The sequence below is a fragment of the Comamonas sp. wu1-DMT genome, assembly GCF_040187805.1.
GTDB classification, from domain to species: domain Bacteria; phylum Pseudomonadota; class Gammaproteobacteria; order Burkholderiales; family Burkholderiaceae_C; genus Comamonas; species Comamonas thiooxydans.
In genome coordinates, this window is record NZ_JBANEM010000008.1 from 169,504 (window position 1) to 225,683 (window position 56,180).

General features: G+C 62.2%; 52 protein-coding genes (2 of these 52 only partly in view). 16 read left to right on the plus strand and 36 right to left on the minus strand.

Going from position 1 to position 56,180, the window contains the following annotated elements:
* The 3 genes in view from V8Z78_RS13570 to V8Z78_RS13580 are tightly spaced (at most 13 nt apart) and all read right to left on the minus strand, a layout consistent with a single transcriptional unit that may run on beyond the window.
* Positions 1-41: the beginning of a hypothetical protein gene (locus V8Z78_RS13570; RefSeq protein WP_003067100.1), read on the minus strand. 154 nt of this gene lie to the left of the window's left edge; the window shows 41 of its 195 coding nt (coding positions 1-41); the start codon lies at positions 39-41; its stop codon lies off the left edge, out of view.
* A 13-nt stretch (positions 42-54) separates the two neighbouring features.
* Complete coding sequence (gene feoB / locus V8Z78_RS13575; protein WP_003067098.1) at positions 55-1,989, minus strand: ferrous iron transport protein B; 1,935 nt, start codon at positions 1,987-1,989, stop codon at positions 55-57.
* Positions 1,986-2,312 carry a FeoA family protein gene (locus V8Z78_RS13580; RefSeq protein ID WP_003067096.1) on the minus strand — a complete coding sequence of 109 codons (327 nt, stop codon included), beginning with the start codon at positions 2,310-2,312 and terminating at the stop codon, positions 1,986-1,988. Before V8Z78_RS13580 ends, feoB begins: the two co-directional genes overlap by 4 nt.
* Before the next feature lie 257 nt (positions 2,313-2,569).
* On the opposite strand from V8Z78_RS13580, the gene V8Z78_RS13585 reads away from it, so the two are divergent.
* Complete coding sequence (locus V8Z78_RS13585) at positions 2,570-2,890, plus strand: YkgJ family cysteine cluster protein (protein ID WP_034353576.1); 321 nt, start codon at positions 2,570-2,572, stop codon at positions 2,888-2,890.
* 22 nt (positions 2,891-2,912) lie between these two features.
* Here the strand turns inward: V8Z78_RS13585 and V8Z78_RS13590 are convergent, their stop codons facing one another.
* Positions 2,913-3,644, minus strand: a complete 732-nt coding sequence (locus V8Z78_RS13590; protein WP_012839463.1) for a Stp1/IreP family PP2C-type Ser/Thr phosphatase — start codon at positions 3,642-3,644, stop codon at positions 2,913-2,915.
* 228 nt (positions 3,645-3,872) lie between these two features.
* Here V8Z78_RS13590 and V8Z78_RS13595 point away from each other — a divergent pair, with 228 nt between their 5' ends.
* From V8Z78_RS13595 to kynU, 5 genes are all read left to right on the plus strand, one after another.
* Entirely contained in the window at positions 3,873-4,499 is a 627-nt protein-coding gene (locus V8Z78_RS13595) for a LysE family translocator (RefSeq protein ID WP_003067092.1), read from the plus strand.
* Positions 4,500-4,509: 10 nt separating this feature from the next.
* Complete coding sequence (locus tag V8Z78_RS13600; RefSeq protein ID WP_349731543.1) at positions 4,510-5,310, plus strand: AraC family transcriptional regulator; 801 nt, start codon at positions 4,510-4,512, stop codon at positions 5,308-5,310.
* Between the two features lie 100 nt (positions 5,311-5,410).
* Positions 5,411-6,787, plus strand: a complete 1,377-nt coding sequence (locus tag V8Z78_RS13605; RefSeq protein WP_349731559.1) for an amino acid permease — start codon at positions 5,411-5,413, stop codon at positions 6,785-6,787.
* A gap of 121 nt (positions 6,788-6,908) precedes the next feature.
* Entirely contained in the window at positions 6,909-7,541 is a 633-nt protein-coding gene (gene kynB / locus V8Z78_RS13610) for an arylformamidase (RefSeq protein ID WP_349731544.1), read from the plus strand.
* Positions 7,542-7,681: 140 nt separating this feature from the next.
* Entirely contained in the window at positions 7,682-8,989 is a 1,308-nt protein-coding gene (gene kynU / locus V8Z78_RS13615; RefSeq protein ID WP_003067183.1) for a kynureninase, read from the plus strand.
* A gap of 34 nt (positions 8,990-9,023) precedes the next feature.
* On the opposite strand, the gene V8Z78_RS13620 is transcribed toward kynU, so the two are convergent.
* Positions 9,024-10,433, minus strand: a complete 1,410-nt coding sequence (locus V8Z78_RS13620) for an L-lactate permease (RefSeq protein WP_179626676.1) — start codon at positions 10,431-10,433, stop codon at positions 9,024-9,026.
* A 97-nt stretch (positions 10,434-10,530) separates the two neighbouring features.
* Between V8Z78_RS13620 and V8Z78_RS13625 the strand changes: the two genes are divergently transcribed.
* Positions 10,531-11,103 (plus strand): helix-turn-helix domain-containing protein, encoded by a 573-nt coding sequence (locus V8Z78_RS13625; RefSeq protein WP_057093125.1) that lies wholly within the window; start codon positions 10,531-10,533, stop codon positions 11,101-11,103.
* 21 nt (positions 11,104-11,124) lie between these two features.
* Here V8Z78_RS13625 and V8Z78_RS13630 read toward each other — a convergent pair whose 3' ends face one another.
* Complete coding sequence (locus V8Z78_RS13630) at positions 11,125-12,066, minus strand: DNA-3-methyladenine glycosylase 2 (protein WP_502878847.1); 942 nt, start codon at positions 12,064-12,066, stop codon at positions 11,125-11,127.
* A gap of 141 nt (positions 12,067-12,207) precedes the next feature.
* Positions 12,208-13,086 carry a bifunctional DNA-binding transcriptional regulator/O6-methylguanine-DNA methyltransferase Ada gene (gene ada / locus V8Z78_RS13635; RefSeq protein WP_349731545.1) on the minus strand — a complete coding sequence of 293 codons (879 nt, stop codon included), beginning with the start codon at positions 13,084-13,086 and terminating at the stop codon, positions 12,208-12,210.
* Positions 13,087-13,241: 155 nt separating this feature from the next.
* On the opposite strand from ada, the gene kynA reads away from it, so the two are divergent.
* Together kynA and V8Z78_RS13645 are read left to right on the plus strand one after the other, a co-directional pair.
* Entirely contained in the window at positions 13,242-14,117 is an 876-nt protein-coding gene (kynA, locus tag V8Z78_RS13640; protein ID WP_003067178.1) for a tryptophan 2,3-dioxygenase, read from the plus strand.
* 115 nt (positions 14,118-14,232) lie between these two features.
* A complete protein-coding gene (locus V8Z78_RS13645; RefSeq protein ID WP_003067177.1) occupies positions 14,233-15,498 on the plus strand; it encodes an MFS transporter in 1,266 nt (421 codons plus the stop codon).
* Between the two features lie 61 nt (positions 15,499-15,559).
* Here V8Z78_RS13645 and V8Z78_RS13650 read toward each other — a convergent pair whose 3' ends face one another.
* From V8Z78_RS13650 to V8Z78_RS13665, 4 genes are all read right to left on the minus strand, one after another.
* Entirely contained in the window at positions 15,560-16,750 is a 1,191-nt protein-coding gene (locus tag V8Z78_RS13650) for an FAD-dependent monooxygenase (RefSeq protein WP_349731546.1), read from the minus strand.
* Positions 16,751-16,872: 122 nt separating this feature from the next.
* Positions 16,873-17,163, minus strand: coding sequence for an H-NS histone family protein (locus V8Z78_RS13655; RefSeq protein ID WP_003052529.1), 291 nt, complete (start codon positions 17,161-17,163; stop codon positions 16,873-16,875).
* A gap of 430 nt (positions 17,164-17,593) precedes the next feature.
* Positions 17,594-18,007, minus strand: a complete 414-nt coding sequence (locus tag V8Z78_RS13660; protein ID WP_349731547.1) for a TlyC — start codon at positions 18,005-18,007, stop codon at positions 17,594-17,596.
* Entirely contained in the window at positions 17,988-18,338 is a 351-nt protein-coding gene (locus V8Z78_RS13665) for a hypothetical protein (RefSeq protein ID WP_279086123.1), read from the minus strand. Before V8Z78_RS13665 ends, V8Z78_RS13660 begins: the two co-directional genes overlap by 20 nt.
* Positions 18,339-18,611: 273 nt before the next feature.
* Here V8Z78_RS13665 and V8Z78_RS13670 point away from each other — a divergent pair, with 273 nt between their 5' ends.
* Positions 18,612-19,466, plus strand: coding sequence for a symmetrical bis(5'-nucleosyl)-tetraphosphatase (locus V8Z78_RS13670; RefSeq protein WP_179626678.1), 855 nt, complete (start codon positions 18,612-18,614; stop codon positions 19,464-19,466).
* Between the two features lie 60 nt (positions 19,467-19,526).
* Here the strand turns inward: V8Z78_RS13670 and V8Z78_RS13675 are convergent, their stop codons facing one another.
* The 3 genes from V8Z78_RS13675 to V8Z78_RS13685 form a co-directional block, all read right to left on the minus strand.
* Positions 19,527-20,948, minus strand: a complete 1,422-nt coding sequence (locus V8Z78_RS13675; RefSeq protein WP_034362449.1) for a DEAD/DEAH box helicase — start codon at positions 20,946-20,948, stop codon at positions 19,527-19,529.
* Positions 20,949-21,159: 211 nt separating this feature from the next.
* On the minus strand, positions 21,160-22,038 hold the full coding sequence (gene ypfJ / locus V8Z78_RS13680) for a KPN_02809 family neutral zinc metallopeptidase (RefSeq protein WP_349731548.1): 879 nt from the start codon (positions 22,036-22,038) through the stop codon (positions 21,160-21,162).
* A gap of 143 nt (positions 22,039-22,181) precedes the next feature.
* Positions 22,182-22,511, minus strand: a complete 330-nt coding sequence (locus V8Z78_RS13685) for a hypothetical protein (protein ID WP_012839478.1) — start codon at positions 22,509-22,511, stop codon at positions 22,182-22,184.
* Between the two features lie 157 nt (positions 22,512-22,668).
* On the opposite strand from V8Z78_RS13685, the gene V8Z78_RS13690 reads away from it, so the two are divergent.
* From V8Z78_RS13690 to nadB, 3 genes are all read left to right on the plus strand, one after another.
* Positions 22,669-23,628 (plus strand): delta(1)-pyrroline-2-carboxylate reductase family protein, encoded by a 960-nt coding sequence (locus V8Z78_RS13690; RefSeq protein ID WP_046461541.1) that lies wholly within the window; start codon positions 22,669-22,671, stop codon positions 23,626-23,628.
* Between the two features lie 204 nt (positions 23,629-23,832).
* A complete protein-coding gene (gene nadA / locus V8Z78_RS13695; RefSeq protein WP_502878848.1) occupies positions 23,833-24,975 on the plus strand; it encodes a quinolinate synthase NadA in 1,143 nt (380 codons plus the stop codon).
* A gap of 15 nt (positions 24,976-24,990) precedes the next feature.
* Positions 24,991-26,517 carry an L-aspartate oxidase gene (gene nadB, locus V8Z78_RS13700; RefSeq protein WP_349731550.1) on the plus strand — a complete coding sequence of 509 codons (1,527 nt, stop codon included), beginning with the start codon at positions 24,991-24,993 and terminating at the stop codon, positions 26,515-26,517.
* A 75-nt stretch (positions 26,518-26,592) separates the two neighbouring features.
* Here the strand turns inward: nadB and dcd are convergent, their stop codons facing one another.
* The 3 genes from dcd to V8Z78_RS13715 form a co-directional block, all read right to left on the minus strand.
* Positions 26,593-27,159 carry a dCTP deaminase gene (gene dcd / locus V8Z78_RS13705; RefSeq protein ID WP_003052512.1) on the minus strand — a complete coding sequence of 189 codons (567 nt, stop codon included), beginning with the start codon at positions 27,157-27,159 and terminating at the stop codon, positions 26,593-26,595.
* Positions 27,160-27,222: 63 nt separating this feature from the next.
* Positions 27,223-28,515, minus strand: a complete 1,293-nt coding sequence (guaD, locus tag V8Z78_RS13710; protein WP_280008115.1) for a guanine deaminase — start codon at positions 28,513-28,515, stop codon at positions 27,223-27,225.
* 242 nt (positions 28,516-28,757) lie between these two features.
* Positions 28,758-29,654, minus strand: a complete 897-nt coding sequence (locus tag V8Z78_RS13715) for a LysR family transcriptional regulator (protein ID WP_182283997.1) — start codon at positions 29,652-29,654, stop codon at positions 28,758-28,760.
* 102 nt (positions 29,655-29,756) lie between these two features.
* Between V8Z78_RS13715 and glaH the strand changes: the two genes are divergently transcribed.
* The 3 genes from glaH to V8Z78_RS13730 all read left to right on the plus strand — a co-directional run bounded on the left by glaH (position 29,757) and on the right by V8Z78_RS13730 (position 32,515).
* The gene (gene glaH / locus V8Z78_RS13720) at positions 29,757-30,680 is read left to right on the plus strand and encodes a glutarate dioxygenase GlaH (protein WP_054074603.1); all 924 of its coding nucleotides are present in this window, start codon (positions 29,757-29,759) and stop codon (positions 30,678-30,680) included.
* 100 nt (positions 30,681-30,780) lie between these two features.
* Positions 30,781-32,022 (plus strand): alpha-hydroxy acid oxidase, encoded by a 1,242-nt coding sequence (locus V8Z78_RS13725; protein ID WP_057093142.1) that lies wholly within the window; start codon positions 30,781-30,783, stop codon positions 32,020-32,022.
* A gap of 52 nt (positions 32,023-32,074) precedes the next feature.
* Positions 32,075-32,515, plus strand: coding sequence for an HIT family protein (locus V8Z78_RS13730; RefSeq protein WP_057093144.1), 441 nt, complete (start codon positions 32,075-32,077; stop codon positions 32,513-32,515).
* Between the two features lie 104 nt (positions 32,516-32,619).
* Here the strand turns inward: V8Z78_RS13730 and V8Z78_RS13735 are convergent, their stop codons facing one another.
* The 19 genes from V8Z78_RS13735 to V8Z78_RS13825 form a co-directional block, all read right to left on the minus strand.
* Positions 32,620-33,663 (minus strand): adenosine deaminase, encoded by a 1,044-nt coding sequence (locus tag V8Z78_RS13735; RefSeq protein WP_349731551.1) that lies wholly within the window; start codon positions 33,661-33,663, stop codon positions 32,620-32,622.
* A gap of 168 nt (positions 33,664-33,831) precedes the next feature.
* Positions 33,832-34,806 (minus strand): aromatic ring-hydroxylating dioxygenase subunit alpha, encoded by a 975-nt coding sequence (locus V8Z78_RS13740; protein ID WP_057093146.1) that lies wholly within the window; start codon positions 34,804-34,806, stop codon positions 33,832-33,834.
* Between the two features lie 180 nt (positions 34,807-34,986).
* Positions 34,987-36,144: a BMP family ABC transporter substrate-binding protein gene (locus V8Z78_RS13745; protein ID WP_003067156.1), complete on the minus strand. Its 1,158-nt coding sequence runs from the start codon at positions 36,142-36,144 to the stop codon at positions 34,987-34,989.
* Between the two features lie 195 nt (positions 36,145-36,339).
* Positions 36,340-37,485 carry a BMP family ABC transporter substrate-binding protein gene (locus V8Z78_RS13750; protein WP_003067155.1) on the minus strand — a complete coding sequence of 382 codons (1,146 nt, stop codon included), beginning with the start codon at positions 37,483-37,485 and terminating at the stop codon, positions 36,340-36,342.
* Positions 37,486-37,537: 52 nt separating this feature from the next.
* Positions 37,538-38,458 (minus strand): ABC transporter permease, encoded by a 921-nt coding sequence (locus tag V8Z78_RS13755; protein WP_003052482.1) that lies wholly within the window; start codon positions 38,456-38,458, stop codon positions 37,538-37,540.
* Positions 38,459-38,461: 3 nt separating this feature from the next.
* Positions 38,462-39,556 (minus strand): ABC transporter permease, encoded by a 1,095-nt coding sequence (locus V8Z78_RS13760; RefSeq protein ID WP_057093149.1) that lies wholly within the window; start codon positions 39,554-39,556, stop codon positions 38,462-38,464.
* Positions 39,549-41,024, minus strand: a complete 1,476-nt coding sequence (locus V8Z78_RS13765; protein ID WP_349731552.1) for an ABC transporter ATP-binding protein — start codon at positions 41,022-41,024, stop codon at positions 39,549-39,551. The genes V8Z78_RS13760 and V8Z78_RS13765 overlap by 8 nt, the downstream gene beginning before the upstream one ends.
* 161 nt (positions 41,025-41,185) lie before the next feature.
* Positions 41,186-42,118: a LysR family transcriptional regulator gene (locus V8Z78_RS13770; RefSeq protein ID WP_003067150.1), complete on the minus strand. Its 933-nt coding sequence runs from the start codon at positions 42,116-42,118 to the stop codon at positions 41,186-41,188.
* A gap of 155 nt (positions 42,119-42,273) precedes the next feature.
* Entirely contained in the window at positions 42,274-44,349 is a 2,076-nt protein-coding gene (locus V8Z78_RS13775) for a sensor domain-containing diguanylate cyclase (protein WP_057093151.1), read from the minus strand.
* Between the two features lie 248 nt (positions 44,350-44,597).
* Positions 44,598-45,236: a Crp/Fnr family transcriptional regulator gene (locus V8Z78_RS13780; RefSeq protein WP_003067148.1), complete on the minus strand. Its 639-nt coding sequence runs from the start codon at positions 45,234-45,236 to the stop codon at positions 44,598-44,600.
* Between the two features lie 400 nt (positions 45,237-45,636).
* Positions 45,637-48,054, minus strand: a complete 2,418-nt coding sequence (locus tag V8Z78_RS13785) for a TonB-dependent receptor (protein ID WP_370512846.1) — start codon at positions 48,052-48,054, stop codon at positions 45,637-45,639.
* Between the two features lie 266 nt (positions 48,055-48,320).
* Positions 48,321-49,274, minus strand: a complete 954-nt coding sequence (locus V8Z78_RS13790) for a FecR domain-containing protein (RefSeq protein WP_349731553.1) — start codon at positions 49,272-49,274, stop codon at positions 48,321-48,323.
* A 1-nt stretch (position 49,275) separates the two neighbouring features.
* Positions 49,276-49,755 (minus strand): sigma-70 family RNA polymerase sigma factor, encoded by a 480-nt coding sequence (locus V8Z78_RS13795; protein ID WP_034353742.1) that lies wholly within the window; start codon positions 49,753-49,755, stop codon positions 49,276-49,278.
* A gap of 317 nt (positions 49,756-50,072) precedes the next feature.
* The gene (locus V8Z78_RS13800) at positions 50,073-52,277 is read right to left on the minus strand and encodes a TonB-dependent receptor (RefSeq protein WP_179626688.1); all 2,205 of its coding nucleotides are present in this window, start codon (positions 52,275-52,277) and stop codon (positions 50,073-50,075) included.
* 98 nt (positions 52,278-52,375) lie between these two features.
* Positions 52,376-53,317 (minus strand): siderophore ABC transporter substrate-binding protein, encoded by a 942-nt coding sequence (locus V8Z78_RS13805; protein WP_003067141.1) that lies wholly within the window; start codon positions 53,315-53,317, stop codon positions 52,376-52,378.
* A complete protein-coding gene (locus V8Z78_RS13810; protein ID WP_034362439.1) occupies positions 53,314-54,090 on the minus strand; it encodes an iron ABC transporter ATP-binding protein in 777 nt (258 codons plus the stop codon). The genes V8Z78_RS13805 and V8Z78_RS13810 overlap by 4 nt, the downstream gene beginning before the upstream one ends.
* Positions 54,087-55,043: an iron chelate uptake ABC transporter family permease subunit gene (locus V8Z78_RS13815; RefSeq protein WP_003067139.1), complete on the minus strand. Its 957-nt coding sequence runs from the start codon at positions 55,041-55,043 to the stop codon at positions 54,087-54,089. Before V8Z78_RS13815 ends, V8Z78_RS13810 begins: the two co-directional genes overlap by 4 nt.
* Entirely contained in the window at positions 55,043-55,984 is a 942-nt protein-coding gene (locus V8Z78_RS13820; protein ID WP_003067138.1) for an ABC transporter permease, read from the minus strand. Before V8Z78_RS13820 ends, V8Z78_RS13815 begins: the two co-directional genes overlap by 1 nt.
* On the minus strand, positions 55,984-56,180 hold the 3' end of the coding sequence (locus V8Z78_RS13825; RefSeq protein WP_349731554.1) for an ABC transporter ATP-binding protein. It continues 1,573 nt past the right edge of the window; 197 of the gene's 1,770 nt are visible here — the last part of the coding sequence; its start codon lies off the right edge, out of view — the gene reads right to left on this strand; it ends in the stop codon at positions 55,984-55,986. Before V8Z78_RS13825 ends, V8Z78_RS13820 begins: the two co-directional genes overlap by 1 nt.

Consider the following 56,180-nt stretch of genomic DNA (forward strand, 5'->3'; position numbering starts at 1 on the left):
GCCACCAGCACGATGGCGCCCACTATCAGTTCCTGCCACATAGACAATCCTTTCTCAGCCCCAGCCCAGGGCCACGGCGACGCGATAGGTCACAAAGCTGGCCAGATAGGCCAGAGCAAACAGATAGCCGGCCATCAGCAGCGGATAGCGCCAGCCATTGGTTTCGCGCTTGACCATGGCCAGCGTGGAGATGCACTGGGGCGCAAACACAAACCAGACCAGCAGCGACAGCGCGGTCGCCATCGACCAGCTGCTGGCGATCAGCGGGCTCAGCTGCTGGGCCATGGCGTCATCGCCCACGGCCGACAGCGCATACACCGTACCGAGCGCACCCACGGCCACCTCGCGTGCGGCCATGCCGGGCACCAGCGCAATGGCGATCTGCCAGTTGAAGCCGATGGGTGCCAGCACCACTTCGAGCGCACGGCCGATCTGGCCCGCGAAGCTGTAGCGAATCGCGCCTTCGGTCACGCCCTCGGGAGCACCTGGGTAGCTGGAGAGGAACCACAGCACGATGCTGACGGTCAGGATGATGCCGCCGACGCGACGCAGGAAGATCATGGCCCGCTCGTACAGGCCCAGCACCAGGCTGCGCAGGCTGGGGATGCGGTAGGAAGGCAGTTCCATCAGCAGCGGCGTGCGGGTCTTGACCTTGGTGGCCAGCTTGCCCACCCAGGCCACGGCCATGGCACTGACGATGCCGCCCACATAGAGGGCAAACAGCACCAGGCCCTGCAGATTGAAGAAGCCGGCCACGGTCTGCTCTGGGATGAAGGCTCCGATCAGCAACGTGTAGACGGGCAGGCGTGCCGAGCAGGTCATCAGCGGCGCGATCATGATGGTCAGCAGACGGTCACGCCAGCTGGAGATCGAACGCGTGGCCATGATGCCGGGCACGGCACAGGCAAAGCTGGACAGCAGCGGGATGAAGGAGCGTCCGGACAGGCCCACGCTGCCCATGATGCGGTCCAGCAAGAAGGCGGCGCGCGGCAGATAGCCCGAGTCTTCCAGCACCAGGATGAAGAAGAACAGAATCAGGATCTGTGGCAGAAAGACCACCACCGAGCCGGTGCCGGCAATCACGCCGTCCACCAGCAGGCTGCGCAGCACGCCATCGGGCATCACGCCATGCACCCACTGGCCGAAGTCGCTGACCAGGCCTTCGATGCCGTCCATCAGGGGCTCGGCCCAGCTGAACACGGCCTGGAACATCAGGAACAGCGTCACCACCAGCAGCAGCGTGCCCCACAGCGGGTGCAGCACCACGGAGTCGATGCGATCGTCACGCTGCGTGGGAGCCGCGGGCTCCTGCACGGTCTGGCGCATGATCTCGGCTACCTGCTGGTGCAGGGCCAGCAGCTGGGCGCGCGAATTGCTGCCCGTCACGGGCTTGAACTGGCCTTCGAGCGTCGGCGCCTTGAGCTGCCTGGCCTGATCGCTGTCCAGCCAGGCCAGCAAATCCTTGGCGCCGGACAGATGCACGCCCACGCTCTCCACCACGGGCACGCCCAGCAGCTCGCTGAGCCTGGCCTTGTCGATGACCAGGCCCTGGCGACGCGCCATATCGCTCATATTGAGCACCACCACCATGGGCAGGCCCAGAGCGCGCGCTTCCAGCACCAGACGCAGGTTCAGGCGCAGATGGGTGGCATCGGTCACGCAGACCAGCAGCTCGGGCGGCGCTTCGCGCGGATGCTGGCCCTTGACGATGTCGCGCGTGATGCGCTCGTCCTCGCTGTGCGCATCGAGGCTGTAGGTGCCGGGCAGGTCCAGCACGCGCACGCGGCGCTTGCCGGGCGTGCTCAGCCAGCCTTCCTTGCGCTCCACGGTCACGCCCGCGTAGTTGGCCACCTTCTGGCGCGCGCCGGTCAGCAGATTGAACAGCGCCGTCTTGCCGCAATTCGGGTTGCCCAGCAGCGCAGCACGCAGGGGCGCCTGCTCCGCGGCTTGAGGGCTCATCATGGTGATCTGGGATTCGCGCGCGTTCATGCTGCGGCCTCCAGCTGCACCAGCACCTGGGACGCCTCGTGGCGGCGCAGAGCAAACGTCGCCTGGCCTATGCGCACGGCCAGCGGGTCGGGGCCGGGAAAGCCGGTGGCAACGACGCGCACGGACTCACCGGGCAGAAAGCCGATTTCCATGAGTCTGAGCAACAGACTTTCATCCTCGCCTTCGGAGGAAGCCAGATCCACCACCCGGGCCGGCTGATTCACCACCAGCTGATCCAGGCCCATGATGGGCCCGGTGGCCGTGGCTGCAGCGCTGGAAGATGGCACGCCGGATTCAGACGCTTGAACAGAAAGAGCATTCATGGACGAAGTAACTGACACTGCCTCAGACCTCGCCGAGGGGGACTGCAAAGAACTCATAGCGCATTATTAATTGATTTTGATTCTCATTTTCCATTTACTGTAGGCGATTGGTGCACAACGGTGGCGAATTGGCACCAGCAGCATGGACTTTTGGGCGGGTATTGAGCGGCGCGGTTGACAAATCTGCGGCCCGGCACAACCAAAGGATTTGCACAGCTGCGAAAATCGCCGCCCCACCGGAAAAACTCCGCCTTCCCATGACCCACCCCTGCCTTAGCTGCGGCGCCTGCTGTGCGTCCTTTCGTGTCGATTTTTCCGTGCACGAGTCCCAGGAGCATGGGGGCAGTGTCCCCGCAGGGCTGGTTGAGGAAGTCACCGACTACACCTGCCGCATGCGCGGCACGGACTGGGCCAGGCCACGCTGTGCAGCTCTGGTGGGCAAGGTGGGAGAGAAGGCGTACTGCGGCATTTATGAATGGCGCCCCTCCCCTTGCCGGGAGTTCGCCGCGGGCTCGGACGCCTGCAACCGCGTGCGCCAGCGCCATCAGCTGCCTCCGCTGGAAAGCGGTCTGATCTAAGAGTCCCGGTCAGATCCGGGGATCAGGCGCCCTGCTCAATCAGCACCACGCCGATATTGTCCTTGCCTCCCGCGGCATTGGCCGCCTCGATCAAGGCCTCCTGCAACCGCTCCAGCGGCAGGTTTTCCTCGAACAGGGAGGCAAGGCTGGCGTCGCTCAGCATATCGGTCAGGCCGTCCGAGCACAGCAGAATGCGGTCACCTTGCTGCAGCGGCCAGTGGTTCAGCTCCGGCTCCACCTGGGGCATCACGCCCAGCGCTCTGGTCACCAGATGGCCGTAGCGCGAGGTCCTGGCATCGGCCTCGCTGATCAGGCCGGCATCGATATCCTGCTGCACCAGCGAATGGTCGCGCGTCAGGCGCTGCAGCCGGCCGGCACGCCAGGCATAGGCCCTGGAGTCGCCCAGATGGGCGATCAGCACTTCGCTCGCCAGCACCAGGGCGGCCACCACCGTGGTGCCCATGCCGCTGCAGCCGGGCGTGGACTGCGCGGCGGCATAGATGGCCGTATTGGCCATGTGCAGAGAGTCCGTCAGCTCGCACTGTGCTGCCAGCATGGATTCATCGGCGGCCGGACCGTGCTGCACGCTGGTCGTGATCAGCTCCACGGCCATGACGCTAGCCACCTCGCCCGCGTTATAGCCGCCCATGCCGTCGGCCAGCACTGCAACCGGCCAGGGCCTGGCCTGCGGCTCCAGTCCCACCGAGTCTTCGTTATTGCTGCGCTGGCGACCCATGTCGGCACGCCCCACCATGCGTACGGCCGGCCAGACTCGGGATGGGCTAGAAGCTGCTGCGGATGACATGGAAGATGGGACGGGGGTCAGGTTCGCGAAAGCTTTCAAGCGTAACGCAAGTTAGCTTCGCTCCTTGTCTGAAAAAGACACCGTTTTGCACTTGTTAACCAAGCAAAGGCGCAATTTTGTTCAATACCTGGAAAGGCCAAGGACTCAGACTGGCGACCTCTTGTTTCAGGTTTGTCCATGCTTTCTTCTGTTCTGGCCATGGCCGGATTTGCACTCGCCGGCGCCATCACGCCAGGGCCGGTGAACGTGCTGGCCCTGCGCCATGGCAACGGCCGCGCTGGCGCCGCCTTCTGCTATGTACTGGGAGCCAGCGTCAGCTACGCCGTCATCGTCTGGCTGATGGGCCAGAGCGGGCAATGGCTGCTCAAGCAGCCCGAACTGCTGCGCTGGGCGCCGCGTGTCTGTGCTCTCTATCTGCTCTGGCTGGCCTGGCAGCTGGCCAATGCCCCCGGGGCCCATGGCCGGGCAGCCAGGGAAAGCGTGCCCTCGTCACTGCCGGCCGGTCCAGGCGGAGCGTTCGTGCAAGGCATTGCCATTCAGAGCCTCAACCCCAAGGCCTGGTTGGTGGCGCTTTCGGGCATCGGCATGTTTGTGGCCCCTCTGGCGGCGCAGCAGGTCTCGCTGTCTGCTGCATTGCTGCTGTTTTGCGCCGTCTCCTTGCTGGCCTGCCTGCTCGGCGTTGGCTGCTGGGCCGCGCTGGGCCATGCACTGACCCAATGGCTGAGCACGCCCCTGCGTCAGCGGCGGCTGAACCAGGCCCTGGCCATGGTGCTGGTGGCAAGCGTGGTCAGCATGCTGGCATGATGAGGCCGTCATGCCAGCCCCCAGCCACCATTTCCACCGCCACCCGGCCCTGCCCTGGGCCGAGCTGCGCATCAGCCGCCAGTCCTGCTACAGCTACCGGCTGCATGCGCACGCGCAGTACTCCATAGGCATCGTGGATGAGGGCGAGACCCTGTTTCTGCATGACGATGGCCCCGAAACATTGAGCGCGGGCAGCGTGGTGCTGATCGAGCCCGGCCACTGGCATGCCTGCAACCCCGAGACATTGCAGCCATGGTCCTACCGCATGCTGTTCGTGCAGGCCGACTGGGTTCATGAGCGGCTCGGCGTCGGCGCCCTGCGCTTTGCCCGGCGCGCCCTGAACGAGCCCGGCATCTCGCGCTGGACCGACAGTCTCTGCCAGCCGCTTGCCGGCAGCGCCACGGACACGCAACTGCGGCAGCACGAGCAATCACTGGCGGATTTCCTGCAGCTGCTGGGCAGTGCCGCCCACACTCATGCCGAAAAGCCCCGGCCACCCGATGCCGTCCTGCCTGCGCTGCAGCACATGCACCGCAGCCCCGAAGACGAAACCAGCGTCCAGGCCCTGGCCCTGCGCTGCGGCATGAGCCCCAGCCGTTTCATCCGCCGCTTCAGGGCCGTCACCGGCGTCACGCCCGGGGCCTACCGCCTGAACCTGCGGCTCAATGGCGTGCGCCACCTGCTGGCCCAGGGCGAGCCCCTGGCCTCGGTCGCTCAACAGATGGGCTTTGCCGACCAGGCCCATATGCAGCGCGCCTTCAAGGCCCATCATGCGCTGACGCCCGGCAACTACGCAGGAATGCCGCGCTGAGCCGGCTGGGCCTGCGCCAGGGACATTCGCCGCCACGCCGCTGCAGCCGGTCATTCGCGGGATACTTGCCGCTTCGATTTTTCGCATGCGCAAGTCAGCAATGGCCAACTTTGACAGTATTCAGCAACGCGAGACAGGCTTGCAGCAGCACCTGAACTCCGCCCAGATGACCATGATCGCCATCGGTGGCGCCATCGGTACCGGCCTCTTCATGGGCAGCGCCTTTGCCATCGGCTTTGCCGGCCCCAGCGTGCTCATCAGCTACGCCATCGGCGCCTTCATCGGCCTGCTGCTCATGGGATGCCTGGCCGAGATGACCGTGGCCCACCCCACCTCGGGCTCCTTCGGCGCCTATGCCGAGCACTACATCAGTCCGCTGGCCGGCTTTGTGGTGCGCTATGCCTACTGGGGAGCCGTGGTGCTGGCCGTGGGCATGGAGGTCACGGCCGTGGGCAAGTACATGGCCTACTGGTTCCCCACGGTGGACCCATGGATCTGGGTGGCGCTGTTCTCGGTCCTGCTTGCCGCCGTCAATGCCACCAGCGTCAAGGCCTTCGGCCAGGTCGAGTACTGGTTCTCCATGGTCAAGGTGATTGCCATCGTGGCCTTCATCCTGATCGGCGCCTATGTGGTCTTCGGCACCCGACCCGAGGGCGTGGGCTTCGACAACTACTTTGTCGATGGCGGCTTCTTCCCCAACGGCTGGTGGGGCACCTGGGTGGGCGTGATCGTGGCCATCTTCAGCTATCTGAGCCTGGAGTCCATTGCCATTGCTGCCGGCGAGGCCCAGAACCCCAAGCAGGCCGTGACTCGCGCTTTCCGCACCACGGTGCTGCGCCTGGTGCTGTTCTATCTGCTGTCGCTGGCACTGATGCTGGCCATCGTGCCCTGGAGCCATGCGGGCACGGACAAGAGCCCGTTTGTCAAGGTGATGGAGATTTTGCAGATCCCGGGCGCGGCCGCGACCCTCAACTTCGTGGTGCTGCTGGCCTCGCTGTCGGCCATGAACAGCCAGCTCTACGTCACCTCGCGCATGATGTTCAGCCTCTCGCGCGGCGGCTATGCCCCCAAGGGACTGAGCAAGCTCAGCAAAAGCGGCGTGCCGCTGGGCGCGATTGCCGTCTCCTGCCTGGGCATGGCCGTGGCCATGGTGCTCAACGTGCTCAAGCCCGAGCAGTCGCTGGAGCTGATGATGTCGATCGCCATGTTTGGCGCCATGTTTGCCTGGTTCATGGTGTTCGTGACCCATCTGTTCTTCCGCCCGCGCTGGCAGCGCGAACACCCGGGCAAGAAGCTGGAGTTCCGCATGTGGGGCTTTCCCGTGCTGACGCTGGTCGGGGCGCTGCTGATGGCGGGCGTGATCGTCACCACGCTGTTTACCAAGGAGTTCCACACTACCGTGCTGGTGGGCGTGCCGTTTCTGATCGTGCTGGTGCTGGTCTATGCTCTTTGGTATAGAAAGAAAGTGACCCCCTGAGGCGCTAGCGCGCCTTCCCCCGAAGGGGGACGACGGCCTTTGCTGCGGGGCGGCCCTTGCTGGCCGTCCCGCACTCGGGCCTGTTATCGATCACAAGCGACTGACCCCATTCATACACACCATGACACGCCAGATCTGGGATATTTCTCCTGCCATTCATCCTGCCGCTCCGGTGTTTCCGGGCGACACGCCCTATAGCCAGGAATGGGTGGCCAGCATTGGCCCGGGCTGCCCGGTCAATGTCAGCGCCATTCATCTCTCGCCCCATGTGGGCGCGCATGCCGATGCGCCGCTGCACTACGATGCGCAGGGTGCGGCCATTGGCATTGTCGATCTGGATGCCTTTCTCGGCCACTGCCGCGTGATCCACGCCATAGGCTGCGGGCCGCTGATCGAATGGCATCACATAGCGCACGCCATTGATGCCGACCTGCCCGCGCGCGTGCTGGTGCGCACCTACGAGAAAGCGCCCACCGGCTGGGACGCCGACCTCGCCGCCTATGCCCCCGAAACCGTGCGAAAGCTGGCCGACCTCGGCGTCAAGCTGATCGGCATAGACACTGCCAGCATAGACCCCGCCAGCAGCAAGAGCCTGGACAGCCATATGGTAATCCGCCAGCGCGGCCTGCGCGTGCTCGAGAACCTGGTGCTCGATGCAGTGAGCGAAAGCGACTATGAGCTGATCGCCTTGCCGCTCAAACTCACGGAAGCCGATGCCTCGCCGGTGCGTGCCGTGTTGCGCAGCCTGCTCTGATGCGCTTGGTGCGAGGCAGCGGGGCCGCCCCGGTCTCGGACACAATGGGCGAATTCGAGTCCAGCCATATTTGAATCAGAACCGGCTCTGGCGTAGACACAATCATCGTCAGTAGCTATCAAAATGAGAGAAGGAAGACAATGACCACTTTGCAAGATTGCCAGGCTCTGGACGCCCAGGACCCGCTGCGCGCGCTGCGCGAACGCTTTGCCCTGCCCCAGGGCATGATCTACCTGGACGGCAATTCCCTGGGCGCCCAGCCCAAGGCTGCCGCCGCGCGCGCGGCCGAAGTGGTGACGCAGGAATGGGGCCAGGACCTCATCACCTCCTGGAACAAGGCGGGCTGGATCACGCTGCCCGAGCGCCTTGGCAACCAGTTCGCACCCTGGCTGGGCGTGGGCCAGGGCGAGCTGGTGTTCACCGACACCACCTCCATCAATCTCTACAAGGTGCTGAGCGCTGCTGCACGCATCGCCCGCGAAGATGCGCCCGGCCGCAAAAAGCTGATCAGCGAGCGCAGCAACTTCCCCACCGATCTCTATATCGCCCAGTCCGTCTGCCAGGAATACGGCCTGGAGCTGGTGCTGCTCGAGCCCGAGGAAATCGCCGGCGCGCTGCAGACCGATGTGGCGATCTCGATGCTCACCCATGTCAACTACCGCACGGGTGCCATGCACGATATGGCAGCCGTCACGGCCGCCGCCCATGCCAAAGGCATTCTCTGCGTCTGGGATCTGTGCCACAGCGCAGGTGCCGTGCCCGTGGACCTCAAGGGCGCCGATGCCGACTTCGCCGTGGGCTGCAGCTACAAATACCTCAACGGCGGCCCCGGCGCGCCGGCCTTTGTCTGGGCGCATCCGCGTCTGATCAACCGTTTCTGGCAACCGCTGTCGGGCTGGTTCGGCCACGCCGAGCCCTTCAAGTTCGTGCCAGACTACCACCCCGCCCAGGGCATCCAGCGCTATCTCTGCGGCACCCAGCCCATGATCAGCATGAGCGTGCTGCAGTGCGGTATCGACATCTACACCGAGGCCGAGGCTTTCGGCGGCATGGCCGCGCTACGCAAGAAATCGCTGGCGCTGACCGATCTGTTCATCCAGCTCGTGGAAGAGCGCTGCCAGGGCCACGGCCTGGGTCTGGCGACACCGCGCGAGCATGTGGCACGCGGCTCCCAGGTCTGCCTGACCCGGGAAGAAGGCCTGGGCGTGAATGGCCAGGGCAGCGGCGCTTACGCCATTGTCCAGGCGCTGATTGCACGCGGCGTGATCGGCGACTTCCGCAAGGGCGACGGCGGCACGGGCAGGCACAAGGACATTCTGCGTTTCGGTTTCACGCCGCTGTATGTGGGCTTTGCCGATGTCTGGAACGCCGTCGAGCATCTGCGCCAGGTGCTGGAATCGGGCGAATGGCAACGGCCCGAGTTCAATACCGTGCACGCCGTGACCTGAGGCAGGCACCGGGGGCGGGCCGGCCGGCATCCGGTCAGGCCCGCGCCCAGCTCCAATTGAGCACGCCCATCAGCGCCACGGCGGCCAGGTCCAGCATCAGCACGCTTTGCTGCACCCAGCGCCGCTGGTCAGCTCCCTGCGCCAGCAACTGCACCGCCATCTCCACCTTGCCGGGCGATGCCATGAGCAGCAGCGAGGCACTGACGTTGTGCACCGCCATGAATGGCAGCAGCGGCGCGCCCAGCGCATGGGCTATCTCGGCCTGCGTGGCCGCGAACATGGCATTCGCCCCGGTATTGGAGCCGGTCACGAAGCCGCCCAGCGCTCCCACAAACGGTGCGGCCAGCAGATACAGCGGCCCGCTGCGGGCCAGCGCCTGGGCCAGTTGCGCGGCCATGCCCGAAACCGCCATCAGCACGCCCAGCACAATGAACAGCGCCGTGACCGGCGCCACCTGCAGCCAGGAGCGCCAGACCTTTGCCAGTGATGGGCGCGCCGGCCGGCCTCGCGTGAAAAAAACCGCCGCCACCAGCAGCCACAGTCCCGGCGAAGCCAGCCCATGCCAAGCAGCGGGCAGATCCAGGGTACGCAGCAGCGCTGCGGCCGCCAGCACGCCACCCAGCAGCAGCGCATAGGCCGCCAGCGCACGCCGCCCCGGTGCGCTCAGGGGCGGCTTGCCCGCGTCCGCTTGCGACACGCGCAGGCGCAGCAGATGCCAGCCCACCACCAGCAAGGCACCGAGTGCCCCCGCTGGCGCCGTGCCTGCCAGGGTATTCATCAGAGCCACGGCCGCCGTCAGCGACAAGCCCGACAGCAGGCCCTGCAGCAGAGCCGGCCAGCGACGGCCCGGCGCACTCGCCAGAGCCGCCGCCGCCATGCCGGTGATGACAAACGGAATCACGCTGACCAGGGCCGAAGCCTGACCCAGCTCCTTGAACGGCAGACCCGCCATGGTGGCCGCCACCAGCGTCCCCGGCCCCATGGAGCCCCAGGGCACGGCACAAAGGCCCAGCAGGCCGATGAGCACCACCTTGCGCGGCGGCAAGCCGAAGTGCGCGAGCAGCGGTATGCCTATGGTCACGCCCACGCCAAAGCCGGTGACCGACTCGGCAAACGGCGTGATGCCATGCACCACCAGCAGCACGGCGCCCGTGCCGCTGCCGGCCCTGGCCAGCAGCCAGTCGGCCAGGGCCTTCTGCGCTCCCGACGCGCGCAGCACCTCGGACAGCAGCAGCCCGCCGGCCACGATCAGCAGCACTTCCAGCAGCACCGGCGCCCAGTGCATGCCCGCGGCCAGCCATGCTGAAGCGGGCTGCGCAAAGGCTGCGGCAATCACCAGCAGCGCCACCGCCACTCCCAGCGCTGCTGCATGCAGCGAGCGCCAGCCCGCCAGCAGGACGGCGATGACGGTGGCCACGGGCAAGGCACTGATAAACATGTACATTGCATTCATCCTCGAAAAATAATTTCCTATACGCAAAATTATTTTCTCATAGGAAAATTTTCAACACAAGAACAGACGCCATGACAAGGAGCCAGACTTGAACTCCACCACCGCATCGCAGGCATCGGAGCAGGATGCGCTTTTCGGCGCCGCCGTCCGCGCGCGCCGCGCCCAGCTGGGCATCACACTGGATCAGCTGGCCCAGGCCAGCGGTGTTTCGCCGGGCGCGCTGTCGCGCGTGGAGCGCGGCCTGCTGGCCACCAGCCTGCGCAATGCCATGGCGATTGCACAAGGTCTGGGCTGCGAGCTGGGCGAGCTGGTGCAAAGTGCCCCCAGCGCGCAGATCACGCGCGCCGGCGAGAACCTGCGCTTTGTCGACGAGGCCAGCGGCGTGGAGCGCCTGGCCCTGGCGAGCCCCAGCGCGGGTGTGAACCTCGTGCATTACCACTTTCCGCCGCATGCGGTCTCCAGCCATTTCGCGGCCCATCGCGCAGGCACGCGCGAGGTCTTTCACGTGCTCGAAGGCAGCATCGAAGTCTTCACCGCCCAGGAGCAGGTGCTGCTGCATGCGGGCGACACTGCCACGCTGGTGGTGGACAGCGAGCACCGGCTGGCCAACGCCTCGGGCCAACCCGCACGCCTGCTGCTGCTGGTGCTGTCGCCGCTCTGAAGCGCTGCCGCCTGTCGCCTCTCAATAGGCGCTGTCGGCCAGCGAGGCCCACAGGTGCGCGGCCACCAGCGCGCGCCAGGGCTTGAACTGTTCCAGCCAGTCGCTGGCGGCACGCGCATCGGGTTTGTCTCCACCCGTGAGCAGGCCGATGGCCCGGCGCACCGCCACATCACCGTGCAAGCTGCCGTCGGGCCAGCCATAGCCGCGCAGCAAGGTGTAATTCACCGTCCACGGCCCTATGCCCTTGACCGCCAGCAATTGCGCCGAGGCAGCGGCCACATCCTCCTCGGCCCAGCGCCCGGCGGCGCTGCGGGCGGCCCAGTCGTCCAGCGGCAGTTGCCCCTCGGCAACGGCCTGGGCCACGGCCAGCAGGGTCTGGGCCTTGGCCTGGGAAAAGCCCGCGCCGCGCAGCGCATCCAGCCCCAAGGCTGCCACACGCTGTGCATCGGGATAGGCGTGCAGGGCCGGCATGTCCCCGTATTGCGCCAGCGGCTCGCCCGCCAGCGCGATCAGCTTGCGCCGCAGCGAAACGGCCACGGCCACCGTGATCTGCTGGCCGGTGATGGCCCAGGTCAGCGCCTCGAAGGGCGTGGGCGAGCCGGGTACATGCAGGCCGGCCTGGCGCGACAGCAGCGCGCCCAGCTCGCGGTGGCCGCCATGCGCCAGCTCCAGCTGGCCGGGCGCGTAGATCAGCCCCAGCATGCGTTTCACCATGGCCTGCAGCGCAGCCCGGTCTGCCTCTGCCGGCTCTGTGTGCGCTGCATGCAAGCTGGCCTGTACCTGTCCGGTCTGCCATTGCAGCTGCAGCAAGGCGGGGCTGCGCTTCCACATGATGGCCTTGTGCAGGCTGCGCGCAGCGGCATCGACCCGCTCGGCCAGTTGCTGCTCGTCGCGATCATGGAAATGCACGAATTCGTCAAAGCGGTAACGCGCGGGCAGGGCAATGAAGACTTCAAGCAGCATGCGGTTTTCTATCACAGGGGGCTGCGCCGTAGCGTACCTGTGCTTTATTCATTAAATTCATAGCTGCTATCGCTCATCAACCAATGATTTCGGATAGAAATCAATTCAAAGTCATTGAGGATCATGCGATAGCAGCTCTCTTTAAGAGAGCTTGAGTCGGGCCTGCTGGGCCTCGCGCAGCAGCAGCGCACGCTTGCGCTCCACACCCCAGCGATAGCCCGAGATGCTGCCGTCGTTGCGCAGCACACGATGACAGGGCACGGCCACTGCAATCGGGTTGGCCGCCACCGCGCTGGCCACGGCCCGCGTGGCGCTGGGCTGGCCCAGTTGCCGGGCCAGTTCGCTGTAGCTGACGGTCTGCCCGGCCGGAATGCTCTGCAGCGCCTGCCACACGCGCTGCTGAAATGCCGTGCCCTGAATATCCAGCGGCAGGGCCAGCCCCAGTCGGGGCTGCTCCATCAGGGCCACCACCTGGGCCACGGTCTGCTCATACTGGGCGTCGGCCCCGATCAATTGCGCCGCCGCAAAACGCTGCTGCAGATCGTCCACCAGCGCATGGGGATCATCGCCCAGCAACACGCAGCACACACCCTTGTCGGTGCTGGCCACCAGCAGGCTGCCCAGCGAGCATTCGGCCAGCGCAAAGCGGATACGCTGGTCCTGGCCGCGCCTGCGATAGGACTGCGGCGCCATGCCCAGCATGGCCGGTGCATCCTTGTAGAAGCTGCTGCTGGCTTCATAGCCGCTCAGATAGGCCGCATCGGTGACCGACTCGCTGGCCTCCTGCGCCAGCGCGGCACGCACATGCCTGCCGCGATAGGCCTTGGCATAGGCCTTGGGCGTAAGCCCCGTGGCGCGCTTGAAGTTGCGGTGCAACTGCCAGGGACTGAGCCCGAGGCGCTGAGCCAGCACCTCCAGCGCGGGCATGGGCTCTTCGCTCTCCAGCCAGCGGCAGCACTGGATCATGCGCTCATCTGTTTGCGAATTTGCATCGGCGGTGGAAGGCAGAGGACTGGGCATGGCGTGAATCTCGGCTGAGTGCGTTTTCTGTCATCGGTCTTTGACTGGCCCGACTTTACGCAAAGCTATGGCAGCTTGCATCCACGTTCTTGCAGGCTTTGTGTGCCCGGATTCGGTTACGCTGCACGCACTGACCTATCAAAGATGATTTGACCATGACGAATGAATCCTCCGGTTGCCCCCTGCATGGCGGCGCAGCCATCGTCCGCGACGAGAAAGCCCAGCTCGACTTCAGCCGTGACATGAGCTATGGCGACTATCTGCATCTGGACCAGATTCTCACGGCCCAGCATCCGCTGTCGCCCGCCCATGACGAGATGCTGTTCATCGTGCAGCACCAGACCAGCGAGCTGTGGATGAAGCTGATGCTGCACGAGGTGCGCGCGGCTACGGCAGCCATTGCCAATGCATCGGGCGAGACCAAGCCCGATGCCTTCAAGATGCTGGCGCGCGTCTCGCGCATCATGGAGCAGCTGGTCAGTGCCTGGACCGTGCTGTCCACCATGACGCCGCCCGAATACTCGGCCATGCGCCCCTATCTGGCCAACTCCAGCGGCTTTCAGAGCTACCAGTACCGCTGCATCGAGTTCGCACTGGGCAACAAGAACGCGGCCATGCTCCAGCCCCACGCCCACCGCAGCGATCTGCTGGCCCAGGTGCAGGCCGCCTACGAATCGCCATCGCTGTACGACGTGGCCCTGCAGTTGCTGGCCCGCGAAGGCATCGCCGTGCCTGCCGACCGCCTGCAGCGCGACTGGACCCAGCCCTATGAGGCCAGCGAGGGCGTGAAACAGGCCTGGATCACCGTCTACCGCGATCCGCACAAGTATTGGGATCTGTACCAGCTGGGAGAAAAGCTGGCCGATATCGAAGATGCCTTCCGTCTCTGGCGCTTCCGCCACCTGACCACGGTGGAGCGCGTCATCGGCTTCAAGCGCGGCACGGGCGGCACCGGCGGCGTGAGCTATCTCAAGAAGATGCTGGACGTGGTGCTGTTCCCCGAGATCTGGAGCCTGCGCACCGAGCTGTAGGCCGGTCATCAAGGCCATCGCCATTCAGGCTGCCCCTGCTGCTCTTTCGTGACAGCGCGGGCAGCCTGAATTCTTTAGGCTCCGTGCAAAACCTAACATCGCAACAAAACTGTCCATGTCTTCCGATCACAGCGCCGCCGAGGCTGCGCCGAGCGCCAGCCCCAAACCCGACTCTTCCGCCTGGGCCATGCTGGTCTGCCTGCTCACAGGCTTTGCATTGAGCCAGGCCTTCAGAACCGTCACCTCCATCATCGCCGACGGTCTGCGCACGGACTTCGGCCTGTCCGCGCAGTCGCTGGGCTCGTTTGCCGGGCTGTTTGCACTGTCCTTCGGCGTGGCCCAGCTGCTCATGGGCATAGGCATGGATATCTACGGCCTGCGCCGCACCGTGCTGCTGGCCTTTCCGCTGTCGATTGCGGGCGCCGCGCTGTCTGCACTCGCACCCAGCTATTCCTGGCTGATGCTGGGTCAGCTGCTGATCGGCGTGGGCTGCTCGCCCGCCTTTCTGGCCAGCACCATGTTTATCGCGCGCCACTTTCCGGCCGATAAATTTGCCTACCTCTCGGGCATAGGCCTTGGCCTGGGCGGGCTGGGCCTGCTGTTTACCGGCACACCCATGGCCTGGCTGGTGCAGCACATGGGCTGGCGTGCCGGCTTTGCGCTGCTGGCGGTGCTGAGTGCGCTGTCCTGGCTGCTGATTTTCTTCAAGGTGCACGAGCCCGAGCTTCCCGGCGATGCCCAGCCCAAGCCCGGCTTCATGCAGGCACTGCAAGGTTTTGGCAGCCTGCTGCTGCTGCCCCATACCTGGGGCATTGTGCTGCTGGGCATGGTCAGCTACGCCTCGTTTCTCACCGTGCGCGGCCTCTGGCTCAGTCCCATGCTGATGGATCGCTACCAGTTTTCATTGGTCACGACCGGCAATGTGGCCCTGGCCTGCTCCGTCATTTCGCTGTTTGTGCCTTCCATGTTCGGCCGGCTGGACCCCGGTCCGGCCAGGCGTCGCCAGCGCATTGCACGCTTTGCGCTGCTCATGGCAACCGTTTTTGTAGCGCTGGCCCTGCTCCACCAATCCGTAGGCAGCGTGCTGCTGCTGCTGGTCATGAGTGTGCTTTCGGGCTACGGCACGCTGATCTATGCCGATGTGCGTTCCTCCTACCCACCGGCCACGACGGGACGCGCACTGTCCATCTTCACCATGGCCATGTTCCTAGGAGCAGCACTCATGCAGTGGCTGTCGGGCCTGGTCGCAGGCGTTGCGGAACGCCAGAATGCCGACATCTATCAGGCCGTGATGCTGATGATTGCCGCCATGCTGGGCAGCGGCGTGCTGGCTTACCAGCTCATCAAGCCTTCGCCATTGCTGCACAAGGCCAGCAACTGAGGCAGTCTATCTGCCAGGCAGGCACCGGCGCGAAAACCATTCCGGCTATGGCAACCGGTTGCTAGAGCGCGCCCTCATAGAGCCAGGGCACATCCATGATGCGCCCGCCCAGGGCGCGCAACGACAGATCGCGCCCCCAGCGAACAGGCCCCGTCGCGTGGAAGATCCGGCCATTGCGCAGCGAGCGTTCCTGCACCCTGGCATTGCGCTGCCAGCGATTCAGCGCATAGCGGCGCAGCCGCAGACTGACATCCAGATCATGCATGGACAGAGCACTTTGCAACTCGGCTGCATCCTCGATGGCCATGCCCGCACCCTGTGCCAGATAGGGACGCATGGGATGGGCCGCATCGCCCAGCAGTGCCACAAGGCCCTGCGCCATCTGGGCCTCTGACGACACCGGCTGCCGGTCGGCCACCGGCCACAAACGCCATTCACCACCCACATCGGGAACATGTTGAACCAGATCCTGCAGGTAAGCGCATGCGCCCTGAAGATGCTGCAGCAGATCGGGCAGATTGGCCGAGTGATCCCAGTTGTCCAGATCCTCGGGGGCCGGCCCCTGCACAATGACCACCAGGTTCTGCAGCTCGCCGCGGCGCACGGGGTACTGAATGGCGTGCAGCTGCGGACCCAGCCAGGCCGTGACCTCGCTGGTGCGCAAGCGCTTGGGCAGATTGGCCTGATGCACCAGTGCACGGTAGGCCAGGTGCCCGGTCACACGCGGCGGGCCATCACCCAGCATCTGTGCGCGCACGGCACTGCGCACGCCATCAGCGCCGATCAGGGCATCGCCCTCGATGAGCTTGCCGGTACTGGTGCGAATGGTGACCACGCCGTCCTGCTGGCTATAGCTGCTGACGAACTGGTCGAGGTTGAGGTGAGCCTCTGGCAGAGCCTGCAAGGCCTCCAGCAGGATCTGGTGCAGGTCGGCGCGATGAATGGTCAGGTAGTTGGCTCCATAGCGCTGCACCATATCTGCGCCCAGGGGCAATCGCCCCAGCTCTTGCCCCGTCACGGCACTGCAGGCTCGCAAGGACAAAGGGCAGGCCACGACCTGCAGCAACGATCGCTGCAGCCCCCATGCCTGAAGACAGCGCACCACATTGGGCCCCAGCTGAATACCGGCTCCGACTTCGGAAAACTGCGCTGCACGCTCGAACAGGCGCACATCCCAGTCAGCCCGCACCGCCGCAATGGCAGCTGCCAGACCGCCAATACCGCCACCCGCAATCAACACCTGCTTGTTCATGGACTCTTATTGTGCCGCGTAGTCGCCAGCATCGAAGAGAACTCTTGTTTGCGCTGCCGCAAACCTTGCAGCCATGAAAAAAGCCCGCCAAGGCGGGCTCTTTCAACGTGCGCAAAAGCAGATCAAATAGCGAACTTTTCGCGATCCTGGTCTGCAATCCACTTTGGCGGCTTGCCACGACCGGTCCAAGTCTGACCCGTAGCAGGATCACGATACTTGGGGGCCACCTTGGCGCCCGCATTGGCGGAAGAGCGCGCGCGAGCGGGAGGGAAAACATCTTCAGCAGTCAAGCCGTACTCGGCAATCAGGCCGCGAACCTTGCTCACAGCTTCAGCCAGTTCACGCGAACGGGCTTCGTTGATTTGCTGTTCCAGCTCTTCTCTCTGCTTCAGGAGTTCCTTGTAAGTGCTCATGATTTGCGCTTCTTGGTTGATTAAAGTGAACTCATTATAAATGCCGGAATTTCAAATTCATGATTTTCCTAGTAAGCAAAAACCACAATTCAGAATATCTATAAAATGCAACCACGTGTTAATAAATAGCTATTCAGCCTCAGGAGCTGCCAATATCCCGTCGATACGCTTTCGTCCAAATCGATCAGCTCAAATATCCAGCCACCACACAAGACCTTCACGTCCGGAACGGGCAAATGGCTGCTTGGGCAAGGAATAAACCGGCCGGCGTGTTATGGTGCGCCCCGGCCTTCGCCTGGCAATACTCAAATAGTCAGCCTGGCCTTCAATTCTGAATAGGCATCAGGCCCTTGAGCAGTCAGAATCCGTCTTCTCTGCGAGTTGCCTAGGCCTCAACCTCCTCCAAGAAGCAAAGCTCTCTGGCACTGACTTAGAGCCAATCATGCGGTGTTGTGATGCCCTGCTCCGCCCCATATTTCTCGACGACAAACACCCCGCTCCCTGCATTGGCACGCAACTGATCCAGCCGCCTCGGCTCGCACCAAGTCTCAGGCAATAATTTCAAAGCCAGCGCCTGCTCTCCCTGCAGGTCTTGTGATTTCTCAGCGAGCGCCAGCCCATTGGGCACGCCGATGATGCCTTGCATCTCGTCCAGCGAGCTGCGGCATGCAGTAACCAGGAATGTCTTCCCAGCTCTCCATCCGGGCAACAGCCAGACACAGGCCTGCAGAACCTGATGCATCGCCATTTCGCCACCCACACAATACATATCGGCGTAAATAACATTGAATACGTCAGATAAATATCGTCTAAATGAAATGCGCTTACACCGTCTGGTGTTCATGCACCTCCATCAAGCCTGGCTGACGCCCCTGCTCCAAACCAGCTGCGATTTCTTCCTCAGCCATTGCTGCACAGGTGAACTCACTAATCCGCAGCAAAGTCAATATGACATGCATTGAAAATGACAACAAACGAACAAAGGACTTTGAGATAGATGCAACCCAGGCCATGGTGCGCCTTGCCATGCCGAAGCCAGCGCTGAATAGGGCTGCCCGATACGCTTTTGAGCCAGCTCTCCAAAGATAATCGTTATAAATGTAATAGCAGTTACGGCGATAGTCGTTGCCGAAATGGTTGCTGTCCTTTCCAATATTCCCGGAGATATCAGCCAAACGGCCAATCCATCGCTGATCGCAGCCCCACCCAAATACCGCTGAGCGTCCGATAGAGGTAATTCCAAGCTGCACGAAAGACAGAAACTGCGTGGACTCTCAAGCAACTCCAGCTCAGCTTGGGCGTCCTTGCTCACGAGCTTTGCCAAAGCCGGCAATCCTGCCCTGCAGCCGGAAGGCCAATGCCAGTTTCGACATTACAAACACCCCATTAAGCAGTGTCAGCAATGCAAACAGCAGAAAATCCCTGACTCGTCCATCAGAAAGAAGACCATGGCACTTTACTGTATCGGAGACATCCAGGGCTGCGATGACGCTTTCGAGCGCTTATTGCAAACCGTGGATTTTTCCGCAAGTCGGGACACACTTTACGTGCTCGGCGACCTTGTCAATCGCGGCCCCAAATCCGCCGAGGTATTGCGCCGCTGCATGCAGGGCGGCGATGCCATTCGCCCTCTGCTCGGCAATCACGACCTGCACCTGCTGGCCGCAGCCCGGGGCCTTCGCCGTCAAAGCAAGCGCGACACTCTGGCCCAGGTTCTGAGCGCACCCGATTGCGATGACCTGCTGCACTGGCTGCGCCAGCAGCCTCTGGCTCGCCTGCACACCAATGCGCTGGGTGAGAACCTTCTCATGGTGCATGCCGGCGTGCTTCCTCAATGGAGTGTGCAGGATGCCGTGGCCTTGAGCACCGAAGTTCAGGCCGTGCTTCAGCATGCCGACCATGCGCGTTTTTTGCAGAATATGTACGGCAACCAGCCCGATCGCTGGTCCGCCGACCTGCAAGGCGATGACAGACTGCGCTGCATCGTCAACGCCTTTACCCGTCTGCGTTTTTGCAGTGCCGACGGCGTCATGGATTTTGAGAGCGCGGAATCCGCCGATCACGCACCCGAAGGACTGATGCCCTGGTTCGATGTGGCGGGCCGGCTCACTGCCGATACACCCATGGCTGTTGGGCACTGGTCCACGCTGGGCCATGTCAACCGGCCCGATCTGATGGCCATGGACACCGGTTGCGTCTGGGGCGGCTGCCTCAGCATGATGAGAATCGGGGAGCGCATGGACGAACGAGAGCTGATACAGCTGCAGTGTCCGCAGGCTCAGGTGCCTGGCAGCAAAGGCTGAAGCTTCAAAAAAGAAACGCCTGCATCCGCAGGCGTTTCTTTTGGCGCGATGACCCGGTGTTCAGGAAGCCACGACGGGAGCCTTGAACAAAGCGGCAATCTTGCGCTTGGGCTTGATGCTTGCGCTCTTGACCGGGGCTGCATGCTTGCTGTCCCAGGATGCGGTCTCGCTGGCGCTGCTGGCCTCATAAGGCTTGTCAAAGAACGGATCCAGATTGACAGGGCGCTGGGCCATGCGCGATGGACGATGCGCATGACCGCCACGCGATGCTGCATCGAATTCACGCTCGCGACGTGGACGATATTCCTCATCGCTGCGGCTGCGGCGTGCCGGACGGAAATCCAGCATGGGCGCAGGTTCGACTTCGATCTTCTTCTTGGTGAGCTTTTCGATGTCGGCCACATTGCGGCTGTCATGATCGGTCACCAGAGTCACGGCCAGGCCCGATGCGCCGGCTCGGCCGGTACGACCGATGCGGTGCACATAGTCTTCCGCATTGAAAGGCACGTCGTAGTTGAAGACTGCGGGCACATCCTTGATGTCCAGACCTCGCGCGGCCACATCGGTACAGACCAGCAGATCCACCTCGCCGGCTTTGAAGGCTTCCAGCGCCTTCAGGCGCTCGTCCTGGCTCTTGTCTCCATGCAGTGCGGCGGCACGCAGACCGTCACGCTCCAGGGCACGCGTCAGACGCGCACAACCCAGCTTGCTGTTGGAGAAGATGAAGGCCTGGCGAATGTCGCGCTCCTTGAGCACGGAACGAATCGCGTAACGCTTGTCGTCATCCGTGACCTTGTAGAAGCGCTGCTCCACGGTGGACGCAGTCTCGTTGGGACGAGCCACCTCGATGGTCACCGGATCCTGCAGATAACTGCCGGCCAGACGCTTGATCTCGGGCGAGAACGTGGCCGAGAACAGCAGCGTGGTGCGGCTCTTGGGCAGATAGGAGAGGATACGCTGCAAATCGGGCAGAAAGCCGATATCCAGCATGCGGTCGGCCTCGTCCAGCACCACATACTCCACCTGATTGAGCACTACATTCTTGGCCTCGATGTGGTCCAGCAGACGACCGGGCGTGGCCACCAGCACCTCGACGCCTTTTTTCAGCTCGATGGTCTGGGGCTTCATATCCATGCCACCAAACACCACGGTGCTGCGCAGCTTGGTGTGCTTGGCGTACAGGGCAATCTGTTGTGCCACCTGGTCGGCCAGTTCACGCGTGGGCAGCAGCACCAGGGCACGCACCGGATGGCGGGCAGGCGATGCCGAAGCGTTTTCATGGCGCATCAGGCGCTGCAGCAGGGGCAGGGAGAAAGCCGCCGTCTTGCCTGTGCCGGTCTGGGCTGCGCCCATGACGTCCTTGCCGGTCAATACCACCGGAATGGCCTGCGCCTGAATCGGAGTCATGGACTCATAGCCCATGTCGGCCACTGCGCGTGCCAGGGGCTCAGCCAAGTGAAGATTGGAGAAAGAGCTTGTCATTGAGGGCGTTATTGTCGCACCGAGTGGGTTTTTCACGTTGGCTTTGTGATTTTCTGCAGATGAAAAGCCTTCGCCCCCTCTGTTTTCACGCGTTAGAAGCCTTGCCAATATCCCGTGCAATCTATCGGGATAACCCGGATTTTCACATTCTGCCGCCCCAAAAACAAAGGCGTGTGACAGTGCACACGCCTGGTTCAGACCAGCTTGTGGCTCAAAGCGACTGAGCTGCGAAGGTATCGCAGGCCTTGACGCTGCCGGTCTTGTAGCCCTGGGTGAACCAGCGCACACGCTGGGCGCTGGAGCCATGGGTAAAGCTGTCGGGACGCACCGTGCCCGTGGCTTCGCGCTGCAGCTTGTCGTCGCCGATCTGCTGTGCGGCATTCATCGCCGACTCGATATCGCCCTGCTCCAGCCAGCTCTTGGCCTGCTGCGACTTGTTGGCCCAGATGCCGGCCAGGCAGTCGGCCTGCAGCTCCAGGCGCACGGACATGGCATTTTGCTCGCGTTCGCTGACACGGCCACGCATGCTGTCCACCTTGCCCGAGATGCCGAGCAGGTTCTGCACATGATGGCCCACTTCATGGGCAACCACATAAGCGCGCGCAAACTCACCGGGAGCACCAAGCTGACGGCTCATGGTGTTGAAGAAGTCCATGTCCAGATAGACCTTGTAGTCACCCGGGCAGTAAAACGGCCCCATGGCCGACTGCCCCGTGCCGCAGGCCGTGCGCGTCACGCCGGTGAACAGCACCAGCTTGGGGTTCTGATACTGAGCACCGCCTTCACGGAAGATCTGGGTCCAGACATCCTCGGTTGAAGCCAGCACCGTGGAGACAAACTTGGCCCCCTGGTCATCGCCAGCCGGGCGATGCGCTGGAGCCTGCTGCACCTGGGGCGAGCCACCACCGGAGAGAACGCCAATCGTGGTCAGTGGGTTGATGCCGAACACGCCCCAGCCAATCAGCGCCAGCACCACGGTGCCGATGCCGATGCTGCGACCACCAATGGGAAAACCACCACCACCACCACCACCACCGTCTCCGCGGCGATCCTCGACGTTGTCCGACTCGCGGTTACCTTCCCATCTCATGGTGCTTACTCCTTAGCTGTGTTGCACGCGGCCTGCGCCGGGTGGCGATATTAAGGGCTGTGGCTCCGAATGCAGGTATCAAGCTGTGCTTTTGCCACCTCAGTCAAGCTGCAGCGCAGCATTGTTGACGTTTGGCCTGGTGTTCAGCGGCCGGCAGGCGTGGGGATCAGGGTCACGCCCGGCGCGCCAGGCGTGGACTGAGGCTGGTTGCGGGCTACCTGTTCCTCCACCACATCGACCATGCTCAGAAACAGAAAGGCCACTGCCAGCAGGCCCACCACCGCCAGGACGGCCGATGCCCAGAGCTTGGCCGAAGAGGATTTGCGCGGTGCTGCCGCCTGCTGCTGGGTCGGCTCATAGCTTGCAGCCGAGCCGCCATCCCGCCAGACAGGCTCGACATGACCACGGCTGGAAGGCGCTTGTGTCCAGGTAGGGTCCTTGCGTTGCCCGGAGCGGGGAGAAAAGCCAAACATGTGTACGACAAAATCGATGGATAAGACAGTGGCTATTGTGCGCGCTGGCAGCCTTCGCCAGAAGCGTCCGTGCTGCGACATTCTGTCGGTCAACACCGGGCCGGGCTTGCAATTCTGTAAGCTCGGAGGCTTGTCCGCTGCCCCCATAAGACTGCCCATGAATGCCCAGACCCAGCCCTCGACAGCGTCTCTGGACGCCCGCGCCACTGCCGCACTGCTGCCATGGTCCGCCCTGGCCGATGAGATCGAAGCACTCTTGCGCCAGCTGCAAAACAGTTGCAGTGTCTCGGTTCCGCCACGCATCGTCATGCCGACGGCTGCGGGCAATTGCCTGTTCTGCATGCCGGCCACCGATGGCCAGGTGGTCATGACCAAGCTCATCAGTTTCACGCCAGGCAATGCCCGGATGGGCAGGCCTACCATTCAGGGCGATATCGTGGTTTTTGATGCAGCGACCGGAGTGCGTCAACTGATTCTGGACGGCCCCACCGTCACGGCCAGACGCACCGCAGCCGTATCGCTGCTGGCAGCGCGCCGCCTGGCCCCCAGGCCTCAAGGCGCCCTGCTCATCGTCGGCGCCGGCGTGCAGGGCAGCGCCCATATGCAGGCTTTTGCTCAGGGCCTTGGCACGCAGGAGGTCTGGATTCACTCGCGCAGTACCAGCAGCGCGCAGCGGCTTGCAGACGAGGCCCGCGACCTGGGTCTGCATGCGCGCATCACCGACGACCTGGAGGAAGCCGCCCGGCACTGCCCGCTGATCGTGACCTGCACGCCCGCGCAGGCCGTGGTGCTGCATGAGGCGGCAAGACCCGATGCCTTTGTCTGCGCTGTCGGCGCCTTCACGCCGCAAATGGTGGAGCTGGATCCCGAGTTGTGCCGGCGCTTTCTGCACCAGGGCCAGATCGTCGTTGACACCGCCGATGCTGCGCACGAGGCCGGCGACCTGCTGCAGGCCGGCATCGAGGTCGACCCCCTGCCCACGCTGGCCGCCGTGGTGCATCAGGACTGGTCGCGCTCCACGAAGCCTGTACTCTTCAAATCCTGCGGCTGGGGCGGCTGGGATCTGGCCGCCACTCGCCTGGCCCTGCGCCAGCACCTGCTCAGGCAGCCCGCCTGAACATCCTCCATTTGCTCATTTTTCAGAAGCATCAAGTCATTGATGCATAAGCGATCCATCCGTTCTCTGGATTACCTTCCCGAACACTGACGGCACTGAAAAGCGACGCCATTCAAGCTAATTTGTCTCCATGGTGACAAATTCAAAAAAAGCGGTTTTAATAATACTCAGATTGAGTATAAATATTTAACAGCACAACTCAGGATGGAGACGATGACGATCAGAACCGTGGAATTCGACCAGCCCGCACCGGGCAGCAGCAGCCAGTGCAGCACAGGCCAGGCCTGGGCCAGGGTGCTGCCGCAGCAGGACAGACAGCTGCAACGCGAAACAGCGCTGCGCATCAAGGCTCTGCTCAAGGAGCGCAATGCCGTCATGGTTGCCCACTACTATGTGGACGGTGCGCTGCAGGATCTGGCACGCGATACCGGCGGCTGCGTGGGCGACTCGCTGGAGATGGCGCGCTTTGGCGCCAACCATCCCGCCAAGACCTTGATCGTGGCCGGCGTGCGCTTCATGGGAGAAACAGCCAAGATCCTGAGCCCCGAGAAGACCGTGCTCATGCCCGACGGCGATGCCACCTGCTCGCTGGACCTGGGCTGCCCGGCCGACGAGTTCAGCCGCTTCTGCGATGCTCACCCCGACCGCACCGTGGTCGTCTATGCCAACACCAGCGCTGCCGTGAAAGCCCGGGCCGACTGGGTGGTCACCTCTTCGGTAGGACAGGACATCGTGGCCGCCCTGCACGCACGCGGCGAGAAGATCCTCTGGGCACCCGACCGCCATCTGGGCAGCCACATCCAGCAACAAACCGGTGCCGATATGCTGCTGTGGCAGGGCAGTTGCGTGGTCCATGACGAATTCAAGGCCGACGAGCTGCAGGCCCTGGCCAATGCCCACCCCGAGGCCGCGATTCTGGTTCACCCCGAATCGCCGGCCGCCGTCACGGCGCTGGCCGATGTAGTGGGCTCCACCACTCAGCTGATTGCCGCCGTGGGCAAGCTGCCCACCGACACCTTCATCGTGGCCACCGATCAAGGCATTCTTCACGACATGCGCCAGCGCTATCCGGGCAAGCACTTTCTGGCTGCCCCGACGGCTGGCACGGGTGGCAGCTGCAAAAGCTGCGCCTTCTGCCCCTGGATGGCCATGAACAGCCTGCCGGGCGTGGAGCGAACCCTGCTGCAAGGCAGCGGTGCCATCGAGCTTGACGCGATGCTGGGTCTGGCCGCCCGCAGGCCCATACAGCGCATGCTGGATTTTGCCGCTGCCCAGCGCCAGCCGGTACGCGCCAGCGGCGAGCTGGAACGCGACGCGGCCCTGTTCCAGAACTTCGGTCCGGCCTGAGAAAGGACAAGCACCATGCCCCAATCTCAGACTTGCAGCGATGTGCTCATCATCGGCTCTGGACTGGCCGGCCTGACGCTGGCGCTCAGCCTGCCCAGCACACTGCGCATCACCGTGCTCAGCAAAAGCAGTGCCGACGAATGCGCCAGCGCCTGGGCCCAAGGCGGCGTTGCCGCCGTGCTGGATCCCGCCGACAGCCTGGAAGCCCATGTTCAGGACACGCTGATCGCCGGCGCCGGCCTCTGCGACGAAGGCGCCGTGCGCCGCATCCTGGAACAAGGCCCCCAGGCTATCGCCTGGCTGCAGGCCCTGGGTGTGCCCTTCAGCACCGATGCAGACGGCCGCCTGCACCTGACGCGCGAAGGCGGTCACAGCGCTCGGCGCATTGTGCATGCGGCCGACCGCACCGGGCAGGCCGTGCACCAGACCCTGCTGCAGGCCTGCCAGCGTCTGAAGCACATTAGCTTGCTCCAGCATTGCACTGCCATGGAACTGCTGCAGGACCTGCAGCAGCGCTGCGTGGGCGCCAGCGTGCGCAATGCCGATGGCCAGCAGCAGAATATGCTGGCCAGCCATACCGTGCTGGCCACGGGCGGCATGGGCCAGATCTACCCCAGCACCACCAACCCGGTCACGGCGACCGGCGACGGCATTGCCATGGCCTGGCGCGCGGGCTGTGTCGTGCGCGACCTGGAGTTCATGCAGTTCCACCCCACGGCCTTGCAGGTGGGCGGCCGGTCCGTGGGCCTGGTCTCGGAAGCGCTGCGCGGCGAAGGAGCCTTGCTTTGCCTGCCGGACCGGCACGGCCAGCCCGGCGAGCGCTTCATGCTGCGCCACGACCCGCGCGCCGAGCTGGCGCCGCGCGATATCGTGGCCCGTGCCATCGATGGCGAAATGCGTGCCCACCAGCTGCCCCATGTGCTGCTGGACATCACACACCGCAGCCGCGACTGGCTGGCCCGGCATTTCCCCGGAGTCATGGCACTGTGCGCGGCGTACGGCATTGACATCGCCACCCAGCCCATTCCCGTAGCGCCCTGTTCCCACTATGCCTGCGGCGGCGTGCAGGCCCATGTGGACGGTCGCACCGCCGTGGCTGGGCTATGGGCAATTGGCGAGGTGGCACGCACCGGCCTGCATGGAGCCAACCGGCTGGCCAGCAATTCGTTGCTGGAGTGTGTGGTCATGGGCAGGTCTGCCGCGCTGCGCATGACCGAGCAGCCCTTGCACAAGCCTGCGGCCATTCATGGCAGGCAGCGCAAGCCAGGCAAGAACCTGAGCGCTGAAAGCCAGCAGGAGATGCGCCAGGCGCTGCAGCAGCTCATGCTGCACAACGTGGGCATTGTGCGCAGCAACCACAGCCTGATTGCGGCGGCCAAGCAACTGGTGCTGTGGCGTGCTCAATGGCGCGGCGCCGACCCCGCATTGCGCAACCAGCTGGCCCTGTGCAGCCTGATGGTAGACGCTGCGCTGCAGCGCCATGCCAGCGTGGGCGCGCACTGCAACCTGGACTGGCCGGCGCTCGAGGCGGCAGCCGCCTGATCTCGCCCAGCAGCCTCCCTGGAAAGCAAAAAGCCCGCTGTATCCACAGCGGGCTTTCTGGCGCAGCAACAGGCTTCAGGCCTTGGGCAGGGTCACGCCATGCTGGCCCTGGTACTTGCCGTTGCGGTCCTTGTAGCTGACTTCGCATTGCTCGTCGCCCTGGAAGAACAGCACCTGGGCACAGCCTTCGCCCGCATAGATCTTGGCCGGCAACGGCGTGGTGTTGGAGAACTCCAGCGTCACATAGCCTTCCCACTCAGGCTCGAAGGGCGTCACGTTGACGATGATGCCGCAGCGCGCATAAGTGCTCTTGCCCAGGCAGACGGTCAGCACGTCGCGGGGAATGCGGAAGTACTCGACCGTGCGGGCCAGTGCAAAGCTGTTGGGCGGGATGATGCAGTAGTCACCCTCAAAGTCGACAAAGCTCTTCTCGTCAAAATTCTTGGGATCCACCACCGTGCTGTGGATATTCGTGAAGACCTTGAATTCGCGGGCGCAGCGGATGTCGTAGCCATAGCTCGAGGTGCCGTAGCTGATGATCTTCTTGCCGTCGACCTGGCGCACCTGGCCAGGCTCGAAAGGCTCGATCATGCCGTGCTGCTCCGCCATCTGACGGATCCATTTGTCGCTCTTGATGCTCATTAGAAGTCCTGTATCGCTTGATTTTTCATAGCGTTGTGCGCTCACAAATCAAGCGCAAGACCGCTATTTTGCTTGAGAAACAATGGTTTGCTCAATCAGGCGGTCATCTCCGAGGATGATCATGGCAAACAGCAGCTCATCCAGATTGCGCGCCTGGCTGGTCTTGCGCTCCAGAAGCGGCGTGCAGCCAGGGTTGATGACGACCAAGTCGGCCTCGCAGCCAGGCTGCAGATTGCCGACCACGCCCTGCAGACCCAGGGCCCGCGCAGCGCCCGCCGTGTGCTGCCACCACAGTCGTTGGGGCGACAGGCTCAGGCCCTGCTTGGCATGGCTCTCGCGCCCGATCACATAGGCGGCCTGCATGGTGCGAAATGGCGAGAAGCTCATGCCGCCGCCCACATCGCTGGCCAGGCCGTAAAGCATGTCCGCCTCGTCAGCCTTGATGTAGTCGAAGTAGCCGCTGGCCAGGAACTGGTTGCTGGTCGGGCTGATGGCCGCTGCCGAGCGCGTGTCGTGCATGAGCTTGCGGTCGGTTTCATCGAGCCAGATGCTGTGGGCGTAAACAGCGCGCTCGCGCATCAGGCCGAAGTCGTCGTAGACGGCCAGATAGCTGCGTGACTCGGGAAACAGCTGCTTGACCCAGGCGACTTCGTCCAGGTTCTCGGCCACATGGGACTGAATCCAGACATCGCCATATTTGGCGGCCAACTCGCCCGCACCACGCAGTTGCGCCTCGGTGCTGGTGGGTGCAAAACGCGGCGTGATCGCATAGCCCAGGCGATCCACGCCATGCCAGCGCTGGATCAGGGTTTCGGTGTCGATCAGGCTTTGCTCGGTGTCGTCGCGCACGCCATCGGGGCTGTTGCGGTCCTGCAGCACCTTGCCGGCAATCATGCGCATGCTGCGCTTTTGCGCAGCCGTCATGATGGCATCCACCGATGTCGGATGCGAGGTCGCAAAGGCCAGCGCCGTGGTCACGCCGTTGCGCAGCAGCTCGTTCATGAAGAAATCGGCCACGCCATCGGCATATTCGCGATCGTGGAAACGCGACTCATGCGGGAAGGTGTAGTTCTCCAGCCAGGGCAGCAGGCCCGGGGCCGGTGCGCCGATCACATCGGTCTGCGGGTAGTGGATATGCAGGTCGACAAAGCCCGGTGCCAGCAGCTTGCCGGGCAGGTGAATGACTTGCACACCTTCGCGCTCAAGATACTGGTCGGCCAGCGCCTGCCAGCTGCCCGCAGCCACCACACGCTGCACACCCGCGGCATCGGGAGCAATCGCCAGCAAGGCGTCGGAGTCATAAACCGCTTGGCCGTCATCGGCGAAGCGCAGCAGGGCACTACGATAGATTTTCATGGACCAGAGCTTACGCGCCCGCTCTCGCCTGCGGAACACGGCAGCGCTTATAGAGGCTATACGGCTGCGCGCAGGCCAGGGCTTTCGCTATTAATAACAGAGCATACTTCGCTTTTCATGCATTGAATTCAATGCAATTCATATCCAGAAACTAATATCAGCAAGCGATAGCAGCTAGCATTTTAGCTAGTTCAACACCCGAAACCCTGCGCTGCAACACCGCCCTGCCCGCAGCCGCGTAACTAGGCAGCGCAGCTTCTGGCCACGGCCAGAAAGGCGCGCACTGCGGGTGAGTTCTCGCGCTCGCGGTAGGCCAGCGCCATGTGCACGTTTTCCTTGAAGTCGCGCAGCGCCCTGAAGGCCACGCCCGGCTGATTGAGCAGGCGGTTCGACTCGGGCAGCACCACAATGCCATAGCCCGCGGCCGCCAGGCTGGTTGCCGTGACGAAGTCGTTGACGCGATAGGCTTCGCGAGCCGAAAACCCGGCCGTCTCGGCCAGCCGCGCCAGCACCTCGGCAAAGCCTTCGCTTTCGTTGATGAACTGCGGCGCAATAAAGGTCTGGCCGCGCAGATCGGCCACGCTGATGGATTCATGGCGTGCCAGCGGGTGATTCTCGGCCAGCGCCACCATGAAGGGCTCGCTATGCACGATGACCGCCTTGACCCCCTCGGGGTAGCGACGGCGCGGCCGCAGCAGACCGGCATCGATCTCGCCCTGCTGCAGCGCCTGCAACTGGCGCGGCGTCTCCATGGCCAGCACCTGCATGTGCACCTGCTCATGGCCGGGGCGGAACTGCGTGAGCATGCGCGCCAGCACACCCGAGGTCACGGACGAGGAGATATAGCCCAGCTTGACATGGCCGCTCATGCCCTGGGCCGCCAGCTGCCCGATCTGCTGGGCCCGCTCCATATGGCGCAGCACGGCCACGGCCTCTTCGTAGAGCAGCTCGCCCGCATCGGTCAGCGTGATGGGCTTGCGCTTGTTGCGCTGCAGCAGGCGCACGCCCAGCTGCTGCTCCAGCTGCTGCACCTGCACGCTGACGGCGGACTGGGCCACGCCCAGCTTGTCGGCGGCGCGAGAGAAATGCAGCTCCTGGGCGACGGTGACGAAGTGCTCGAGTTGGCGGTAGCTGAGCATGGATTTAATCTGAAATTCTTATTAAAAAATGCATTTAACCCCGTAGATCGTATCAAACAAGAAGCGTCAAATCAGCCCATTCCTGATTGAAGTACCCCCACCATGAACGCTACTACCCCCCAGCAACTGATCCAGCCTGCCGCTTACGAGATCGCCGCTCACCCCGAGCATCCCCGCCTGCTCAAGCTGACCCTGAACACCGATGCACTGAACGCCTTCCTGGCCGATGTGCGCGATATCGACGTGCAGAACCTCGAGTACGTGCCTTTCATGCGCTTTCATCTGGCGCGCCGCCTGAAGGCCCACATGGGTGCCGACTTTGGCGAGACCCTGGTGAACATCATCAGGGACCGCAAGCATGGCGGCTTTGTGCTGGGCCTGGAAGGCGTGAGCCAGGATAGCGACGACTACGTGAAGTTCGGCACCGCCATCGGCCATATCCTGGGCCCGGCCAACCACGACTCCATGTCCAACAAGTACTACGCACGTTTCCTGGTCAAGCACACCGACGCCAGCGACTCCTATCTGCGCCAGGCCTATCGTCTGTTCACCATGCACACCGACGGCACCTTCGTGACCGAAGCCACCGACTGGCTGCTGATGATGAAGTTCGACGAGCAGAACGCCGTGGGCGGCGAGTCGCGCTTTCTGCACCTGGACGACTGGAGCGAGCTGGACTGCTTTGTGCAAGACCCGCTGGGCGCCAAGCCCCTGCTGTACAAGGCCCCCGGCTCCAAGAATGTGAACGAGCGCGTGGAACGCCCCGTGTTCTTCCACGGCGAGTTCGGCCTGTCGATCTCCTTCATCGACCAGTTCGTGCAGCCCGCCAACGACGCCGAAGCCGAATATCTGCAGAACCTGTCCGAATCGATGGAAAATTCGCCCGGCACCCGCACCGTCAGCCTGCCCGCTGGCGACCTGGTGGTTCTGAACAACTACTTCTATGTGCATGGCCGCGCACCGTTCGAGCGTAACGAGCAACTGCACCGCGAGCTGATGCGTCAGCGCGGTACATTCGCTCAGTAAACCTTGAACACCTGATGTTTCTGTCACGCCCCCGTGCACCGCAAGTGTGCGGGGGCGCAGCCAGTTAAACCCCTGAATTTCGCTCCCGAGGCGCCCTACCATGGCATCGTCACAAGCCCCTGCTGCAAACGCAGCCTCCGCCCCCAAAGCGCAAGCCGCCTACGGCCAACGCGCAGGGCTTCCCCGTCATCTGCAGAACATTCTGTCGCTGCATGACTTCGAGGCCGCCGCACGCAAGCACCTGCCCCGCCCTCTGTTTGGCTATGTCTCCGGCGCGGCTGAAGACTGCGTCTCGCTGCAGGCCAACCGTGACAGCTTCCTGCAATACGGCTTCAGCTCCAGGGTCATGGTGGATGTGTCGCAGCGCAACCAGAAGGTCGAGCTGTTCGGCCAGACCTGGGACTCGCCATTCGGCGTGGCCCCCGTGGGAATCAGCGCCATCAATGCCTACCGTGGCGATCTGGTGCTGGCACAGACGGCGGCTGCCAACCGCATTCCCGCCATCATGAGCGGCACTTCCCTGATCCCCATGGAAGATGTAGCCAAGGCCGCACCGTCGACCTGGTTCCAGGCCTATCTGCCCGGCGACACCACGCGCATCGACGGCCTGATCGAGCGCATCGAGGCTGCCGGCTTCGGCACCCTGGTCATCACCGTGGACATCCCGGTCTGGGCCAATCGCGAAAACAATGTGCGCACCGGTTTCTCGATGCCGCTGCGCCCCTCGCTGCGCCTGGCCTATGACGGCATCACCCGCCCGCGCTGGATGGTGGGCACCATGCTGCGCACGCTGATCAACCACGGCATGCCGCACTTCGAGAATTCGTTTGCCACGCGCGGCGCGCCTTTGCTGTCGGGCACCGCCATCCGCGACACCTCGGGCCGTGACCACCTGAACTGGAAGAACATCGAACGCATTCGCCAGCGCTGGAAAGGCAACCTCATCATCAAGGGCATCCTCAACGAAGACGATGCCGTGATGGCCACCGATATCGGCGCGCAAGGCATCGTGGTCTCCAACCACGGCGGCCGTCAGCTCGACGGCGTGGTCGCGCCGCTGCAGATGCTGCCCTATGTGGTGGACCGCGTGGGCCACCGCACGGCCGTGATGATGGACAGCGGCATTCGCCGCGGCAGCGATGTGCTCAAGGCCGTGGCCCTGGGCGCGCGCATGGTGTTTCTGGGCCGCCCCTTCATGTACGCCGCCGCAGTCGGCGGTGCACAGGGCGTTCATCACGCCATCACCTTGCTGCGTGACGAGGTGGACCGCAATATGGCCATGCTGGGCGCGACATCCATGGCCGAGATCACCCCAAGCTGCCTGCGCGCGACGCGGGCCTGAAACCGCTCAGCCTCTAAGATAGAACGCTTGAACCATAAAAAAGGAGAGCGTCATGCCCATGTTTGTAGACCACTCGCCCCCTGGCGAGTGCATTTTCTGCAAGCTCGTCAAAGGGGAGATTCCATCGGCCAAGGTCTATGAGGACGATCTGACCATCGCCTTCATGGACATCGGCCAGGCCACACGAGGCCATGTGCTGGTAGCCAGCAAGCGCCATGCCGTCAATCTGCTGGAGCTGACGCCCGAGGAGGCCGGTGCGGTGATGCAGACGGCCCAGCGCGTGGCGGCTGCGGTGAGCAAGGCTTTCGATCCCGACGGCATCAATATCTTCCAAGCCAACGGCGCGCCTGCGGGTCAGACGGTGTTTCACTTTCACCTGCATGTGCTGCCGCGCTTCGAGGGCGATGGACTGTCCGTGGTCTGGAAGCGCGAGGAGCCGGGCTTTGCGGCTCTGGGAGAGTTGGCTGAGCGCATCAAGGCCCAGTTTTCCTGAAGCAAGCCACTGATAAAAAAGAGCAACCAGCACTTGATATTCATCGATTTCAGATAAAAAGCCATCTGAAACCCACATTTAGCAAGCGCTGGAAGCTCCTATTTTCAAGCCGCAAATTGCGCGAAGATTGCATCCAGCTTTGCAATCCATTCGGCCTTCTGCGCCTCAGCGGCAAAGCTCGCTTCCAGGCTGTTGCGCGCCAGCTGGTAGGCCTCGGGTGCACCCATGCCCGTAGCGGCAAAGAGCTGGGTGTAGTTCTCGTTGACGTAGCCGCCGAAATAGGCCGGGTCGTCCGAGTTGATCATGACCTTGAGCCCGGCCGCCAGAAGGCGCGGCAAATTGTGATCGGCCAGGTCCTTGATCACGCAGAGCTTCAGATTCGACAACGGGCAGACCGTCAGCGGTATCTGCTCCTTGACCAGCCTCTGCATCAGCAGCCCATCCTGCTCTGACTGCACGCCATGGTCGATGCGCTCCACATTCAGCACATCCAGAGCACCCCAGATATAGGCGGGCGGCCCCTCCTCCCCGGCATGGGCCACCAGATGCAGGCCCAGTTGCTTGCAGCGCGCAAACACGCGCTCGAACTTCTCGGGCGGATTGCCCAGCTCGCTGCTGTCCAGCCCCACGCCGATGAAGCGGTCACGCAGCGGCAGCGCGGCCTCCAGCGTCTGCAGGGCGCTTTCTTCGCTCAGATGGCGCAGAAAGCTCAGGATCAGCGAGGAGGAAATGCCCTGCTCGATCTGCGCATCGCGGCAGGCACGGTAAAGACCGTTGATGACGGTCTCCATGGCCACGCCGCGCTCGGTGTGGGTCTGCGGGTCAAAGAAGATTTCCGTGTGCACCACATTGTCGGCCACGGCGCGGTCCAGATAGGCGCGCGCCATGTCGTAGAAGTCCTGCTCGTGCAGCAGCACGCTGGCACCCGCGTAATAGATGTCCAGAAAGCTCTGCAGATCGGTGAAGGCATAGGCCGCGCGCAGAGCTTCCACGCTGTCATAGGCCAGAGCCACCTTGTTGCGCTGCGCCAGCGCAAAAATCAGTTCGGGCTCCAGCGAACCCTCGATATGCATATGCAGCTCGGCCTTGGGCATGGCTCGCAGCAGCTCCGGCAGACGGGAAACATCTACGGCAGGCACGGTGTTCATCTTTATTCTCCTTGGCGCTACGCGCCATTCAATGTCTAGCCTAACAAACCAGCGCAGCTCAAGCCATATGGCCAGCCCCGACGAGTCTGTGACTTCGGCCTGGCGGCCACAAGCCAGTGGCGCGGCCTCCCGGCGAGCCGCATGGACGCCAGGCCGGGCAGGCCTGTCTCAGCAGGTTCCGAAGGCGATCTCCTGGGCCTTCAGGAAACGGCGATAAGCCGACGACATGCGGTCGGCCGCCGAGTGCATTTCTGCGCGCGGATCCAGCGGCAGGGCCTTGGGCAGTTGCGACTCCAGCACCGGCTGGTCCTGCACAAAGATGGTGTGCTGGAAGGTCTGCAACTGCTCATCGGTCGATTCGAAGTCCGCGACCGCCAGACGGAACCAGACGCGGCTGGTTTCGGGAGTGACAGGGCAGATGAACAGGCCGATCTGCTCACGCCAGCCCTGTTTGGAAGTGCCCTCTTCGGGAATCTTGGTCAGCACGGCAGTGTAGGCGGCGGTCACCTCATAGGTGTACTCCACCTCGGCCGCCTGGGTGGAGTGCAGATTGGACTGGGGCTGTACAGCCTTGCAGCCTGTCGCCAGCACGCCGGTGGAGGTGCTCTCCACCTTGTAAGTGGCAATGGCCGTGGAGTCGCGGCTGCCCAGCCAGCCTTCGTGCACAAAGCCGAAGTGGGACATGTCGAGGAAGTTCTCGATGATGCGCGGTGCACTGGCCGCCACATCGTAAGGCCCGCAGTTCACCTTGCGCAGATGTTCATCCGTCTCGACAGCGAACACGGGCAGCTGGCTGTCGGAAGGCTCCAGGCGCACCCAGATCAGTCCGTAGGCTTCCTGCACCTCGAAGGCCCGTACGCGCTGCGATGCGGGGGGAGTGAAATCGGGCACGGCGGGCACTTTCACGCATTGGCCACCGGAGGAGAATTGCCAGCCGTGATAGGGGCACTCCAGATGTCCGTTCTCCACGCGCCCCATGGACAGGCGTGCACCGCGATGCGGGCAGCGATCCACGAAGGACTGCACCAGTCCCTCGGCATTGCGCCACAGCACCAGCGGCTGTTCCAGCAGCAGCACGGAAAACGGCGCGCTCACCACCTCGGAGGATTGGGCAACAGGATGCCAGAGGGTACGTTCAGTCATGGGGATACTCGTCATTATCGAAATACAAAGGGCCGCTCTGCGGCGGCCCTGTCGCTGCAGTCGTGTCTGGACGACTGTTAACAGCCAACACTACCCGGCAAACCCGGGGTCTGCCTTGAAGACATGCGCCACAGGCCGCAATCGGTGCGACGAGGCGGCGCGATGCCTGATCAGCAGTGCTTACTTGGCGTCGCCGCCGGGCACTTTGCCTTCCACGCCCTTGACGTAGAAATTGATGCCTTTGAGGAAACCGTCATCGGCAACCTTGTCGGCAGCGATCAGTTCCTTGCCGTCCTGGCCAGTGATAGGGCCCTTCCAGATGGTGAATGTACCTTCCTTCAGTCCCTTTTTCACGTCCTCAACCTTTGCCTTGAGGTCGGCAGGAATGTCGTCGGCCAGTGAAACGATGTCGATCACGCCCTCCTTGACGCCCCACCAGGTCTGGCGGCTGCTCCACTTTCCTTCCAGCGCGCTGCGGGTGGAGTCGATGTAGTAAGGCGCCCAGTTGATGATGGACGAGCCCAGGTGAGCCTTGGGGCCGTAGGCCGTCATGTCCGAATCCCAGCCGAAGGCACGCTTGCCCTTTTCCTCGGCCGTCTTCAGCACCGCCGGCGAATCGGTGTTCTGGAACAGGATGTCGGCGCCGCCGTTGATCAGGCTGGTCGCAGCTTCGGTCTCCTTGGGAGGGCTGAACCATTCGTTGACCCAGACCACCTTGGTCTTGATCTTGGGATTCACGGACTGGGCACCCAGGGTGAAGCTGTTGATATTGCGGATCACTTCGGGAATAGGCACCGAGCCCACCACGCCCAGGGTGTTGGACTTGGTCATGCCACCGGCAATGATGCCGGCCAGATAGGCACCTTCGTAAGTGCGGCTGTCATAGGTGCTGACATTGGCGGCGGTCTTGTAGCCGGTGGCGTGTTCCCACTTCACATCGGCGAATTCGGGGGCCAGCTTCTGGATCACGTCCATATAGCCGAAGGTGGTACCGAACACCAGCTTGTTGCCCTGCGAGGCCATGTCGCGCAGCACGCGCTCGGCATCGGCACCTTCGGGCACGCTCTCCACATAGCTGGTCTTGATCTTGTCACCGAACTCTTTTTCCAGGGCTTTGCGGGCCTGGTCATGGGCAAAGGACCAGCCACCGTCGCCCACCGGGCCGACATAAGCAAAAGCAATCTTCAGAGGTTCGGGAGCAGCGGCCGCAGGAGCGGCAGCGGGGGCTGCTGCCGGCGCAGCTGCTTCTTCCTTCTTGCCGCAGCCCACGAGAGCGGCCGAGGCAATAGCCGTCAGTGCGGCGACCTTGATCAATGAACGCTTGTGCAAATCAGTCATTAAAGTTTCCTTGGAACAAAGAGTGAGGTTTGAAACCGATAGGAGCGCAAGCCCATGGATACCGGTTACACCTTGGGCAATATATGCATAAACTGCGCCAAATTGCAGATAGGTATCCTGAAAACGACAGCGCAAAAAGAAAGGCCCCCTAGGGGCCTTTGATCGGACGCTGCTCAGGCGCCCCGCAAACAGTGCTTATTTGGCACCGGGCACCTTGCCCTCGATACCGTTCACATAGAAGTTGATGCTGCGCAGCCAGGCGTCATCGGCAACCTTGCCGGCTTCCAGCAGTTCCTTGCCTGTGTTGTCCTTGATGGGACCGGTCCAGACGGCGAAGGAGCCGTCCTTCAGGCCGGCGCGAGCCTTCTCAACCTTGTCCTTGATTTCCTGGGGCACGTCGTCAGCGATCTTCTTCAGGTCGATGGCGCCCTCCTTCACACCCCACCAGAAGTTGCCGGTCTGCCACTTACCGGCCAGCGTGTCTTCCACCACCTTGCTGTAGTAAGGAGTCCAGTCGATCACGGCCGAGCCCAGATGAGCCTTGGGCGCGAAGCCGCTCATGTCGCCGTCCTTGCCGAAGGCACGGGCACCGCGCTCCTCGGCCGTCTTCAGCACGGCTGGAGAATTGGTGTTCTGGTACATCACATCCACGCCGCCGTTGATCAGGCTGTTGGCGGCTTCGGATTCCTTGGGAGGAGCAAACCACTCGTTCACCCAGACCACCTTGGCCTTGATGGAGGGGTCGATGCTCTGGGCGCCCAGCACAAAGCTGTTGATGTTGCGCACCACTTCGGGGATTGGCACCGAAGCCACCACGCCCACGGTCTTGGTCTTGGTCATGGCGCCCGCCACGATACCGGCCAGATAAGCACCTTCAAAGGTCTTGGTGTCGTACACGGCTGCGTTGTCGGCCGTCTTGTAGCCGGTGGCGTGCTCGAACTTCACATCCTTGACGTCGGCGGCGACTTTCTGCACAAAGTCCTGATAGCCGAAGCTGGTGGCGAAGACCAGCTTGTTGCCCTGACCGATCATGTCGCGCATCACGCGCTCGGCATCGGCAGACTCTGGCACGCTCTCGACCATGGAGGTCTCGATCTTGTCGCCGAACTTCTCCTGGATGGCCTTGCGGCCCAGCTCGTGCTGGTAGGTCCAGCCGCCGTCGCCGATGGGGCTCACATACATGAAGCCGATCTTGAGCTTGTCGGCAGCAGGAGCAGCCGCAGGTGCGGCGGCAGGCGCTGCAGGAGCCTCTTCCTTCTTGCCGCAAGCGGTCAGCACAGCCATGGAAACAGCCGTCAGGCCGATCATCTTGATCAGAGCGCGTTTGCCCAGAGTTGTCATCGAAGTTGTCCTCTCGTTATTTTTGAAAAGCGGATTGCACCACATTTGGGCATCACGCTCCAGGGTAGAAGGGCTTTCCCAGGGAGGCCGGCATATTGGCTCGAATCCAGGTCGGATTACGCGAGATCAGCACCAGTACCACAATGGTGGCCAGATACGGCAGCATGGACAGAATCTGGCTGGGCACCTGGACCCCCGTGGCCTGCAGATGGAACTGCAACATGGTCACGCCGCCAAACAGATAGGCGCCCAGCAGGACACGGGCCGGTCGCCAGGTCGCGAAAGTCGTCAGCGCCAGAGCGATCCAGCCTCGACCCGACACCATGTTCTCCACCCACAGCGGCGTGTAGACCACGGAGATGAAGGCCCCCGCCAGACCGCACATGGCACCGCCAAACATCACGGCCATCAGACGGATGCGACGCACGGGGTAGCCCAGGGCATGGGCCGAGGATGGCGACTCGCCGACCGAGCGCAACACCAGGCCCGCACGCGTGCGGTACAGAAACCAGACCATCAGGGCAGCCAGCACGATGGCGCCGTAGACCAGCGGGTGCAGCGTGAACAAGGCCGGGCCCACGACCGGCAGATCTGCCAGGCCCGGGATGGAGTACTTGGGCAGCTCGGGCAGCTTGGCCTGCACATAGCCCAGGCCCACGAAAGCCGAGAAGCCCGCGCCGAACAGTGACAGCGCAAGACCGGTTGCGTACTGGTTGGTGTTGAACCAGATCACCAGTCCCCCGAAGATGGCGGCCAGCAAGGCCCCTGCCAGCATGCCCGCGCCAAAGCCCATCCAGGTATTGCCGGTGTGCACGGTAGCGGCAAAACCGGCAATGGCAGCGCAAAGCATCATGCCTTCGGCGCCGAGATTGACGATGCCCGATTTTTCATTGATCAGCAGGCCCAGGGCCGCCAGCGCCAGAACGGTGCCGGCGCTGAGGGTGGAGCCCAGCAGCAGTGCATAGGATTCCATGGATCAGGCTCCCTTCACTGCAGAAATGGCGCTGCCGGCTTTTTTTACCACCCAGCGGATGCGATAGGCCACCAGCGTGTCGCAGGCCAGCAGCGCGAACAGCAGCAGTCCCTGGAAGACGCCGGTCAGTGCCTTGGGCAGGCCCAGACGCGACTGCGCCAGCTCGCCACCGATATAAAACATGCTCATGAGAATGGCCGAGAAAATCATGCCCACAGGATGCAGGCGCCCCACAAAGGCCACGATGATGGCCGCAAAGCCGTAGCCGGCGGGCACATAGGGCGTCAGCTGACCCAGGGGGCCAGCGACTTCCAGCGCCCCCGCCAGACCGGCTGTGGCGCCGGAAATCAGCAGCGCCGTCCACAGTGCCTTGCGCGAGGAAAAGCCGGCATAGCGTGCCGCCGACGGCGCCAGGCCTCCGACCTGCAGGGCAAAACCTGCACGCGTGCGAAACAGAAATGCCCACAGCAAACCGGCACCCAGCAGCGAAATGATGACGCCGATGTTCATGCGCATGCCCTGCACCAGCCGAGGAATCTGCGTGACGCGCTCAAAGCTCTTGGTCTGCGGGAAGTTGTATCCCATGGGGTCCTTCCAGGGACCATAGACCAGATAGCCCAGCACCAGCGTGGCCACATAGACCAGCATCAGGCTGACCAGGATTTCGTTGGCGTTGAAGCGGTCGCGCAGCAAGGCGACTATGCCCGCCCAGAGCATGCCGCCCAGCATGCCGGCGATCAAAATGGCAGGCACGATCCAGGGCCCTGTGGTCTTGTCGGCCAGCAAGGCAATGCCGCCTGCAGCCACCGCACCGATGACGAACTGGCCTTCGGCACCGATATTCCAGACATTGGAGCGAAAGCATACGGCCAGCCCCAGCGCGATCAGCAGCAAAGGCGTGGCCTTTACAGCCAGCTCGCCCAGGGCATAGCCCGACTTGATGGGTTCCCAGAAAAAGGCCTGCAAGCCCTTGACCGGATCCTTGCCCAGCAGGGCAAACAGGCAGACTCCTACCAGCACGGTGATCAGCAAGGCCAGAATCGGCGAGCCATAGGTCCAGAACTTCGATGCCTGGGGACGTTGTTCCAGCTTAAGCATGGGCACCTCCCTGCACGACTGCCGCATCCCACAGGCCGCTCATCCATTCACCAATCTGCTGCACCGTGGCAGCCGCTCTATCCACCGAAGGACTCAGGCGGCCCTTGGCCACCACATGCAGGCGGTCACAAATCTCAAACAACTCGTCCAACTCCTCACTGACCACCAGCACGGCGCAACCCTGGTCGCGCAGCTTGAGAATCTCGCCCCGAATCTGCGCCGCAGCCCCCACATCCACCCCCCAGGTGGGTTGAGAGATGATGAGCAGACGTGGTTTGGCATCAATTTCACGACCCACGATGAACTTCTGCAGATTGCCGCCTGACAGCGACTGCGCGGCCGAATTCGGGCCACCAGCCTTGACGTTGAAGCGGCCGATGATGTCCCGCGCCTGCGCCTGCAGAGCCGCCATGCGAATCCAGCCGCCCTTGCCCACCGCAGTCTTGCGCGTCAGCAACAGGTTGTGGGCCAGGCCCATGCTGGGCACGGCTCCGCGCCCCAGACGCTCTTCGGGCACGAAGTGCAGGCCCATGCCACGGCGCCGACCAGGCCCCATGCGTCCCACGCCCTTGCCCAGCAACTGCACGGCCTCTGCCTCGGAGCGTGTGTCCTCGCCGGACAGCGCATACATCAGCTCTTTCTGGCCGTTGCCGGAGACGCCGGCAATACCGACGACTTCGCCCGCACGCACCTGCAGCGCAATGCTCTGCAGATCGACACCAAAAGGATCCTGGCTTCTGAGCGACAGCCCCTGCACACGCAGCACGGTATCGCCGGTATTCGCACTGCGGTGCTCCAGCTCCGGCGGCTCCGAGCCGATCATCATGCGCGACAGCGAAGCATTGGTCTCGTTGGCCGGGTTGCACTCCCCCGTCACCACACCGCCGCGCAACACCGTGCAAGCCGTGCACAGCGAGCGGATTTCATGCAGCTTGTGGCTGATATAGAGGATGGAGCAGCCTTCCGCGGCCAGGCGGCGCAGCACCACAAACAGCATCTCCACGGCCTGGGGCGTGAGCACCGAGGTGGGCTCGTCCAGAATCAGCACGCGGGGATTGGTCAGCAGGGCGCGGATGATTTCCACGCGCTGCATTTCGCCGACAGAAAGCGTGTGTACGGGACGATGCGGGTCCACCTCCAGCCCGTAATCGCGGGCCGTGGCCTGAATGTTCTCGATCACCTCGGCCAGTGCAATGCTCTTGTCCAGGCCCAGCCAGACGTTCTCGGCCACGGTCAGCGTGTCGAACAGGCTGAAATGCTGGAACACCATGGCAATGCCCAGTGCCCGGGCTTCCTGCGGATTGCGGATCTGCACCGGCTTGCCGTCGACCAGGATGGCACCCTCGTCAGGCTTGACCGCACCGTAGATGATCTTCATCAGCGTGGACTTGCCAGCGCCGTTTTCGCCCAGGATGGCGTGGATCTCGCCGGGCTTAACTTTCAGCGATACCTTGCTGTTTGCAACCACAGCCGGGTACCGCTTGGTAATACCCTCCAGCTGCAAGCGCGCAGGCGCACTCGCAGATGGGGAATGTGTCGGGGGGGGGATTCATCGCTGGATTGTCTCTCAATTCAAATAACAAATTGACTCAAACAGGCTCTATGCGCTGAACAGGAATACGATACAAGCTATTGATTTCGCAGCGTTAGTGCAACATTGCGAACCACCTCTCGCAGCCAGCGTGTGGCGGCTCCGGCATGCGAACGCGCATGCCAGAGCTGGTAATAGACCAGCGGAGGGAATTCCACGGGGCAAGGCAGTATGGCCAGGGACAGACGTTCGCTGAAACGCTCACAGAACAATCTGCCCGAGGTCATGACAAGCAAGCTTGATGCCACCATGTCGGGAATCAGACTGAAATGCGCGCAGCGTGCCACCACCTGGCGGCTCAAACCCATGCCCGCCAACTGTTCGTCTATCACGCCCAGGGCACCGGGATAGGCCGGGGTTGGCGCAATATGCTCGGCCTGCAGCCATTGCTGTACATCCCAGCCCCTGCGCACTGCCGGATGCTTGGGACTGACCAGGCAGACCACCTCGTCCTCGAACAGCTTGGCCATGTGCAGGCCTTCCGGTGGCTGCGGCCAGTTGCCGATAACCACATCAATCTCGCCATCGGCCAGTTGCCCCTCGTAATGCGCCTCGGCGCTCAGCGGCAGAAAGTCGACCGGGCAATGCGGGGCCTGCGCCTTCATGGCCGACATCAGCCGCGGCAGGAACTGGGGATCCAGATAGTCGCTGGCCGCAATGCGGAAGGTACGAGTCGAGGTGCGTGGGTCAAACTGCCGCGCATCGCTGAACAGCCCCTCGGCCGCACGCAGAATGTCTGCCGAGGGTTGCACCATGCGCAGACCCACATCGGTAGGCTGCATCTGTGCCCCGGAGCGCACCAGCAAAGGGTCGCCAGCGAGCTCGCGCAGACGCCGCAGTGCTGCAGACACCGCCGGCTGGTGCATGCCCAGTCGCAGCGCTGCCCTGGAGACGCTACGTTCCGTCAGCACCGTGTGCAGCACCCTGATCAGGTGCAAATCTATCTTGTCGAACAAGGTCTGGTCACGCATAGGTCACGGCCATCCGGGCGCTTTGGCACGGCCAGCCTCATCCATTTTGTATACAAAGCAGTCGCAGAGCGTAACTCAGTCAGCCCCTTTGAGCAGCCAAGGGATTGCCCTCTAGGCTGTCATATCTGCCTTGAATTCAGCATGCGCAATCCGGCTCAAACAGCCGCTGTCATCACTTCCACACGGTTGCGCCCTTTGCGCTTGGCGGCGTAGCAGGCCATATCGGCCCCCTTGAAGGCGCTGGCCGCCGTGTGGTAGCTGGCGTCCAGCAACAGCATGCCGATGCTGGCACTCAACATATAGCGCTGCCCCTGATAGGAGCCCTCCCAGTCCTGTATGGCCATGCACAGCAGTTGCGCATGGCGCATTCCCTCCTCACGGCTGATTCCGGCCATGAGAATGGCAAATTCATCGCCCCCAACCCTGGCCACCCAGCCATGAGGCCGCACCGTTGATTCGATCAGGCGCGCGATATGGCCCAGCACCTCGTCACCCACTTCACGCCCGCCCTGGCGATTGACCTGGGAGAAGTGGTCCAGGTCAACATAGAGCACGATGCCATGCGCCTTGGGCTCGCTCTGCGAACGCGCGATCACATTCGCGCCTCCCATGCTCTCCAGATAGTCGGGAGTCGTATATTCGCGCAGCCATTCCTTGAGCCGCAGAGCAAACGCCGTTCGGTTGGGCAGGCGGGTCAAGGGATCGTGCATGGCTTTCCAGCTCGATTGCTCGCGCAACTGCCGCTGCGTGGTCACATCCTCCAACTCCCAGACCAGGTATTGACCATCCAGCGCCTTGCCCGACTGCTCCCAGGCCCTGTGCATGCGCTGCATGCTCTGACCGTGAATTCGCACCCATATCGGCCTTGCATCCTTGCGTACCAAGCAAACTTCGCTATCAAATTGTCCGTAAGTATCAAGAGCCCGCCGAACCCGCCCCATCAGATCCTCATAGTCGGCATCGCTGGCACACAGATCACGCACAGCCAGGCCCTGCATTTCCTGAGGCTGATAGCCAAGTACTCTGGCTGCCTGCATGCCCACACGCTGCACCTTTGAGCCATGCGTCACGATCAAACCTACGGGGGCATAGTCCATCAAGGTCTGCAACTGCATCTGCAAATCACGCTCCAGCTCGCCATGCGCCTCATATCCACCGCCCAGGGCCTGCAAGGCAGTGCGCAGGGTCTGGGCCTCTCCCCAGTCATGATCGGACAGACCATGCCACCAGTTGCCCCCCCGGCTGCCCAAGTCCACTTCCAGCATCAGCCCGCGTCGAGAAGCCTGCTCTGCCGAGCGGAACAAGGCCGTCAGCGGATAGGCGATCAGGCAAAGTACCGCGCCAAGCAATCCAGCCAGCAACAGCAGGGCCGTGGCCAGCCAGCCCATCATCTTGACCGAGACTCCCGGCACCCATTCCTGAACGTTGCTGACCTTCAGCAGAGTCCATTGCGCCCAAGGCAGCGGCATGGCGCTCCAGAGTTGGTTATTTCTCTGCTCACTGACCGCACCGGTCTGGGCCGTCTTGAGCCAAGCTTGATCCAGCCCGCGAGGCAGCGCAGCATCGCCCAGGGCAGGGGGCAATTGCCACTGCCCTTTGCTGCTGAGAGCCAGCGGACGAAGGTCACGGTCGATCAGCAGCAGCTGGCTACCCGCTTCGGCAGAGGCAACCTCCAGCGAAAACAACACCGACAAAGGCGTCCGGTAGCTGCCGCCAAGAACGCCCTGCAACTTGCCTTGCAGATCACGCACCGGCACGACATTCTGAAACTCCAGCTGCAGGCCCGCATCACCGGCACGCACCCAGGCTTGGGTGATCGGCTTGCCCTCAGCCAACGAGCGCTTGAGCACTTCACGCAGCGGCTCTTCAAGCTGTTCTGCGGCCAGCGCCTGCTCCTGATGCAGATTGACCAGCAACTGCCCTTTTCCATCAGCCAGTTGAAGTTGCTCATACTGCTGTGCCATGGATGTGGGCTGCTTGAGCATGGCCTGCAGTGACTCCGGAGAATCATGCATATGGCCCGCCAGCACAGAGGACAGACTATGCAGGGGCTTTTGCTGCTGCTCGACTCTGAAGGCCAGCGAACGAGCCGCGTATTCCAACGCCTTGGTCTGCGCCGGCAACGCTCCGTCCATGACCGCCCGGCGCAGGGAATAAGCCACCCAGCCCGCAGCGCCAGCTCCAGCCAGCAGCACTGCAATCATGGCAACAAGCACCATGCTGCGCAGCATGGGGCCTGGGCCTCTGCGTATCCGCCCAGACTGTGGTGCGGCAGCAACCTCCTCTGGCTGCGACGGCGCAACCCATGGCGGCTCTGCTTGCAGGGAGAAGACAGCATCTGACATGGGCCTCAATATAGAGAGCCGATGTCTGCAACCCAACGAGAGGAAACCCCGGAGATTGTCGACAAATGCTACGCCGCAAGCTCCTGCTCAGAGCAGAAGCCAAGCGCTGCATGGTCTGCAACCCGGCCCGGTATTTACCCCAGCGCCAGCACCTCCAGTGCGCCGGGCCTGGGCAATTCAATGACATTGCCTCGCCCGGCAATCAGCCCATGCTCTCGCAACTGCCGGAGCACACGCGAGAATGTTTCCGGCGCAATACCCAGTTGCGCTGCAATCAGGCGTTTGCGTGCCTTGAGGGTGACATGCAGGGCATTGCCATTTCCTCCCGGGCTCGCATGGTTCAGCAGCCACTGGGCGCAGCGAGCTTCGGCGTCCTGAGCCAGACGACTGACCGCCAGCTCGGTCTGCGAGCAATAGGCCCTGGCCAGATCTTTGAGCAAGTGCTGTACGGCGGGTGCAAGCTCCGCCACAGAACTTAGAAAGCGCGCCAGAGGAATGATGTAGATGCGCCCAGCCGTCTGCGCCTGCATATCTAGGCAGGAAGGACGCTCCTGCAGCGCAAAAGCGGCATCCAGCCAGGTCGGCCCTTCCACCTGCCCCAGTTGATGGCGCATGGCCGAATCCTGCCCGACCCCGAGCATCACGCTGCCGCTTTCCAGATACAGCACCGAATCAAGGGGTTGGCGACGTTGCCTGAGCCAAGAGCCTGGAGCAAAGCTCTCAGGCTGCCCAAACGTGGAAGCGATTTGCGACATGGAGGGCATGGTGAACATATGCGCCACACTGTGCCGGGCTTTGCCCCGGCTCATATTGAGCCAAGTCAACAAGCCAGGCCGAGCAGCCAAAAGGGCCGCTGCCGAAGCTGCGGCCCTTTGGAGCTGACAGGTCGATATTTCAGATCGACAACGTCGTAAACACAACTCAGCCCCCGGAAACAGATACGTCCAGGCGGCTCATATCGCTGCATCTTTTTTCCAGTCGACCATGGATTGCCGATGGCTGTCATTCCTTACCGGACACAGGAAGCCAGCTAAGGCAGCAGACTCTCAGGGAACGCTGTCAGAAATACGGCAAGCGGCAGCCGCAGTGCCTCGGCGTCAAAACAGCTCCATCAGATCAGGCGCTGCTGTCGCAAAGCGCTGCCATTCGTCGATCGGCCTGTATGACGCGCACCTACCAAGTGTGTGCATAGCTGACTCGCAACACAGTGCCCGCTGCAGGGAGGCGGCTGGTGTTGTTGTTATTGCGAAGCAGCTGGCTGTATAGCGGGAAGTAGTTGCGGTTAAGCAGGTTTTCCACACCGAGCGATACGCGGTTCTTGGAGTCGATTTTCCATTGGCTGATCAAGTCCACCGTGGTGTAGCCCCTGGTGTCGTGGCGCCCAAAGCTGGTCTTGCCATCCAGGCGGTAATCCTTGGAGGCATATGCGCTTGCCTGGATGCGGTGGCTCCAGCTGGCATTGGGACGGTATTCCACATAGGCAGTCAGTTTGAGGGGCGGAATACGATAGCCCGTCATGTCCTGATAAAGGCTTGATCCCTGCGGAAGTTCACGCCCTTTCATCCAGGTAAAGCTCCCACCGCTGCTCCAGCGGTCATCGTCGCTGAAGTAATCGAGGCCGCCTTCGATCCCCTTGATTTTTTCTTTGGTTCGCAACAGCGTGAGCCCGTTATTGAAACTCTGCACGGCGCCGAGATCGGAGCGCGATTGAAAGGCTCCCAGGTTGGCAATGACATTGGAAAACTTGCCGCGCCAACCGACTTCCACGGTATCTGTTTTGACGGCCTGCAGGTTGGAATTGCCGATGTTGAAGCCCGCTGTGGCATTGCGCACCACGACCCCAATATCCGGCAGCTCAAAGCCCTGGCTGTAGGACGCATAGAACTCGTGTCCCTTGGTTGGCGCAAAGACCGTGCCCAGGTTGTAAGTCCATGAGCCGTATTTAACGGTACCGCCAGAGACGGACTGGGGGCTGGGCAATTTCGATTGCGACAAAGGAGTGAAGTCGTTGAAGCTGGCCTGAGCTCGGTCGTAGCGCGCTCCGCCTTCCACGGACCACTGATCGTTGAATTTGTGTTGCAGCTGGGCAAAGGCGCCAATGCTTCGGGTCGTGACCTGGGGCATATAGATCAGGCGGCCAATCTTGTTGAACACCAGACCTCCACTGGCGTCATAGGCCTTGGGATCAAAGATATCGATCGGCATGTCGGTGCGCTCGTGATTGAAGTCGGCCCCCCAGATCAGCAAGGTGTTCTTCTCTTGTCCGAGAGGTGTTTTGATGGTCAGGCGACCACCGAACACATCGGAGTTCTGCATGGACTGATCGACGTTGGCGCCTCGCACAGGAACGGCTCGTGCATCGAAGGGCGCAAAGCGCGTATAAAAATCCCGGTAATAGAGTTGAGCCGCCACGGCGCTGCCTGCGAGATCGCGGTTCTCATAGTCAAGACCCAGCATGGTGTTCTTGATCTGGTTTTGATCTGCAAGTACCAAGCCCTTGATAGGCCTGGCGGCTGCCGTACCTGCGGGCAAGCGGGCCACTGACGGATCGGATGCATAGTCGGTGTCCTGGCTGGCGTTGTAGTGGCTCGCGGAGAATTGAAGCCGTTGATTTGCGTCCAGCTTGAAGCCGATCTTGGCGGACGCGTTGTAGATATCGGAGTCGAACAAGTCTCCCTGGCTGGGCTCGGGTGCAATGCGTGCGCCCTTGGCGTCGAATGAGCCTCCGACATGCTTGGCGCCCAGGCTGACGGAATAGTCGACCACATCGCCGCCGCCAGAAAGATAGTGCTGGACTTCGGCTCCAAGCCCGGCGCCTCTGAGTTTGGACAGCGGTGCAGACCCTGTCACTATGGTCTCTGCTTTGGTCTCGCCCGAGGGGCGTTTGGTACGCACAGAGATGATGCCGCCTGCTGCGCCGCTGCCGTAGATGGCGCTGCTGCCGCGAAGCACCTCAATCTGTTCGATGTCCGCAGGGTTGATGTTGGCGAGGTTTCTGGATGAGTCGCGATTGGTGTTCAGTGGAACCCCGTCCACGAGGACAAGCATGTTCCGGCCGCGCAGAGTCTGCCCATAGTCGGTGATTGTGTGGCTGGAATCTGCCATCCCCGGGACGACTTTGCTGAGCATGGTTGCCAGACTGTCGGAGCCTTGCCGAAGTTGCTGAACTTCTTCAGCTTCGAGAATACTGACCTGCCGAGACGGCGCAACGAGATTATTCTGGGTACGAGCCGTCACCGTCACGGCTGCAAGCTCCGGAGAGCCTTGCCCGCTGACGGGCACGGAAGCACTGCTCTTTTGTTCGATGGATGCCTTGGTGCTCCCCGGGACTTCCAGTGCATAGTTGCCTTCACCTAGACGACGTGCACTCAGTCCCGAGCTTTCCAGCAAATGTGCAAAACCGCTATCGACGGTGTGGAAACCAGACAGGCCAGGAGTACGCTTGTCCTTGAGCTTGCTCAGATCCATGCTGAGATTGATGCCCGCCTGACCGGCAAAGTCCATCAGTGCAGGACCGAGCGGGCCAGCGGATACCTGATAGGACTTCTGCGCGGGACTGGTAACCGGATCTGCAGCGTAAGCCTCCGGCATGTGCAAACCGATAGCGGCTGTGCCGACGATGGCAACAAAAATTCCTCTGACTGCCGTTGCGACCGGGCGCAGTCGCATCGCATTGGCGTTCCTGTTGGGTTTCCGGACGTACTTTTCGGGCATCTGCTCAATCCTCTTGGCTGTCAATAAACGGGTCTTGATGCACTTGACAGGCGAGATTGAAAAACAGGACAGCGATTTAAAAGAGTCATCGCTGCGGCCTGAATTTCCGAGGGCAGCATGCGAAAACCTGATCCCGGGAAACTTCAGGAACGCGTGACGGTGATCCAGTAACGGGTGCGTTGCTGCCTACGGATTGGCAGGGTCCGAGCCAGCAACTCGAGAATACGATCTGTATCGCGCAAATGGAATGTGCCGGACACGAGCAGCTCAGCAGCACTTGGATCGCAGCGCAGGATTCCTTCGCGATAGCGCTGCAACTCCTCCAGGAAGTCAGCCAAGCGCATGTTCTCGGCATACAACACACCCCGAGTCCAGGCATCGGCGTGGGATGGCAGGGAGGTGAAGGCGCCCGCCTTGTGAGCATCGAAGTTCACTTGCTCGCCAGCCTGCACGACAAGGGATTGCCTGGAATGCGCAGGCACTACCTGCACCGCGCCTTGCAGCACCGACAGCGTCGTGCTTCGCGCATGCTTTCGAACGATGAATTTGGTGCCCAGTGCCTGCAGCCGCCCATCGGCAGTCTGGACAACAAAGGGCAAGGTCTTGTATTCGCTCAGGTGTGCGGTTTCCACCAGAATCTCACCTGCAAGATGCTGGATCAGACGTTCCTTGCCATCGAACTGAACGCTTATTGCGGAAGCCGTATTCAACAGCACCTGACTGTTGTCAGCCAATGTCAGTTCGCGTCTTTCGCCTGTTGCTGTTCTGAAGTCCGCATTCCAGATGTGCCATGGCAGATAGCGGTAGGAGAACCAGCCAAGCATTGGAGTTGCCAGAGCGAGTGCCGATGCACGCAGAATCTGCCGGCGATTTCCCGTCGCACGTGGACGATCCAGAACGGCCATGCCGACTGCCGAAGGAACACTCTCCATTCGGAATTTCAGTTGCTCTATGCGTTGCCAGATTTCCTCGTGGGTTGCACTGAGGCTGCGCCACCGGGCAAGCTCAGCCTGCTCTGCTTCGCTGAAGTCCGATGCATGTCGGCGAGCCAGCCATTGAGCGGCCTCATCGAGAATGCTTGCATCGATTGCACTCATTTCAGGCGTCCAGCATCACGCGCAGGCATTGCCGGAAGCCCTGCGCCATATAGCGGGTGACCGTACGCACGCTTACTTGCATCTGCGTGGCGATCTCCTCATAAGCAAGCCCTTCGAGCTGTGAAAGCAGGAATGCAGTGCGAACTTTCGTCGGAAGCTCTCCCAGCAATGCATCCAGCTCTTCCAGGGTCTCCAGCAAGATGGCTCGGGCCTCCGCCGAGAGCGCGGTGGCTTCAGGCAATAGCTGCAAGGAGGCAAGATATGCCTGTTCGAGCGAGCGCCGTTCCAGGTGATTGATCATCAATCGCCTGGCGACGATTGTCAGATAAGCCCTGGGCTCTCTGATGTCTTCGATTGCTTGCGTTCTGGCAGTTGTCCAAATGCGCGTGAATGTGTCCTGCGCAATGTCTGCCGCATCACAACGGTTGCCAAGCTTGCGCTGCAGCCAGGAGATCAGCCAGCGGTTGTGCAGTGTGTACATGCTGCCAAGTGCTTCACTGGCGATGCTGTTGGCGTGGGTAGGCACCGAAGTCTCTCGTGCATTGGAAATGCAACGATTCTACATAAATGATACCCATTCTCACTTATTGAGAAGCCCCACCGCCCAGTGGGCACAGCCCTCTGCCAGGCCAGACCTGGTCCATCCGAGCGTCATCGCAGCCATGAAAAGCAGCCGCGCAGATGCATCAACTGCGCAGCCGCCGTCAAAGGATCTCGGATCCATATCTGCTCGGAATTAGCAAGAGCATCGTCCACCTGGAGACCAGAGACCGGACTGCAAACTTCAGCACACCCGCGTCAGAAGTCAACCGTTGCCGACAGCGCCAGCGTGCGCGGTGCCCCCAGTGCCAAGCTGGACAGCAGTGGCATGCCCCAATAAGCCTTGTTGGAAACGTTCAGCAGCGTCGCGCGAAACGTGACTGGGTTGCCGGCGACCTTGGTTGCATAGCGTGCACCGAGGTCGTAGGTCACACGACCTGCCGCCCAAAGGCTGTTGTCCGCACTGATATATTGCTTGGACACCGCCGTTGCATTACCCGTAACAGTCAGCCCGGGAATGGCAGGAACATCCCATTCAGCACCCAATTTCCCTTGCAGCTTGGGCACCCCCGTGGCGACTTTGCCCTGATTGACGCCGCCAGCGGTCTGCGTCAGCTTGGGCGCGGTGTAGGCAATCCCGCCCATCATTCGTACGCCACGCAGCGGCGATCCCCAGAAGCCCCATTCGATGCCGCGATTGCGCTGCTCTCCGCCGAACGAGAAGATATTGGTGACCGGGTCCGTATAGCTGCTGGGGCGTGTGATCTCGAACAGACTGAACGTGTGCGCGAATTCCCCAAGATCAAGTTTGACACCCACTTCTTTCTGCTTGGTCTTGTAAGGCGCAAACACTTCACCCGCGTTTGCAGCGGTCATTGGTGCGGTTGCGCCCTGGCTCAGGCCTTCAATGTAGTTGGCGTAAGCCGACACATGTTCTGTGGCCTTGAACAGCAAGGCTGCGGCAGGTGATGTGGCGCTCTGGTCATATCGCGAAGTGCGCGCCCCCGTGGTGATGCTGAAGGCGTCGCTGACCACTTGCTGGCGGCGCACGCCCAGGGTGAGTTGCACACGATCTTCGGCAAATGACATGGTGTCCGCCAGGCCATAGCTGGCCAGGCGCACCTCGGTGTGCGAGATGTGCGGCGCAACAAAGGGCGCTTCCGGTCCCCAGACCGGGTTGTAGAGGTTGGTAGTCCAGTCTGCGCCCGGCACGCTACGGCGCCCATAGTCGTCCTGCTTGTGAGCATAGTGCGTTGCATTGAGCGCCCATTGATGCTTGATGGCTCCGGTTTGGAGCCTTCCCTTGAGACCCATTTCTGCCGAACGCTTTTTCTGCTCGAAGGCCAGTTGTCCCATGGCGGTCTTGAAATCGCCCGCAGCGTTGAGCACCTGAGCCGACATCGCGCCGTTGTATTCATAGTCGGTTTTGCTGACGCCGAAGGCCGCGTAGGCCATCACCTGGTCGTTCACATCGAATTCACCGCGCACCATCGCGGCCTTGTCCTGATTGTGCACATGCGACCAGTTGGGGTTCAGCAGGGTCTCAGGCTTGGGCGGCCTGGGAATGGCCACACCCGGGGCCAGACTGATGCCTCGTGTCACGCCGTTCACGCGGTCATCGCTGGTGTAGAAGTCGGCGGAGATCCGGGCTCGATCGCCACGCCAGTCAAGGCCCAATGATGCAAGCCTGGATTTCTTGTCCTGCTGGTTTACCGCCCCTTCACCTCCACGGTAAACACCATTGAAGCGGATGCCGAACTGATTGTCTGCGCCAAACCTGCGTCCCAGATCAATATGGCCGCCAAACTGCGAATCCGACATATAGGTGGTGGTCAGTCGCGTGATGGGATCGCTGGCAGCGCGTTTGGGAACCAGGTTGACGGAGCCCCCCACTGATCCTCCAGGGGGCATGCCATTGAGCAATGCGGACGGTCCTTTGAGGACTTCGATGCGCTCGAACATCTCCGGCGTGGTGCGGTAGTAAGGAGCCATGCCGTAGAGACCGCCCAGCGTCATGTCGGAGCTGCTCGAAGAGAAACCGCGAATCGAGTAGTTTTCGCTCCATGACGCTGCAACCCCATTGCTGAACACCGTGGGATCGGTGGCAGAGATCACATCGGTAATGGTCTGTGCCTGACGATCCTGCGTGAACTTTTCGGTATAGCTGATGGTGTTGAAGGGCGTCTCCATGAAGTCCTTGTCTCCCAACAAGCCGACACGACCGCCGGAATTGACCTGCCCCCCCGCATAGGGAGCGGTGACGGGAGCGACTTTTTCTTGCACGGTGACCTGTGGCAGAGTGGCCTCGGCCTCGCTGGTCTGCACTTGGGCGTGCGCCGCTCCCGCCAGCTGACTGCCCATGGCCAGTCCCAGCAGCATATAGGGGCACATCACGCTACGCCGGCGCGCAAATGGAGGAGTCGTCAGAGAGTTGAGTGAAATGAGACCTGGGTTCTTGGGCATACCCGATTCCTGTCGATACATGCATGACGTTTTTGCACCGCATGCTTAATAGAACTGCTGGCTGGGTATGGACCTGGCTACGACAAATAAAGAAGCAATCAGCGCGAATAGCCCTTGAGCACATCGCTAAACAACAGCTTCAGTGAGCTTGGGCTGGCACCCGTGGTGTACCAGGCATCTGCATCGACAAACACCACGCGCCCGTTCTTCCAGGCCTTGGTCTGGCGCAGCAAGGGATTGGCAATGCCATCGGCATTGATGACGGGGCGGCGCTCCATCACCGCAGTGCGATCCACCACATAAAGGATCTCCGGATCCGCCTGCTGGATGAATTCGCTGGAGATGGGTTGCCCATGCAGACTGGTTTCCAGCGCAGAGCTTGCAGGCTTCACGCCCAGCGCGCTGAATACGAAGCCGTAACGCGATTGCAGACCGAAGGAGCTGAAAGCTCCGTTGTTGTGCAACACGATCATGGCCCGCTCCGGCCGACCTTGCGTGATGCGCCGCACCTGTTGAACCTGTGCATCCAGCTCTGCAGCCTTGGCGCTGGCAAGCCCTTCCCTGTTGAATATGCGGCCCAGGGTCAGCAGATGGTTCTTGACGACTTCGATATGTCCCTTCTCGCTGTTCTTGAAGTCCACCTCGTAGTACAAGGCGGGGGCAATTTCAGCCAGCTCCTCGTATTTGCCGGCCTGCAGCGATGTCATCAGGATGAGATCCGGCCTCAGCGCGTGCACACGCTCCAGATTGGGCTGTACGATGGCGCCGAGATCCTGCACCTTGGCGTCGCCCTTGTACTTGGCGAGGAAATGGGGAACGTAGTCCTTCACCATTCCCGCAACGGGCACGCCAAGCTGATCGAGGAAGTCCACCTCGTTCATCTCCAGCGCCGCCACACGCTGCGGCAGACGCTTGATGAGCGTGGTGCCCAGTTTGTGACGGATGGAAACAGGCTCATAGGCGTGAGCCATGCCGGGCGCGAAGGACAAAGCCGCCACGCCGGCAACAGAGAGCAGGAGTTGCCTGCGCAACGAATTCATGAGTGATCTTCCCTGGATGTGAAGTAATTGCAGAAACAGCCACGCTGGTTGCGCGTGATCTCGAAATCCAGCTCGTACAGATCGGCCATGCGCGTCTCGGTCACCACGTCCTGGGCCGGGCCGTGAAAGCGCAGTGCTCCGTTCTTGAGCGCGACTATGTGGTCCGAGTAATTGACCGCAAAGTTGATGTCGTGAATCACCAGAATCACGGTGCGGCCCTGCTCGTCGCAGAGGCGACGCAGTGCGCGCATGATCTGTACGGCATGCCTCATGTCGAGGTTGTTGAGTGGCTCGTCAAGCAGCAGCACATCTGTCTGCTGCGCAATCGTCATTGCGAGAAATGCCATCTGCCGCTGACCGCCACTGATCTCATCGATGAAAGCGTGACGCAGCGGCTCCAAAGACAGAAAGGCGATTGCCTCATCCATGGCTTGGCGGTCGTGAACAGTCAGCGCGCCACGGCTATGCGGGAAACGTCCAAAAGCGACCAGCTCTTCCACCGTCAGGCGCATATTGAAGCCGGGGGCCTGACGCAGCGTGGCAACATGCCGTGCGTATTCGGCAACGGGAATTCGGCTGACGTCACGTGCCTGCCACTGAATCGCACCGCTGCTGGGCTCCAGCAAGCGCGCCATCAGCATGAGCAGCGTGGACTTGCCCGCACCATTGGGTCCGATCAGCGATGTGACGCGCTGGGCAGGAAACTCCACGCTCACGTCTGACAACACCGCCCCGCCGCCATATTGTTTGGAAAGATGGTGGACCCCCATCATGCTGCACCCCGCTTGCGCACAATCAGTGCCAGGAAATACACACCGCACACCAGATTCACCAGAATGCTGACGGTGGTCTTGTAGTTGAAAACATGCTCAACCAGCAGTTGAGCGGCAAGAAAAATGGCAATGGCAACCGCACACCCCAGCGGCAGCGTGACGCGGTGGCGTGCATACGGCACCAGGGCGTAGACGATGTTGGCCACAAAGATGCCCATGAAGGCCGTGGGTCCCACAAGGCTGGTGGACAGCGCCACCAAAATGGCGATCAGCGCCAGGTAGAGCTGCAAATACCGGCCATGCGGCACGCCCAGAGAAATGGCCTGCTCACGCCCCAGGGCCAGCACATCCAGCACCGCCAGCGTCTTGCGGACCACGGCACAGGCGAGCGCTACCGCAATGGCGGCATAGAGCAAAGTCTGCGGCTTGGCACGATTGAAGGATGTGTAGCTCACGCCCTGAAACACTGCAAACTCGCCGGGGCTGATGCGCAGCTGCACAAACTGGGTGAACGTGCCGATCACCATGGTCAGCACCAGACCGAGCAGCAGCAGCACATAGACATCATTGCGGCCGCGGCGCAACAGCCACCATTGCAGTGCCCATGAATAGGTCAGCATCAGCAGCACGGAGACGAGGAAATTCCCGTGTACGCCAAGCATGCTCAAGCCATGTGTACCCAGCAGCAACAGCAGCATGGCTTGCCACAGCAGATACACGGCCTCGTAACCCATGATGGAGGGCGTCAGAATGCGGTTGTTCACCAGTGCCTGAAACACTATGGCCGACACAGCCACGCAGATCCCGCCAATGACAATCGACGCAAGGCGTACAAGGCGCTTGGGGATCACATAATCCGTATCCAGTCCGGAGCCCAGCAGCACAAAAGCAAGCGCCAGGAGTGCAATCGACAGCGCTGCGAACCAGCAGGTCTTGGTCAACGACATGCGCATCAGCGAAGCCCCCGCACAATCAGCGCCAGGAACATCACACCGCCCACCGCACCGGCAGTAAGGCCGATAGGCACCTCGAACGGGTACATCATCAGGCGGCCTGCAATGTCGCAGGCCAGCAGCAGGGATGCACCTCCCAAAGCCACCAGTGGCAATGTGCGTCGCAAGTTCTCACCACAGCGCATGGCAACCAGCTGGGGCACAACAAGGCCCACAAAAGGAATCGCCCCCACGGCAATCACCGTGGCAGAAATCGTCAATGCCACCAGCACCAAGCCGATGATGGCCGTGGCTGCATAACCCAGGCCCAGACTCGTGGCGATGTCTTCGCCCATACCCAGCACAGTGAAGCGGTGCGCATACAAATAGGCCAGCATCACCACCGGAAAAATGAGGTAGAGAATCTCGTAATGGCCTTGCACCACGCGGGAAAAGTCGCCCAGCAACCAGCCCTGCATGCTTTGCAGGATGTTGTGGCTGTATGCATAGAACTCGGCAATCGAGGTGAGCACGCTGCCGTACATCAGACCGACGACGGGCACCAGCACCAGATTGCGAAACTGGATGCGTCGGATCACGGCTATGAACAGCAGACTTGCCATCAGGCAGAACACCAGCGCAAACAGCATCCGGCTCAGGGTTCCCGCAGCAGGCATCACGGTAAGCGCCACCAAGATACCGAGCTTGGCCGCATCCAGCCCCCCTGTGGTGCCCGGCTCCACAAACTTGTTGCGCACGATGTGCTGCAGGATCACGCCGCACACCGACAGACCCGCCCCCGTAAGCACCAGCGCCGCCAAACGCGGCAAACGGCTTGCAGTCAGGGTGAGCCAGGCATCGCCGGAGAATGAAAGCAGATCCGACCACACCATCTGTCGCGCCCCCAGCAGCACGGACACCACGCACAGCACAGCAAACACCAGCAACCAACGCTTGCGCATCACACGGCATCCCCGGACATCTGCACGGCGTCCATCCGCCAGCCTTTGGCAGCGCGGCTCTGCGCAAGCAACTGGGCATAGCGCCCCTGCCTTGCCTTCAACTGCGCAGGTGATCCGCTCTCTACCACACCGCCGCCTTCCAGCACCACAATCTGATCGGCCATGGCAATGGTGGAGAGCTGGTGTGCGATCACGA

What these genes read in the sequence shown, in the direction of transcription:
- V8Z78_RS13730 (WP_057093144.1), top strand. Translation starts at nt 32,075, where the DNA reads ATGCCCATGTTTGTAGACCACTCGCCCCCTGGCGAGTGCATTTTCTGC.
- kynA (WP_003067178.1), top strand. Translation starts at nt 13,242, where the DNA reads ATGACGAATGAATCCTCCGGTTGCCCCCTGCATGGCGGCGCAGCCATC.
- feoB (WP_003067098.1), bottom strand. Translation starts at nt 1,989, where the DNA reads ATGAACGCGCGCGAATCCCAGATCACCATGATGAGCCCTCAAGCCGCG.
- V8Z78_RS13740 (WP_057093146.1), bottom strand. Translation starts at nt 34,806, where the DNA reads ATGACTGAACGTACCCTCTGGCATCCTGTTGCCCAATCCTCCGAGGTG.
- kynU (WP_003067183.1), top strand. Translation starts at nt 7,682, where the DNA reads ATGACCACTTTGCAAGATTGCCAGGCTCTGGACGCCCAGGACCCGCTG.
- guaD (WP_280008115.1), bottom strand. Translation starts at nt 28,515, where the DNA reads ATGAAAATCTATCGTAGTGCCCTGCTGCGCTTCGCCGATGACGGCCAA.
- V8Z78_RS13745 (WP_003067156.1), bottom strand. Translation starts at nt 36,144, where the DNA reads ATGACTGATTTGCACAAGCGTTCATTGATCAAGGTCGCCGCACTGACG.
- V8Z78_RS13675 (WP_034362449.1), bottom strand. Translation starts at nt 20,948, where the DNA reads ATGACAAGCTCTTTCTCCAATCTTCACTTGGCTGAGCCCCTGGCACGC.
- V8Z78_RS13775 (WP_057093151.1), bottom strand. Translation starts at nt 44,349, where the DNA reads ATGCTGCGCAGCATGGTGCTTGTTGCCATGATTGCAGTGCTGCTGGCT.
- V8Z78_RS13585 (WP_034353576.1), top strand. Translation starts at nt 2,570, where the DNA reads ATGACCCACCCCTGCCTTAGCTGCGGCGCCTGCTGTGCGTCCTTTCGT.
- nadA (WP_502878848.1), top strand. Translation starts at nt 23,833, where the DNA reads ATGGAGACGATGACGATCAGAACCGTGGAATTCGACCAGCCCGCACCG.
- kynB (WP_349731544.1), top strand. Translation starts at nt 6,909, where the DNA reads ATGACACGCCAGATCTGGGATATTTCTCCTGCCATTCATCCTGCCGCT.
- V8Z78_RS13650 (WP_349731546.1), bottom strand. Translation starts at nt 16,750, where the DNA reads ATGAACAAGCAGGTGTTGATTGCGGGTGGCGGTATTGGCGGTCTGGCA.
- V8Z78_RS13590 (WP_012839463.1), bottom strand. Translation starts at nt 3,644, where the DNA reads ATGGTGGGGCGTGCCGACATGGGTCGCCAGCGCAGCAATAACGAAGAC.
- V8Z78_RS13670 (WP_179626678.1), top strand. Translation starts at nt 18,612, where the DNA reads ATGGCACTTTACTGTATCGGAGACATCCAGGGCTGCGATGACGCTTTC.
- V8Z78_RS13655 (WP_003052529.1), bottom strand. Translation starts at nt 17,163, where the DNA reads ATGAGCACTTACAAGGAACTCCTGAAGCAGAGAGAAGAGCTGGAACAG.
- V8Z78_RS13795 (WP_034353742.1), bottom strand. Translation starts at nt 49,755, where the DNA reads ATGTACACACTGCACAACCGCTGGCTGATCTCCTGGCTGCAGCGCAAG.
- V8Z78_RS13630 (WP_502878847.1), bottom strand. Translation starts at nt 12,066, where the DNA reads ATGCTGCTTGAAGTCTTCATTGCCCTGCCCGCGCGTTACCGCTTTGAC.
- V8Z78_RS13725 (WP_057093142.1), top strand. Translation starts at nt 30,781, where the DNA reads ATGGCATCGTCACAAGCCCCTGCTGCAAACGCAGCCTCCGCCCCCAAA.
- V8Z78_RS13735 (WP_349731551.1), bottom strand. Translation starts at nt 33,663, where the DNA reads ATGAACACCGTGCCTGCCGTAGATGTTTCCCGTCTGCCGGAGCTGCTG.
- V8Z78_RS13595 (WP_003067092.1), top strand. Translation starts at nt 3,873, where the DNA reads ATGCTTTCTTCTGTTCTGGCCATGGCCGGATTTGCACTCGCCGGCGCC.
- ypfJ (WP_349731548.1), bottom strand. Translation starts at nt 22,038, where the DNA reads ATGAGATGGGAAGGTAACCGCGAGTCGGACAACGTCGAGGATCGCCGC.
- V8Z78_RS13800 (WP_179626688.1), bottom strand. Translation starts at nt 52,277, where the DNA reads ATGCCCAAGAACCCAGGTCTCATTTCACTCAACTCTCTGACGACTCCT.
- V8Z78_RS13755 (WP_003052482.1), bottom strand. Translation starts at nt 38,458, where the DNA reads ATGGAATCCTATGCACTGCTGCTGGGCTCCACCCTCAGCGCCGGCACC.
- V8Z78_RS13600 (WP_349731543.1), top strand. Translation starts at nt 4,510, where the DNA reads ATGCCAGCCCCCAGCCACCATTTCCACCGCCACCCGGCCCTGCCCTGG.
- dcd (WP_003052512.1), bottom strand. Translation starts at nt 27,159, where the DNA reads ATGAGCATCAAGAGCGACAAATGGATCCGTCAGATGGCGGAGCAGCAC.
- V8Z78_RS13605 (WP_349731559.1), top strand. Translation starts at nt 5,411, where the DNA reads ATGGCCAACTTTGACAGTATTCAGCAACGCGAGACAGGCTTGCAGCAG.
- V8Z78_RS13580 (WP_003067096.1), bottom strand. Translation starts at nt 2,312, where the DNA reads ATGAATGCTCTTTCTGTTCAAGCGTCTGAATCCGGCGTGCCATCTTCC.
- V8Z78_RS13645 (WP_003067177.1), top strand. Translation starts at nt 14,233, where the DNA reads ATGTCTTCCGATCACAGCGCCGCCGAGGCTGCGCCGAGCGCCAGCCCC.
- V8Z78_RS13715 (WP_182283997.1), bottom strand. Translation starts at nt 29,654, where the DNA reads ATGCTCAGCTACCGCCAACTCGAGCACTTCGTCACCGTCGCCCAGGAG.
- V8Z78_RS13770 (WP_003067150.1), bottom strand. Translation starts at nt 42,118, where the DNA reads ATGCGTGACCAGACCTTGTTCGACAAGATAGATTTGCACCTGATCAGG.
- V8Z78_RS13785 (WP_370512846.1), bottom strand. Translation starts at nt 48,054, where the DNA reads ATGCCGGAGGCTTACGCTGCAGATCCGGTTACCAGTCCCGCGCAGAAG.
- V8Z78_RS13750 (WP_003067155.1), bottom strand. Translation starts at nt 37,485, where the DNA reads ATGACAACTCTGGGCAAACGCGCTCTGATCAAGATGATCGGCCTGACG.
- V8Z78_RS13810 (WP_034362439.1), bottom strand. Translation starts at nt 54,090, where the DNA reads ATGATGGGGGTCCACCATCTTTCCAAACAATATGGCGGCGGGGCGGTG.
- V8Z78_RS13690 (WP_046461541.1), top strand. Translation starts at nt 22,669, where the DNA reads ATGAATGCCCAGACCCAGCCCTCGACAGCGTCTCTGGACGCCCGCGCC.
- nadB (WP_349731550.1), top strand. Translation starts at nt 24,991, where the DNA reads ATGCCCCAATCTCAGACTTGCAGCGATGTGCTCATCATCGGCTCTGGA.
- ada (WP_349731545.1), bottom strand. Translation starts at nt 13,086, where the DNA reads ATGCCCAGTCCTCTGCCTTCCACCGCCGATGCAAATTCGCAAACAGAT.
- V8Z78_RS13760 (WP_057093149.1), bottom strand. Translation starts at nt 39,556, where the DNA reads ATGCTTAAGCTGGAACAACGTCCCCAGGCATCGAAGTTCTGGACCTAT.
- V8Z78_RS13790 (WP_349731553.1), bottom strand. Translation starts at nt 49,274, where the DNA reads ATGAGTGCAATCGATGCAAGCATTCTCGATGAGGCCGCTCAATGGCTG.
- V8Z78_RS13660 (WP_349731547.1), bottom strand. Translation starts at nt 18,007, where the DNA reads ATGAACACCAGACGGTGTAAGCGCATTTCATTTAGACGATATTTATCT.
- V8Z78_RS13820 (WP_003067138.1), bottom strand. Translation starts at nt 55,984, where the DNA reads ATGCGCAAGCGTTGGTTGCTGGTGTTTGCTGTGCTGTGCGTGGTGTCC.
- V8Z78_RS13815 (WP_003067139.1), bottom strand. Translation starts at nt 55,043, where the DNA reads ATGCGCATGTCGTTGACCAAGACCTGCTGGTTCGCAGCGCTGTCGATT.
- V8Z78_RS13685 (WP_012839478.1), bottom strand. Translation starts at nt 22,511, where the DNA reads ATGTTTGGCTTTTCTCCCCGCTCCGGGCAACGCAAGGACCCTACCTGG.
- V8Z78_RS13780 (WP_003067148.1), bottom strand. Translation starts at nt 45,236, where the DNA reads ATGTTCACCATGCCCTCCATGTCGCAAATCGCTTCCACGTTTGGGCAG.
- V8Z78_RS13620 (WP_179626676.1), bottom strand. Translation starts at nt 10,433, where the DNA reads ATGTACATGTTTATCAGTGCCTTGCCCGTGGCCACCGTCATCGCCGTC.
- glaH (WP_054074603.1), top strand. Translation starts at nt 29,757, where the DNA reads ATGAACGCTACTACCCCCCAGCAACTGATCCAGCCTGCCGCTTACGAG.
- V8Z78_RS13805 (WP_003067141.1), bottom strand. Translation starts at nt 53,317, where the DNA reads ATGAATTCGTTGCGCAGGCAACTCCTGCTCTCTGTTGCCGGCGTGGCG.